Here is a 57,671-nt window from a genome sequence, read left to right as displayed (position 1 = left end):
CGTCCGCCAAGACGCGTGACGCCCGCTTCTGACCGGCGCTCATCAACGCAGTTGCCCTGCTGATAATGCCAGGCACGCAGATTAGTTGAGCCCCAATCAATCGCGATATAGCTGGTCACATAATCTCCTTGAGTCGGGCAGTGGAGCTGGCGATCATCGCTTTCGCCGCCTGCTCCGCCGCATCGCTATCCTGGTGTCGGATAGCATCAAATAGCGCTTTGTGTTCGGCTAAGGTGCGCGGCATGTTGCCGGAATCCGCCATGTAGGTTTTCGCAAACACCGCTTTCTGTAACTGGCTGATCGCCACGTTAAGCTGCTGCAATACCGGATTGTGCACCGAAGCTAGCACTGCTTCGTGGTAGCGGATATCCGCCTCATTGAATGCTTCCCGATCGAGATGATGAGCAACCATGTCGTTATAAGCCTGCTCAATCGCCGCCAAATCGTTGGAGGTCGCGCGTTCCGCCGACCAGCGCGCAATCTGCGGCTCCACCAGCACGCGCACTTCACTCATGGCGGCAATCAGTCTGGGATCTTGATCGTGCGCCAGTGCCCATTGCAGGACATCGCTGTCGAGGTAATTCCACTGATTGCGCGGCGTGACAAAGGCGCCACGGTAACGCTTCATCTCCATCAAACGCTTTGCCATCAGCGAGCGAAATACTTCGCGGATGATGTTGCGCGAGGTGCCAAACCGTTCACACAACTCGGCTTCGGCGGGCAACGCAGCGCCCGGCACATACTTCCCTGCTACAATTTCTTCACCCAGCGTCAGGATGATGCGCTCGGTTTTGCTTAATTGTTCTTGCGTCATGATGTTCCATTCAGTGAAAGACGGTAGCGCATCAGATTACTGCTTTCGTGTGGTGAAACCCAACTGACACCTTAATCAGTGATGCCGATTGTAGTACTAACTTAATCGGTTGTACTACAATCTGGATCACATAATAGACAATCCATGGGCGCATAATTGAGCTCCGACGCAATCGAGCTGCGCATGGGTTGGGGCATTGCCTATAAAGGATCAGTGCGTACTCGGCAGAAACTGAGAAGCTCGCTCGTTGGGTGATCATTCATGGTGTAGCAATGCGCACTGTGCGGAAACTGGACTGACCGTTCGCTGGTTCATCATTTGTGGAGTATGCATACACGGAAACCGGAACGATCATTCGTCGTGTCGGCATTGATGGCGACCGATGGGCATTTGCAGGATGAGTTCAGAGAGGCGGACAGCTGCGCGCTGCCCGCAAAAGAAAGGATTACAGCACCAGCTCTTCAATGGCATGCGCGACGCCATCTTCCATATTGGTTTTGGTCACGAACTGCGCAATGTTTTTGACTGAATCAATGGCATTGCCCATCGCGACGCCCGTTCCCGCATACTCAATCATCGCCAAATCGTTTTCCTGATCGCCAATCGCCATCACTTCCGACTGTTGCAGGCCGAGTTTGTCCGCCAGCATTTTCACGCCGTAGCCTTTGTTGACCAGTGGATTGAGAATTTCGAGGTAGTACGGGGCACTTTTCAGGATGGTGTAGCTGTCACGCGCACGCGCAGGCAGGCCAGCAATCGCTTTATCCAGCAAATGTGGCTTGTCGATCATCATCAGTTTCGGGAAGCGTGTGGCCGGGTCCATCTCTTCCACCGCGCGGTAGCGTACCGGAATGCCGGTCAGGCTGGCTTCATGGATGGTGTATTCGCTGATGTCTTTATTTGGCGTGTAGAGGAAAGATTTGTCGAACGCCTGGAAATGCACACCGAGGTCGCGCGCCAGCTGCTCAAGGTAGAGATAGTCATCAAAACTGAGCGTCTGTTCAGCCACCACGTCGCCGCTGTCCGCGCTGTGCACCAGCGCACCATTGTTACTGATGCAATACTGACCGGGCTGCTGCATATCCAGTTCCATCAGGTAGCGCTCGACACCCACAAATGGACGGCCAGTCGCCAGCACGATAGAGACACCTTTATCGCGTGCACGACCAATGGCCGATTTCACCGCCGCCGTCACTTCGTGCTGCGGGTTAAGCAGCGTGCCGTCCATATCGATCGCAATCAATTTTATCGCCATAACATCCTCGGTTAAGTCAGAGTTTGTTTAATGCTAGCGCGATTCAGCTCACATTGACCAGTTAATCGGCAACGGAGGGGGAGGTTAGTTTGTGTTGCCGCTTCCACGTCAGCACGTTGACCTTTTACAATCGGGAGGCGACTTGACTATATAAGCTATTGCTTATAAATTTGTATAAGCAATCACTTATATGGAGATTGCGTTATGTGGCAGGTCCAATTAACCGAACCGTTTGAGGAGTGGTTGCTCCAGCAAGATAGTGGCTTAAGAAAACGCGTCGCGGCAGCGTTATTAAACCTTCAGCATTATGGCCCATTGCTCCCCCGCCCCTACGCTGACACGGTGAGCGGATCGCGCTTTCACAATATGAAAGAGCTCAGGGTGCAATATGCGGGTCACCCTATTCGCGCGTTTTATGCGTTCGATATTCAGCGTAAAGCTATCGTGTTGTGTGCTGGAGATAAAACGGGTGATAAGCATTTTTATCAGCGCATGATTGAATCTGCCGATGAAATTTTTTCCTGCCACCTGGCTGATCTGGAGGGTAAAGCAAATGACTGACCTTAAAGACTTTTTGAATGACGCCTTTTCTGCCTCTGAACGTGCTGACATTCAGCAAATGGCTGATGAGCTGATCCTGGAAACCGGATTGCAGTTATTGCGCGAGGAGTTGGAGCTGTCACAAAAAACAGTGGCTGAAGCGATGGGGGTGAAGCAACCTCGTATCACACAGATTGAACAAGCGGGAGCCGATCAGCGCCTGATTACTATTAAACGTTATATTGAGGCGATGGGTGGAAAACTCAGCTTGTTGATTGAAATGCCGGACGGATCCGTAGGCAGGACGATTCGGGTTTAAACAGCTAAAAAAAACCCTTCCAGGTATGGAAGGGTTTTTGTTCACATCAGATATCGATGTTAGCAGCTTTCAGCGCGTTCTCTTCTATGAAGGCGCGGCGCGGTTCAACCGCATCGCCCATCAGCGTGGTGAACAGCTGGTCAGCCGCGATGGCGTCTTTGATGGTGACGCGCAGCATGCGGCGGCTATCTGGATCCATGGTGGTTTCCCACAGCTGCTCTGGGTTCATTTCGCCCAGACCTTTATAGCGCTGGACTGACAGACCACGGCGTGACTCTTTCACCAGCCACTCAATTGCCTGCTCGAAGCTGGTCACTGGCTGACGGCGATCGCCACGTTCGATAAACGCATCTTCTTCAATCAGGCCGCGCAGTTGCTCGCCCAAACCACAGATTTTGCGGTATTCCGGTCCATCAATGAACTCGCTATCCATCGGATAGTCGGTATCAACGCCGTGCGTACGCACACGCAATACCGGTTCGAACACGTTCAGTTCGCTGTTGGTGCGCACGTGCGCCATATAGCTGCTGCCGTGCGCTTCGCGCTCGGTCAGGTATGCGACTAAACCTTCAATCCAGCCTTTAACCGCAGCTTCATTGCTGAGATCGCTCAGGGTTGGATGATAGATCAGGCCACGCAGCATTGCCGTTGGGAAGCGGCGTTCCATACGCTTGATCATGCGCTGGGTGCTGTTGAAATCACTCACCAGATTTTCCAGCGGCTGGCCGCCCAACGCCGGAGCACTGGCGTTGGTGTGCAGCGTTGCACCATCAAGCGCGATAGCGATCTGGTACTGATCCATCGCTTCGTCATCTTTAATGTACTGTTCTTGCTTGCCTTTCTTCACTTTGTACAGTGGCGGCTGAGCAATATAAACATGACCACGCTCGACGATTTCCGGCATCTGACGGTAGAAGAAGGTCAACAGCAGCGTCCGGATGTGCGAGCCATCGACGTCGGCATCGGTCATGATGATGATGCTGTGATAACGCAGTTTGTCCGGGTTATATTCGTCGCGTCCGATACCACAACCGAGTGCGGTGATCAGCGTAGCCACTTCCTGAGAAGAGAGCATCTTGTCGAAACGCGCTTTCTCTACGTTGAGGATTTTACCTTTCAACGGCAGGATCGCCTGGTTCTTACGGTTACGTCCCTGCTTGGCAGAGCCGCCCGCTGAGTCCCCTTCCACTAAGTAGATTTCAGACAGTGCAGGGTCACGTTCCTGACAATCCGCCAGCTTGCCCGGCAGACCCGCTAAGTCCAGCGCGCCTTTACGACGGGTCATTTCACGGGCGCGGCGTGCCGCTTCACGTGCACGCGCGGCATCGATGATTTTGCCAACCACGATTTTCGCGTCTGACGGGTTTTCCAGCAGGTATTCGCTCAGCAGTTCGTTCATCTGCTGCTCAACCGCAGATTTCACCTCAGAAGAGACCAGCTTGTCTTTGGTCTGTGAGGAGAACTTCGGATCCGGTACTTTCACCGAGACGACAGCAATCAGGCCTTCACGCGCATCATCACCGGTGGCGCTGACTTTGGCTTTTTTGCTGTAGCCTTCTTTGTCCATGTAAGCGTTCAGCGTACGCGTCATTGCCGCACGGAAGCCCGCAAGGTGCGTACCGCCATCGCGCTGTGGAATGTTGTTGGTGAAGCAGTAGATGTTTTCCTGGAAACCGTCATTCCACTGCAACGCCACTTCCACGCCGATACCGTCTTTCTCATTAGAGAAATAGAACACCGTCGGATGAATCGGGGTTTTGTTCTTGTTGAGATACTCAACGAACGCCTTGATGCCACCTTCGTAGTGGAAGTGGTCGCTCTTGCCGTCACGCTTGTCTTCCAGACGGATAGAGACGCCTGAGTTCAGGAACGACAATTCACGCAGGCGTTTTGCCAGGATGTCGTATTCGAATTCGATCACGTTGGTGAAGGTTTCGTAGCTCGGCCAGAAACGGACGCGCGTACCGGTGGCTTCGGTTTCACCGGATACCGCCAGCGGTGCCTGCGGCACGCCGTGCTGATAAATCTGCTGGTGGACTTTGCCTTCGCGACGAATAGTCAGCTCCAGCTTCTGCGACAGGGCGTTAACTACTGACACGCCCACGCCGTGCAGACCACCGGACACTTTATACGAGTTATCGTCGAATTTACCGCCGGCGTGTAACACGGTCATGATCACTTCTGCCGCAGACACACCCTCTTCCGGGTGAATGCCGGTCGGAATACCACGGCCATCATCCTGAACAGACACAGAATTGTCCGCATGGATGGTGACGACGATGTCACTACAGTGACCCGCGAGCGCTTCGTCGATTGCGTTATCCACGACCTCGAATACCATGTGATGCAGACCGGTGCCGTCATCGGTATCACCGATATACATACCCGGGCGTTTGCGTACCGCATCAAGCCCTTTAAGGACTTTGATACTTGAGGAGTCATAAGAATTCGACATCAACGTTTCTCGCTCATTTAATCTTCAGGTTGAACCGCTATTTTACCCTGTTCCACGCGGAACATCTTGCCCTTTTCGTCACTCATGTCGATTACATGTTCGACACCAATGGCGCTGACAAATACCTGAGCCTGCGTGGCTTTCAGGCGCTCGGCAAGCAACCGACGACGCGAATCGTCCAGCTCCGAGGCAAAGTCATCAATCAGGTACAAACAGCGACGTCCGCTGCTGCGCGTCAGATATTCACCCTGCGCTAAACGCAGTGCACACATCAGCAGCTTTAATTGACCGCGTGAGAGTAAATCTTCCACCGGCGTGCCTTCCGCACGAATGCGAAAATCCGCTTTGTGCGGACCGCTGGCGGTATAGGTGAGCGCGCGATCGCGCTCGAAATTACGTTCCAGCAGTTCGGCAAAGTCGCTCTCTTTATCCCAGCCGCGCTGAAACGAAAACGACAACTCAAACTCTGGTAAAAACTGACTGCAGGTAGCGATGATCTCTTTCGAGATCGCCGCACTGTACTCGGCGCGCCACTGGCTAATCTGTTCGGCCAGCGGCACCAGTTCCTGATCCCACGGGCGAATTTGGCTGTAACGCGAAACTTGTCTCAGCGCGGCGTTACGCTGTTTCATCAGACGCCGTAGATTATTCCAGGCATTGAAGAAACCGGGTGCGGAGTGGAAACAGCCCCAATCAATATAAGCTCTACGATATTTGGGGCCGCCATTGAGCAAAGTAAACCCTTCCGGCGTGATCAACTGCATCGGCAGCAACTGCGCCAACTCCGCCACTTTATGACCATCACTGCCGTCGATGCGCACTTTGCTATCACCGGCGCGATTTTTGGTCAGCCCCACGGCCAATTCGCGCTCGCTGCCTTCAATTCTTCCATGCAGGACAAACGCATCCTGATCGTGACGAATCACGCGTCCAGCCTGCAAACTGCGAAATGCGCGGCCATGTCCGAGGGTGTAGATGGCCTCCAGCACGCTGGTTTTACCGCTGCCGTTAGCACCCACGAGGAAATTAAAGCCTGGTGCCAGCGTGAGATCGGCCTGCTCGATGTTGCGGAAATCTTTAATCAGGAGGCGGGTTAAAGCCATGAACGAATCCAGCTGCGCATTAAGAAGTGGTTTTCACCTAACCCTGCAATTGAGGGCGTTAACGGCGAAGCTAGTTTGCTCACGGCCAGCGCGCAGGCCCTGGGAGCATACTGAAGTATGTGACCAGGGACGAGCACTGCCCGGGGGCAAAATAGCGAGTAAGTTAGCCCGCTATAAGATCACAAGCGCATGGGCATGACGACATATGCCGCCGCTGGGCTGGCAACGTCTTCAATCTGCACACTCGAAACCGAATCAGTCAGCAGCAACCGCACGTTTTCGCACTTCAGCGCATTCAGCACATCCAGCACGTAACTCACGTTAAAGCCAATCTCCAGTTCAGTGCCGCTGTACGACACATCCAGCATCTCTTCCGCCTCTTCCTGTTCAGGGTTATTGGCGGTGATCTTGAGCTGATTCTCGGTGATATAGATGCGAACACCGCGGAATTTCTCATTGGAGAGAATCGCTGCACGGGCAAACGCCTGCTTCAGCAGATCGCATCCCGCTTCCAGCGCTTTGTCCGGGTTTTTCGGCAATACGCGGCGATAATCCGGGAAACGGCCATCAACCAGCTTAGAGGTAAAGATAAAGTCACCAACGTGGGCGCGAATGTTGCTGCTGCCGATCTGTACCTGCAGCGGAGTCTCGCCGCCATCAAGCAAACGGACTAATTCAATCACACCTTTACGTGGCACGATCACCGAATGGTTAGGCAACGCCTGGCCAATCGGCATGGAGCATACCGCCAGACGGTGACCATCAGTGGCAACGGTGCGCAACTCTTCACCTTCGGTCTCAAACAGCATGCCGTTGAGGTAGTAACGCACATCCTGATGCGCCATCGAGAACTGGGTCGCTTCAATCAGACGTTTCAGCGTGGCCTGTGGCAAGGTGAACTCCACCTCGCTCTGCCAGTCATCCAGATTAGGGAAGTCAGTGGCGGGCAGCGTCGATAAGGAAAAACGGCTGCGGCCAGAACGCACCAGCATTCTGTCACCTTCCAGCGTCAGGCTAATTTCCGCGCCCTCTGGCAAACCGCGACAGATATCGAGGAATTTACGCGCGGGCACGGTGGTCGCACCGGGCTCGTGGGGCTGCGTTAATGCAACGCGGGCCACCATCTCCATTTCCAAATCGGTGCCGGTCAGACGCAGTACGCCTTCACTCACCTGCAACAGTAAATTTCCGAGGATCGGTAAGGTCGGACGTCCACCAAGCGGGCCGCTAACCTGTTGCAGTGGTTTCAGCAACTGCTCACGTTCTACAATAAATTTCATATGCGTCAGGAAGATAATGTTCGAATGAGGTTAGAGAAATCTTCTTTGATGTCGTGGCTCTCTTCACGCAACTGCTCAATTTTACGGCAGGCATGGAGCACGGTGGTATGATCGCGGCCACCAAACGCATCGCCAATTTCCGGCAGGCTATGGTTGGTCAACTCTTTCGCCATTGCCATTGCCATCTGACGCGGGCGTGCCACCGAGCGCGAACGGCGCTTCGACAGTAAATCCGCGACTTTGATCTTGTAGTATTCGGCCACCGTTTTCTGGATGTTATCGATGGTGACCAGCTTTTCCTGCAGCGCCAGTAAATCGCGCAGCGCTTCGCGCACGAAATCGATGGTGATCGCGCGGCCGGTAAAGTTGGCATTGGCGATGACGCGGTTCAGCGCCCCTTCCAGCTCACGCACATTGGAGCGCAGACGCTTGGCAATAAAGAAGGCGACTTCGCCCGGCAGACGAATATCGTTTTCATCCGCTTTCTTCATCAGGATCGCCACACGCGTTTCCAGCTCAGGCGGCTCGATCGCGACGGTTAATCCCCAGCCAAAGCGCGACTTCAGGCGATCTTCAACACCATTGATCTCTTTTGGATAGCGATCCGAGGTCAAAATGATCTGCTGATTGCCTTCCAGCAGCGCGTTAAAGGTATGGAAAAACTCTTCCTGCGAGCGCTCTTTATTGGCAAAGAACTGAATGTCATCGATCAACAGTGCATCGACGGAGCGGTAATAACGCTTAAATTCTTCAATGGCGTTGTTCTGCAGCGCTTTTACCATGTCCTGCACAAAACGTTCGGAGTGCATGTAAACCACTTTGGCATTCGGCTTGCGCGCAATAATGCCATTTCCCACCGCATGTAATAGGTGAGTTTTACCTAAACCGGTTCCGCCATAAAGGAAGAGCGGGTTGTAAGCACCACCAGGATTATCCGCCACCTGACGTGCCGCCGCGCGCGCCAGCTGGTTAGATTTACCTTCAACGAAGTTATCGAAGTTATGGCGGTTATTCACATTTGAGCGGTAGGTGACATCCGCCGGGGCGGGCACTGAGTCCCAGCTTGGACGCAAGATTTGCGCCGGAGCAGGACGGTTTTCAACAGGAGCAGGGGTGCTGTAAGCCGCCATAGCAGGCTGGCTGGCTGCAACCTGCGCAGCCGGGCGCGTGCCAACTTCAAAACGCAGCAAAGGCACATTCGGACCGCAGAATTCATTCAGCAGCCCATTAATACTATTGAGATATTTATCCCGAACCCAGTCGAGTACAAACCGATTTGGTGCATACAAGGTCAGCGTATTGTCGTTTAATTCAGCCTGCAGCGGACGAATCCACATGCTGAATTCGGTGGCAGGAAGCTCATCCTGCAAACGGGCAAGACACTGTTGCCAAAGCGTAAGTGACACGGCGGACTCCACTCGTACAAAATCGATAAGAATTTCAGGCGCTAATAATAGAAACTGTCTTTTTTGACACAGGCGATCAGAAAGCGCCTGCGACCGCTATCCGCGGTAGTCATCCCTGGCGATCGCAGTGAGGATCGTCAGCGGAAGGGCGGATCATAGCGCAAAGCGGCACAGAGATCTTCCCTTTCTACACAGTTTTGATCCAATTTATCCACAGGCTAGTGAAGCGCTAATGAGTTTACGCTTTCTGTGGAAAAAGCGAGCGGGGATCTTGCTGAAAGAGGCAATTTTTCTGGTCGCCTCTCGTTTCCGCGCAATAAATCTGCAAATTGATCGCAAGAAGATCCTGCGCGATCCTTGCGCTTTACCCTATAGCCCGTATAATTCCCCACCCGGCATTATCGCGTGAAGCCTTGATGCCCGGAATCAGCGGGCTGTATCTGGTTTCCAGGTGCCGCGAACTGCGAAGTAAATTGACTCTGGACTGTACAATTATTACAATCCCGCCTCTTTATTAAAGACACATTGAGGCGTAGGTCGATTTACTGGCCCGAAAACGCGTCACCCAGTGAAAATTTTCAAGTTTAGGTAGAAATCGCCATGAAACGCACTTTTCAACCGTCCGTACTGAAGCGCAACCGTTCACACGGTTTCCGTGCTCGTATGGCAACAAAAAATGGTCGTCAGGTTCTGGCACGTCGTCGTGCTAAAGGCCGTGCTCGTTTGACCGTTTCTAAGTAATAAAGCTAACCCTCGTGGTTAAGCTCGCATTTCCCAGGGAGTTACGTTTGTTAACTCCCACTCATTTCACTTTCGTCTTCCAGCAGCCACAAAGAGCCGGTACGCCGCAAATCACCATCCTCGGCCGCCTTAACTCGCTGGGGCATCCCCGCATCGGTCTTACCGTCGCCAAAAAGCATGTGAAACGCGCCCATGAACGCAACCGGATCAAGCGATTGACCCGTGAAAGCTTTCGTCTGCGCCAACACGAGCTGCCTGCGATGGATTTTGTCATCGTGGCGAAAAAGGGGATTGCTGACCTCGATAACCGTGCGTTAACGGAAGCGTTGGAGAAATTATGGCGTCGTCACTGTCGCCTGGCTCGCGGCTCCTGATCGCCCTGATACGCGTTTATCAACGCGCCATCAGCCCACTACTTGGACCTCATTGTCGGTTCCATCCCACCTGCTCGCAGTATGGGATTGAGGCATTACGCCGTTTCGGCGTCGTAAAAGGTAGTTGGTTGACGATAAAACGCGTATTAAAATGCCACCCTTTGAACCCGGGTGGTGACGATCCTGTGCCGCCAAAAACCTTTGATACCAGAGAACATTAACGATGGATTCGCAACGCAATCTCTTTCTCATCGCTTTTCTGTTCGTGTCTTTTATGATCTGGCAAGCCTGGCAGACGGACCACGCTCCGCAGCCACAGCAGACTCAGACCACGCAGAACACAAGCAGCGCAGCGGGTGATGCCGCCTCTTCCGGCGTGCCGGCTAGCGGTCAGGGCCAAACGATCACCGTTAAGACTGATGTCCTGTCACTCAGCATCAATACTCGCGGTGGCGATATTGAGCAGGCACAGCTGCTGACTTACCCAGACAAACTGGGTTCAGACGCACCGTTCCAGTTGCTGGAAACCACCCCTGCCTTCGTTTATCAGGCGCAGAGTGGCTTAACCGGTCGTAATGGCCCGGATAACCCGAACAATGGCGCTCGTCCGCTGTTCACCACCACTCAGGATCACTTCGAGATGGCCGATGGCCAGACCGAGCTGCGTGTACCACTGACCTGGACCGATGAAAAAGGTGTGGTTTATACCAAAACCTTCGTGTTCAAGCGTGGCGACTTCGCGGTTAACGTTGACTACAACATCAATAACGCCTCGCAGCAGCCGCTGGAAGTGTCGATGTTCGGTCAGCTGAAGCAGACCATTGATCTGCCGAAGCACCGCGATACCGGCAGCAATAACTTTGCCCTGCACACCTTCCGTGGCGCAGCGTACTCGACCAGCGAAGCGAAATACGAAAAATACAAATTCGATACCATCGCGGATAACGAGAACCTGAACGCGACCACCAGCAATGGTTGGGTGGCGATGCTGCAGCAGTACTTCGCCACAGCATGGGTGCCGCGCACTCAGGGTAACAATACGCTGTACACCAGCAACCTCGGCAATGGCATTGCGGCTATCGGTTATAAATCTGCACCGGTTACCGTAGCAGCTGGCGCACAGCAAGACCTCGGCGCGACCCTGTGGTTAGGCCCGGAAATCCAGGACAAAATGGCGGCTATCGCGCCTCACCTGGATCTGACCGTAGATTACGGCTGGTTGTGGTTCATCTCTCAGCCACTGTTTAAGCTGCTGAAGTTCCTGCACAGCTTTATCGGTAACTGGGGCTTCTCGATTATCGTTATCACCTTCATCGTTCGTGGCATCATGTACCCGCTGACCAAAGCGCAGTACACCTCCATGGCGAAGATGCGCATGCTGCAGCCGAAGATTCAGGCCATGCGTGAGCGTCTGGGCGATGACAAGCAGAAGCAGAGCCAGGAAATGATGGCGCTGTACAAGGCAGAGAAAGTGAACCCGCTGGGCGGCTGCTTACCTCTGGTTATCCAGATGCCAATCTTCCTGGCCTTGTACTACATGCTGTCAGGTTCGATTGAACTTCGTCATGCACCGTTCATTCTGTGGATTCATGACCTGTCCGCGCAGGATCCGTACTACATTCTGCCGGTTATCATGGGTATCACCATGTTCTTCATTCAGAAGATGTCACCGACCACCGTGACCGATCCGATGCAGCAGAAGATCATGACCTATATGCCGGTTATCTTTACCGTGTTCTTCCTGTGGTTCCCTGCGGGTCTGGTGCTGTACTACATCGTCAGTAACCTGGTGACCATCCTCCAGCAGCAGCTGATTTATCGCGGGCTGGAAAAACGTGGTCTGCACAGCCGCGACAAGAAGAAAGCGTAACGTCTGACTGCAACAACAGCAGCGTATACTCAAGGGGCGGCATTTATGTCGCCCTGTTTTTTTATGTGAAAAGAGAGAAAGACATGAGCCACAGCGACACTATCGTTGCCCAGGCGACACCTCCCGGCCGTGGCGGCGTCGGCATTCTGCGTATTTCCGGCGCCAAAGCCGCTGACGTCGCGCAAGCCGTGCTCGGCAAATTGCCGAAACCGCGCTATGCCGACTACTTGCCGTTCAACGATGCGGATGGCAGCGTGCTGGATCAGGGGATTGCGCTGTGGTTTCCTGGCCCCAACTCTTTCACCGGCGAAGATGTGCTGGAGCTGCAGGGTCACGGCGGCCCGGTGATTCTGGATCTGCTGCTGAAACGCATCGTCGCGCTGTCGGGTGTACGCATCGCTCAGCCGGGTGAATTCTCCGAACGTGCGTTCCTCAACGACAAACTCGATCTGGCGCAGGCGGAAGCGATCGCCGACCTGATCGACGCCAGTTCAGAGCAGGCCGCACGCTCCGCCGTAAACTCACTGCAAGGCGCATTTTCCCTGCGCATCAATACACTCGTGGAAGCACTCACTCACCTGCGCATCTACGTGGAGGCCGCTATCGACTTCCCGGATGAGGAGATCGATTTTCTGTCTGATGGCAAAATCGAAGGTCAGCTAAATGCGGTGATCGGCGATCTTGATAACGTGCGTGCCGAAGCGCGTCAGGGCAGTTTGCTGCGTGAAGGAATGAAAGTGGTGATTGCTGGTCGTCCTAATGCCGGTAAATCCAGCTTGCTGAATGCCCTCGCCGGTCGTGAAGCCGCGATTGTCACCGATATCGCTGGCACCACGCGTGACGTGCTGCGTGAGCATATTCATATCGACGGCATGCCGCTGCACATCATCGATACTGCGGGGCTGCGTGAAGCCAGTGATGAAGTTGAGCGCATTGGAATTGAACGCGCCTGGCAGGAAATCGAGCAAGCCGATCGCGTGCTGTTTATGGTGGATGGCACCACCACCGACGCCACAGAAGCGGCCGCAATCTGGCCTGATTTTGTCGCACGTTTACCGGCACAACTGCCGATTACCGTGGTGCGTAACAAAGCCGATATGACCGGCGAAGTGCTGGGTCTGACAGAAGTGAATGACCACTCACTGATTCGTCTCTCTGCACGGACAGGGGAAGGCGTGGATGCACTGCGCGACCATCTGAAACAGAGCATGGGCTTCTCTGGCAATATGGAAGGTGGCTTCCTGGCACGCCGACGCCATCTGCAGGCATTGGAGTTAGCAGCCACTCACTTACAGCAGGGTAAAGACCAGCTGCTGGGTGCATGGGCGGGTGAACTGCTGGCGGAAGAGCTGCGTCTGGCGCAGCAGGCACTGAGCGAGATCACCGGTGAGTTTACCTCCGACGATCTGCTCGGCAGGATTTTCTCCAGCTTCTGTATTGGGAAGTAATCCTCCCCCTGTTTCCCCCATCACTGTTTGGTTGGGGGAAACATGCGTCTTTGTTATTTGGCACCCCCTCTCCTTTGCAGTATAACGATCGCTGACCCGTGCTAAAGCGTACCGGGCTCACCCACGATTGATGCTAAATATTAGGCGCAAGTTGCTGCCTGAACAGGAGAGAAACATGAGTACACCGCTTGACAGCGTGGCGCTGAACGCGCTGTTCAATGACGCTCGCACCCACAGCTACTGGCAGGACAAACCGATTTCTCATGATGTGCTGCAGCAACTCTATAGCCTGACCGCGCTCGGCCCGACTTCAGCCAACTGTTCACCAGGACGGTTCGTGTTTGTCACTTCGCAGGAAGGCAAAGAGAAGCTGAAACCTGCACTCTCCTCTGGCAACGTGGACAAAACCATGGCAGCACCGGCAACGGTGATCGTGGCGTGGGATCCTGAGTTCTATGAAGCGCTGCCCAAACTCTTCCCGCACGGTGATGCACGCAGCTGGTTCACCAGCAGCCCGGATCTGGCGAAAGAGACGGCCTTCCGCAATAGCAGCCTGCAGGCAGGATATTTAATTCTGGCGGCACGTTCGCTGGGGCTGGATGCCGGCCCGATGTCCGGTTTTGACCCGTCAAAAGTCAATGAAGCCTTCTTTAGCGAAAGCAAATGGCAGGTGAATTTACTGATTAACCTTGGCTACGGTGAAGCCAGCAAACTGCATGCGCGTTTACCGCGCCTTGGCTTTGATGAAGCCAGCAAATTTGCCTGATTGATTCCAGGCGTCGGGCATTGCGCGACGCCTGTCACTCACATTAGCCCAGCGAGTGAAAACCGCTATTGAAGTACACCATCGGCTCCGCCGCTTCACCTGACAGTGAAATGCCAACGATGCGCGCCAGCAGCACGCTGTGGGTATTCCACTCCACCACTTTCTCCAGCTGGCAGTCAAAGCTCACCAATGCATCAGCCAGCACCGGTGCACCGGTGTTCAGCGTTTGCCACTCACCGCTCTGGAAGCGTTCTGCGCGACGTGCAGACTGACTGAACTGCGCGCATAAATCGTCATGCTGTTCACGCAAGACGTTCACAGCGAAATGGCCAGCATTCACAAATGCGTCGTGGCTGGATGCACTACGGTTAACACACACCAGCAGGCTTGGCGGCTCGGCAGCCAGTGAGCTAACGGAGGTCGCAATCAGACCCAGCTTTTCGCCCTGAAACTCGGTGGTCACTAAAGAAACGCCTGCGGTCAGGCGGCGCATACCATGACGAAATTCATCAAGTGAGATTGATTCCTGGCGAGTAAGTGAAGTTACTGACATAAAAAAACTCCGACGTGCATGCTGCTGCGATGGGCACGATTATCTTGAGGTGGATTGTTCACGCACTTCGATGTGCTTTTGGTTGCCCAAATCCTACACTACCTCAGACTTTACGGCACCCTATCCGCGCAAAATCAGCAAAAGCGTTATATGCAAATTCATCGGATGGGATTAGCCGCCGCTTCGGTCTTATCTGATTTTTGGTCATTCCATGTTATGCCGGATGCAAACCTCTGAGAAAATTCCTACAATAGCCCTGATGATTATCTGACCATTTTCACGGAGCGACAGATGGCTAGTCATTTTGTACGTTGCATGGGTAACTCGCCGCTCTCTTCAGAGCAGTTGCGGGTTCCACAGGATGTGATTAACAGCGCCGAGCGCTTCCCTGACAAGCGCCGTAGCCGTTTTCTTGCCGCACGCGAATTGCTGGCTCAGCTCATGCTGCGTGTTTATGGCATTCGTGAACTCCCGCCGCTTGTGACCACCAGCAGCGGACGTCCTTGCTTTGCCGATCCAAACCTCCCTGACTTTAGTATTGCGTACGCCGGTAATATGGTCGGTGTGCTGCTGGCGGAAGAAGGCGGGCGGGCGGGATTGGATATGGAGATTGTCCGCGCCCACAGCCGTCAGACGCAGGACACGCTCACGCAGGATCTCTCATCCGGTGAAAAGGCGTGGATCAACGCGCAGCAGGATTTCATGGAAGCGGTGACGCAAATCTGGACGCTGCGCCAGAGCATCCTCAAATTAACGGGTGAAAGTGAAAACGGTGCCGGTTCGCTGCAGTTGCACCCTGCTGCCGGCCGTCTGCGCTCCAGCGTGTTTCCGGATATTCAGGCGGTATGTGATGCCGAGCCGATGCTGGTGTGGTCGTGCGCGCTCTCTCCGGGCACTGAGCGCTTATGCCTGTGGGAGATTGATGCACAGCAGCAATGGCAGCCATTGCGCAACGTTGAAATGAGCAAACCGAATATTGGCCCGCGCTCGCTGCGTCTGACCAGCCTCACTCCCACACCGCAAGAAATCGGACATCTCTAACAAAACAGGCCGCAATCGCGGCCTGTTATTTTTAGTGCGCGTCGATAAACGCGATTTTTAGCACAAACAACAGGGCAACAATCACCACGCACGGGCTGATTTCACGCCAGCGTCCTGTGCCAAGCTTCATCACACAGTACGAGATGAAGCCCAGCGCGATACCTTCGGTGATCGAGAAGCTGAAAGGCATCATCGCCGCCGTGACAAACGCCGGGACCGCTTCGGTAAGATCGTCCCAGCGCACGCGTGACAGCGATGCCGTCATCAATACGCCAACGTAAATCAGCGCTCCAGCGGCCGCATAGGCCGGCACCATCGCAGCCAGCGGCGACAGGAACATCACCAGCAGGAACAGAATGCCGGTGATCACCGCCATCAAACCGGTGCGGCCACCAATCGCCACACCTGAAGAGCTTTCGATATACGCCGTCACCGAAGAAGTGCCGATCAGCGAACCGGTCACCGAGCTGATGCTATCGACATACAGCGCCTGCTTCATGCGCGGGAAAGTGCCCTTTTCATCGGTCAGTCCGGCCTTATCGGTGACACCGATCAGCGTGCCGGAAGAGTCGAACAGGTTGACCAGCATAAAGGAGAAGATCACTCCCGCCATACCGATGTTGAACGCCCCTTTAATATCGACCTGACCCACCACCGATGTCACTGCCGGCGGCGCGGCAAACACACCGCTGAATTTCACATCGCCAATGGCCAAGCCAATCGCCGTAGTGACCACAATTGATACCAGCACCGCCGCGTGGATATTGCGTGAGGCCAGAATCGCGATAATGAAGAAGCCCAGCGCCCCCAGCAGTACGCTATGCGAGGTCAGGTTCCCGACCGTCACAATGGTGTCGGCATTCGGCACGATGATACCGGCGTTTTTCAGCCCCATCATAGCGATAAACAGGCCGATACCGGCGGTGATGCCGACGCGCAGGCTCATTGGGATGTTGGCAATCATCCAGTAACGTACGCGCAGCAGCGTGAGGATCAGCAGACCGAGCGCCCCCCAGAAGATCGCCCCCATGCCAACCTGCCATGAGTAACCCATGGCGCCAACCACCACAAACGCGAAGAAAGCGTTCAGCCCCATCGCCGGTGCCAGTGCCACCGGCAAATTCGCCACCAGCCCCATCAGGATGCTGCCAAAGGCCGCTATCAAACAGGTGGTGACAAACACCGCCTGGGTATCCATGCCTGCCGCGCCCAAAATTTGCGGGTTTACAAAGACGATGTACACCATCGTCAGGAAAGTCGTGAAACCGGCGATCACTTCGGTGCGCGCGGTTGTGCCGTGTTCCTGCAGCTTAAAGATGCGCTGCAACAAGCCCTGATTGTTCATTCAACTGTCCCGGAAAAAAATTTATCGCCGCGTATCCTATAGATTTTAGTCGGGCAAAACACTGATTATTCGCAAACGGTTGCCGGGGTCGCTTTCTGCGCTGAGTGCGCTAGAGTGTCAGCTGGTTGTTTAATAAAAGGATGATGTGCGATGTCAGTTGAATGTGTGTTTTTCGATTGCGACGGTACGCTGGTCGACAGTGAAGTGATCTGTACGCAATCTTACGTCAACACCTTTGCCCAATACGGTATTGAGCTCTCTTTGCAGCAGATGTTTGAGCAGTACAAAGGGGTTAAGCTCTATGACATCGTGCGGGATGTACTGGCGCAGCATCAAATCGACGTTCCCATTGAAGAATTCGAAACCGCCTATCGCGCTGATGTCGCCCGCCTGTTTGACCTCGACCTGAAGCCGATTGCCGGTGCCAAAGCGCTGGTGGAAAGCGTGAAAGTGCCGATGTGCGTGGTCTCGAACGGGACAGTGAAGAAGATGCAGCACTCGCTGGGTTTAACCGGCATGCTGCCATACCTCGAAGGTCGGCTATACAGCGGTTATGACATTAACCACTGGAAGCCCGACCCCGAGTTGATGTATCACGCGGCGGAGCAAATGCAGGTGCCGATTGAGAAGTGCATTCTGGTGGATGATTCAGAGGCCGGTGCGCGTGCGGGGATCGCGGCGGGCATTCCGGTATTTTACTATTGCGCTGATGCGCACAATCCGGAGTTGGATCATCCGCTGGTGACGCGCTTTGACGATATGGCGCAATTGCCAGCGCTGTGGCGCGCAAGGGGTTGGGATTTGGTGTAAACCCAGGGCGGCATGAATGTCGCCCCTGCAGAAACCGGCGCAGGATGTCCGGGCAATGCATGATTCAAATCGACTGACCACAAAAGTGTAACCTCTGTGGTCGGTCTGATCTGTTCCCTGTGTGCCCGGTGGAACCTGGTGCTACCCCTACAGAGGCCGGTGTGCGATTTTGAACAGTTCGCAGGTAAGATCTAATCGGGTGCGCATTTATGCGCACCAGGTAACCTAAACGCCTTAGCCAATCGCGCCCAGCGAATCCTCGTTACTCTGCTTCTTCGGCAGCAGGAACAACGTCGCCACGATATCCAGCAGGTAAATCAGCGCCAGCAGCGTGATCGCCGCGGTAAACGAGATTTGCGCCGCCAGCAGACCAATCACCAGTGGACCAAAGCCGCCGACACCGCGTCCAAGGTTGAACAACACGTTCTGCGCGGTTGCGCGCGCCTGAGGTGGGAAGGTGTCCGAGATCAGCGCGCCGTAACCGCCAATCATGCCGTTCACAAACATCCCCATGATCGCGCCGGTAAACAGCATGACGGTAGGATCGCGCAACTGCGCATACACCACCACCATGGCGACCGCGCCAAACTGGTACAGCAGAAAGATTTTCCAGCGCGCGAAGCGATCGGCCAATACGCCAAACAGCCAGATACCAAAGGTCATGCCCACCACGGTCACCGCCGTCCACAAGCCGGATTTGGTCAGGCTAAAACCAAAGCTGGATGAGAGGTAACTTGGCATCCAGATCATCAGACCGTAGTAGCCGAAATTCTGCACCGAGCAGAGAATAAAGATGCCCAGACTGGCTTTGCTGGTGGCACGATCGGCAAACAGCAGTTTGATACGTGCGGCGAACGACAGCTGCGGTGTTTTTTCCACGTGACGCGTGAAGCCTTCCGGCTCGCCCATACTGCGGCGAATCACAAACGACACCAGCGCAGGCAGTAAGCCCACCAGGAACATGCCGCGCCAGCCAATCACGCTCAGCAATGGCGGCGTGATAAAGGCGGCCAGCAGCACACCGAGCTGCCAGCCAATGCCGACCCATGCCGAGGCGCGATTACGCTTCTCCTTCGGCCAGGCTTCCGCAATCAGCGCCATGCCAATACCAAACTCACCGCCTAAGCCCACGCCCGCCAGCGTGCGGTAGGCCAATAGATCCCAGTAGCCCTGCGCCACCGCGCACAGCCCGGTGAAGATTGAGAACATCAGGATCGTCACGGTAAGAATACGGATACGACCATAGCGATCGCTGAGATGACCAAACACAATGCCACCGATCACCGCGCCGATCAGCGTCCAGGTGACCAGCGAACCGGCCTGAGAGGGATCGAGCGCCAGCGAGACGCTGATTGCCGGTAACATAAAGCCCAGAATTAACAGATCGAAGCCGTCCATCGCATAGCCACTAATGGCAGCAACCATCGCTTTTGCCGGCGTCACGGCGTTTTTTTTCGTTATTGGGGAAGACATTTAACAGCACCTGGCAGAAAAAAGTGCGCCAAGTATAAAGAGAGGGAATCGCGGAGACCAATCAGAAATGAAGATGGCTGCCTGTTTGCTACAGTGGCAACAGGCAGCCGAAACGGCAATTAAGAGGGTTTATTGCTGCCGTCATCACCTGACAGCAGTTCATCCAGCTTGTCGCCGCCAACGTGACGGAAATCCTGACCTTTAACGAAATAGAAGATAATTTCGCAGATGTTCTGGCAACGGTCACCGATACGCTCGATAGCGCGGGCACAGAACAGCGCCGTCAGTACACTTGGGATGGTGCGTGGATCTTCCATCATGTAGGTCATCAGCTGACGCACAATGCCTTCGTACTCTTTGTCGACCTTCTTATCTTCACGATAGATCTTAATGGCTTCATTCAGATCCATACGCGCGAAGGCATCCAGCACGTCGTGCAGCATCTGCACGGTGTGGCGACCCAGAGACTCCAGGCTCACCAGCAGCGGCAGGTGCTGCTGGCTGAACTTCTCCAGCGCCGTGCGGCTGATTTTCTCAGCGACGTCACCGATACGTTCCAGCTCAGAGATGGTCTTGATGATTGCCATCACCAGGCGCAAGTCGCTGGCGGTAGGCTGACGTTTGGCGATGATGCGCACGCAGGCTTCATCAATCTCCACTTCCATCATATTGACCTTCTGGTCACCGTCGATCACGCGACGTGCCAGCTCGCCATCCTGGTTGTGCATCGCGGTAATGGCATCGGTAAGCTGCTGCTCCACCATGCCACCCATGATCATCACCTGGGTGCGAATGTGTTCCAGCTCCGCGTTGAACTGACCGGAGATGTGTTTGTTCAGATTCAAATTGTCCATGTGCGTCTCCTGAATCAGCCGTAACGACCGGTGATGTAATCTTCGGTCTGCTTCTGCGCGGGCTTAGTAAACAGTGTATCGGTGTCGCTGAATTCGATCAGCTCGCCCAGATACATGAAAGCGGTATGGTCAGAACAACGCGCGGCCTGCTGCATGTTGTGCGTCACGATCACCACGGTGTAATCCTGCTTCAGCTCGGTGATCAGCTCTTCAATACGACCGGTAGAGATCGGGTCGAGGGCTGAGCATGGCTCATCCAGCAACAGCACTTCCGGGCGAATCGCGATGCCGCGTGCGATGCACAGACGCTGCTGCTGACCGCCGGAGAGACTGTAACCGCTCTGATGCAGCTTGTCTTTGGTTTCATTCCACAGCGCTGCTTTGGTCAGCGCCCACTGCACACGCTCGTCCATATCGGCACGTGACAGCTTTTCAAACAGACGTACGCCAAACGCGATGTTGTCATAAATCGACATCGGGAACGGCGTTGGCTTCTGGAACACCATGCCCACGCGTGCGCGCAGCAGGGCGATATCCTGATGGGAAGCCAGAATATTGTCGCCATCCAACAGAATGTCACCTTCAGCACGCTGCTCTGGATAGAGCGAGTACATTTTGTTGAAGGTGCGCAGCAGGGTGGATTTACCACAGCCTGATGGTCCGATGAAGGCGGTGACCTGGTTCTTCGCGATATCCAGGTTAATGTTCTTCAGAGCGTGAAACTTTCCGTAATAGAAGTTCAGATTGCGAACCTGAATTTTACCGGCAGAAGTCGTTGCCATACTCATTGCTCATCTCTCATGTGCAGCGCCGCCGAAGCCGCGCCGGGAAATTAATGTTTGCCCTTGGCGAAAACCACTCGCGCGACAATGTTCAGCAGCAGCACGCACAGGGTAATGATCAACACACCCGCCCATGCCAGGCTTTGCCACTCGGCAAACGGGCTCATGGCGAATTTGAAAATCGTCACCGGCAGGTTGGCGATCGGCTGCATCATGTCGGTGCTCCAGAACTGGTTCGACAGCGCAGTAAACAGCAGCGGTGCGGTTTCGCCCGCGATGCGTGCCACGGCCAGCAGCACACCGGTGATAATCCCGGATACCGAGGCTTTCAACGTGATGGCAGAAATCATCTTCCACTTCGGCGTACCCAGTGCATAAGCCGCTTCACGCATGCTGTCTGGTACCAGACGCAGCATGTTTTCCGAGGTACGAATCACGATAGGAATCTGTAACAGCGCCAGCGCCACCACACCCGCCCAGCCAGAGAAGTGCTGCATCTGTGCCACCACGATGGTGTAGACGAACAGACCGACCACAATGGAGGGGGCAGAAAGCAGGATGTCGTTGATGAAACGAATCACTTCTGCCAGCCAGTGCTTGCGACCATACTCGGCAAGATAGATACCGGCCATGATACCCAGCGGTGTACCAATCACCGTTGACCACAGAATCAGTAACCCACTGCCTGCCAGGGCGTTGGCTAAACCACCACCCGCAGTGTTCGGCGGCGGGGTAGATTCGGTGAACAGTGACCAGCTCAGACCATCAATGCCCTTGGTGACGGTAGTGAACAGAATCCAAATCAGCCAGAACAGGCCAAAGGCCATGGTCAGCATCGACAAGGTCAGAGCGATTTTGTTTTTGGTACTGCGCCACGCCTGCATTTTGCGGCGAGACGCTTCCAGCTCAGCGCGAGCCTGCATTTCAATAGCTGTCATGAACGGGCTCCTTCACTCTTCGCCAGACGCAGGATCATCAGTTTAGAGATCGCCAGCACGATAAAGGTAATCACGAACAGGATCAGACCCAGTTCCATCAGCGCGGCCACGTGCACACCCGACTCGGCTTCAGCGAATTCGTTCGCCAGCGCAGAGGTGATGCTGTTGCCCGGCATAAACAGCGAGGCGCTGTCGAGCTGGTAGGTGTTACCGATGATAAAGGTCACCGCCATGGTTTCACCCAAAGCACGACCCAGACCGAGCATCACGCCACCGATTACGCCGTTTTTGGTGAATGGCAGCACGATGCGCCAGATCACTTCCCACGTGGTGCAACCAATGCCGTAAGCGGACTCTTTCATCATTACTGGCGTCTGCTCAAACACATCACGCATCACCGAAGCAATGTACGGGATGATCATGATGGCGAGAATGACACCTGCCGCCAGAATACCGATACCGAATGCCGGGCCTGAGAACAGGGTGCCCACAATCGGAATGTTCGACATCACGTTGCCGACCGGCGTCTGGAAGTACTCAGCGAACAGCGGGGCGAAGATGAATAGGCCCCACATGCCGTAAACGATACTCGGGATCGCGGCCAGCAGCTCAATCGCGGTACCCAGCGGGCGACGCAACCAGTTTGGCGCCAGTTCCGTCAGGAACAGCGCAATGCCAAAGCTCACCGGCACAGCGATGATCAAGGCAATGATGGAGGTGACGAGGGTGCCGTAAATCGGTACCAGCGCACCAAATTGTTCGTTTGGCGCATCCCAGGTTTTGGTCCATAAGAAGGAAAAACCAAATTTTTGGATGCTTGGCCAGGAGGAGAAAATCAGGGAGACGATAATGCCACCCATCAACAACAACACGATAAGCGCGGAAAGTTTCACCAGCGCGCCGAAAATCATGTCACCTTGTTTACCTGGGGCTTTGAACGTCGGCTTAGTGGCAGCCATAAGTTTCTCGGTTCTCAGAGGAAGTTCAGGGCGGCATACCATGCCGCCCATCGGGTTGGTCAGTCAGGGGAGACTGACCGGGTCATTCACTTACTTGTAAATCGCTTTGCCTGAGCTGTCTTTGATGTTCGCTTTCCAGGCAGTACGAATCTGGTTAGCAACGCTTTCTGGCAGCGCGGCGTAATCCAGTGAGGTTGCAGTTTTGCTGCCGCCTTTGTAAGCCCAGTCGAAGAACTTCAGCACTTCAGCACCTTTCTCAGCATTCGCCTGGTCTTTGTAGATCAGGATGAAAGTGGTTGAGGTGATCGGCCATGCATCGTTGCCTTTCTGGAAGGTCAGGTCTTGAGCGAAAGACTCGCTCCAGTTTGCGCCTTTGGCTGCGTTAGCAAAGCTGGCTTCGCTTGGTGCAACAGATTTACCGTCAGCATCAACCAGTTTGGTGTAGGTCAGGTTGTTCTGCTTAGCGTACGCATATTCAACGTAGCCAATTGAACCCGGCAGACGCTGTACGAATGCAGCTACGCCGTCGTTACCTTTACCACCCAGACCGGTTGGCCAGTTAACGGTGTTACCTTTACCAATTTTGCTGTTCCAGTCTGCGTTGACTTTAGACAGGTAGCTGGTGAACACGAAAGAAGTACCTGAACCATCAGCACGGCGAACCACGTTGATGTTGGTGTCTGGCAGTTTCACGCCGGGGTTCAGTTTAGTGATCGCCGGGTCATTCCACTTTTTGATGTTGCCCAGGTAGATGTCGCCAACGGTTTTGCCGTCGAGAGTCAATTCACCTGATTTCACGCCTGGGATGTTAACGGCCAGCACCACGCCACCGATAACGGTAGGGAACTGGAACAGACCATTTTTTTCCAAATCGGCATCAGCCATCGGCGCATCTGACGCACCGAAATCAACGGTTTTAGCGATGATCTGCTTAACGCCGCCTGAAGAACCAATACCCTGATAGTTGATTTTGCTACCGGTGGCTTGCTTGTATTCTGCTGCCCACTTGGCATAAACCGGTGCCGGGAATGTACCGCCAGCGCCAGTCAGGTCGGTGGCTGCAAAAGCAGATACCGCGCTTACTGCGAAGGTGGCGGCGAGGATTCGGGCTACGGATGTACGCATCAGTGTCATGTTCCCTCCAGGGGATTTAAAAAAATCAGGCTCAATGCCTTTTTAGTAGGAGTCAGTGATTGCTGCTGGAGGGAAAATAGGACAGTTTGATGACAGTGAAATGTACGAAATATGACAGTTATATGACACCGTTTAAAAAGCAAGCGGACCCGTTGCAGGCCCGCCCTTTTTATAGATTATTCAACGGTAACCGATTTTGCCAGGTTACGTGGCTGGTCAACGTCGGTGCCTTTAATCAGCGCAACATGATACGAAAGCAGCTGCAACGGCACGGTGTAGAAGATCGGTGCAATCACCTCTTCGACGTGTGGCAGTGAGATGATTTTCATGCCCTCGCTGTCGCTGAAACCCGCATCCTGATCGGCAAACACATACAGCAGACCGCCGCGCGCGCGCACCTCTTCAATGTTCGATTTCAGCTTCTCCAGCAGCTCGTTATTCGGCGCAACGACAATCACTGGCATATCGGCATCAATCAGCGCCAGCGGGCCGTGTTTCAGCTCTCCGGCGGCGTAGGCTTCTGCGTGGATGTAGGAGATCTCTTTCAGCTTCAGCGCGCCTTCCATCGCGATCGGATACTGATCGCCACGGCCCAGGAACAACGCATGATGCTTATCCGAGAAACCTTCCGCCAGGCTTTCAATCACTTTGTCTTGTGCCAGCATCTGCTCAATACGGCTCGGTAAGGCCTGCAGCGCATGCACGATCTCGTGCTCGGTTTCCGGCTTCATACCGTGCAGACGACCCAGTTTCGCCACCAGCATCAGCAACACTGCCAATTGGGTGGTGAAGGCTTTGGTCGAGGCCACACCAATTTCGGTGCCGGCTTTGGTCATCAGCGCCAGATCGGATTCACGCACCAGCGAAGAGCCGGCAACGTTACAAATGGCCAGCGATCCAAGATAACCCAGTTCTTTTGACAGACGCAGTGCGGCCAGCGTATCGGCGGTTTCACCCGATTGCGACAAGGTGATTAGCAGGCTGTTTTTACGCACAGCGGATTTGCGATAGCGGAATTCGGAGGCGATTTCCACATCGCAAGGAATGTTGGCCAGCGACTCAAACCAGTAGCGTGACACCATCCCGGAGTTATACGAGGTACCGCAGGCGATAATCTGGATATGCTCAACCTTGCTCAGCAAGGCTTCGGCATTGGCACCCAGTTCACTGAGATCGATTTGCCCATGATTAAAACGACCGGTAATGGTGTTTTTAATCGCGTTCGGCTGCTCGTAGATCTCTTTCTGCATGTAGTGACGATAGGCACCTTTATCACCGGCATCGTACTGCGCGGTGGATTCGATTTCCGCACGTTTGGCTGGTTTGCCATCACGATCGATGATGGTGACTTCGCGGCGAGTAATCTCCGCAATATCGCCCTCTTCCAGGTACATAAAGCGGCGGGTCACCGGCAGCAGCGCCAGTTGGTCAGAAGCGATAAAGTTTTCACCCACGCCACGGCCAATCACCAAGGGGCTACCAGAACGCGCAGCCACCAGCACGGAGGGATCGCGGCTGTCCATGATCACCATGCCATAAGCACCGCGCAGTTGCGGGATCACGCGCAGTACCACTTCGCGCAATGTGCCGCCCTGCTTCTGCTCCCAGTGCACCAGATGCGCCACCACTTCGGTGTCGGTTTCGGAGGCAAATTGGTAACCGCGTTCGATCATCTGCGCACGCAATGGCTCATGGTTCTCAATGATACCGTTATGCACAATGATAATGTGCTCAGAGACATGCGGATGCGCATTGGCTTCTGATGGCTCACCGTGGGTTGCCCAACGCGTATGAGCAATACCAGTGCCACCAATCAGTGGCTGCTGCTCTGCGGCTTCGGCCAGATTAGCCACTTTGCCAAGACGACGCAGACGCGTCATATGTCCCTGGCGATCGACAACGGCCAGACCCGCAGAGTCATAACCGCGATACTCAAGACGACGCAGACCTTCCAGCAGAATTTCTGCGATATCACGCTGCGCTACTGCACCAACAATTCCACACATAATAGTTTCCTGACTTCATGGCTTTCGGCCATTGCGTTGTCTTCTGACCTGATTTCCCCGAGCCTTGTAGAGAGTGGGGGATCTACCCTTCATACTTCAAATTTCAGGTGCGTTGGCCAGGCGCATTCACCTCAGTCACTGACTGAAGTCAGTGACTGAGGATTCGCGCTTACCACCTTTCTGAAACTCGAATGATTTCGGGTAGTTTTTTTCACGGGCCGATCTTTGCCGACCCTTAAAATTTATTTTTCTTAACCGGACGCTGCCAGCCAGACTTCTGATTCTGTTCTTTACGGTTGTAGACCAAATCGGCTGCGGTGACATCTTTCATTACCGTAGTACCTGCTGCGATGGTCGCGCCAGCCGCGACGGTGACCGGAGCCACCAGCTGGGTATCGGAGCCGACAAACACATCGTCGCCGATAATGGTCTTCGATTTATTCGCGCCATCGTAGTTACAGGTAATGGTGCCTGCACCGATATTCACACCCGCGCCAATTTCGGCGTCACCGAGATAAGAGAGATGGCCAGCTTTAGAGCCTTTGCCCAGGGTGGCCTTTTTCATCTCAACGAAATTGCCAACGTGTGCCTCTTCCGCCAACTCGCTGCCAGGGCGCAGACGCGCGAACGGACCTACGGTGCAGGCAGCGGCTAAAGAGGCATCTTCGATGACTGAATAAGGGCTGATTTCGCAATCATCGCCAATCACGCTGTTTTTGATGATGCACCCAGCGCCTATCCTGACGCGGTTGCCCAATGTCACCGTGCCTTCGATGATAACGTTGGTATCGATTTCGACGTCACGTCCATGTTGCAGCGTTCCGCGCAGGTCAAAACGAGCAGGATCGCGCAGCATGACGCCCGCCAGCAGCAGTTGTTCTGCCCGCTCGCTCTGATATGCGCGCTCAAGCGTGGCCAGCTGCAGACGATTGTTCACGCCATCGGTTTCGCTGATACGGGCCGGGTGCACCGCATTGATCACGCGGCCTTCATGATGCGCCATGGCAATGATGTCAGTGATATAGAATTCACCCTGCGCATTGTTGTTATTCAGCTGTGCTAGCCAGCGTTTTAGGTCCCCGCCGTTAGCAATCAGAATGCCGGTGTTAATCTCAGGGATTTTCAGCTGTTCGGCTGAGGCATCTTTCTGCTCAACAATGCCTGTCACCGTGTTATTTTCACGCACAATGCGGCCATAACCGGTCGGATTATCCAACACCACCGTCAGCAAACCGATGCCGCCTTCAGGTTTGGCATCACGCAGGCGTTGCAATGTCGGTTGGGAGATCAGCGGTACGTCGCCGTACAGCATCAAAATATCTTCGTCATCAGCAAAGAAAGGTGCCGCCTGCTGCATCGCATGGCCGGTACCCAGCTGTTCAGCCTGCAATACCCAGTTCAAGGTATTGTGGGCCAGTTTCTCTTGCAATAAATCGCCGCCGTGACCGTACACCAGATGCAGCTGCTGGGCACCGAGGCCGGTCGCGGCATCGATCACATGCTGAACCATCGGTTTGCCTGCCAGGGTATGCAGAACTTTCGGCAGATCGGAATACATTCGGGTGCCTTTGCCAGCGGCCAGGATCACCACACTCATCGCGCTTGTAGACATAACTATCCAGACTCAATTTAACTTTCGAAAGTGTAAGGTTTACCCCTGAGATTACTACATTTTTCTCGGGGCGAAATTAGCGGATAAAGATGAAAGGATGATCGGGGATAAAACCAGTTCCGGCCTGGACATCACACGATGCATTTTGCCGATGCAATCGGTCGGCTGAGCACGACAACATCGCACTCACCCAAAGCGGGGCGATTTATCGCGCGCAAAAAAAATGCCAACCCAATGGGCTGGCATTTCGTGACGCATAAAGCCTGATTACATCGCTTTCTTGGTCAGCTCGATTACACGCAGTTTCGCGATAGCTTTCGCCAGTTCCGCAGAGGCCTGAGCATAGTCCACGTCACCATGGCTGCTGTTCATGTGCTCTTCTGCTTTACGTTTCGCTTCCAGCGCGCGCGCTTCGTCGAGGTCTTCACCGCGAATCGCGGTGTCGGCCAGAACGGTCGTGCTGCCCGGCTGTACTTCCAGCACGCCGCCAGAGAGGTAGATATACTCCTCTTCGCCGTGCTGTTTCACGATGCGAATCATACCAGGCTTGATGGCTGTCAGCAGCGGGGCGTGGCCAGGGTAAATACCCAGCTCACCTTCGCTACCTGACACCTGGATGCGCTCAACCAGACCGGAGAACATTTGTTGCTCCGCGCTGACAACGTCCAGATGATAAGTCATAGCCATACTATTCCTCCTGGGAAACCGTTATTACAGTTTCTTCGCTTTTTCTACAGCTTCTTCGATAGCGCCGACCATGTAGAACGCCTGCTCTGGCAGGTGGTCGAATTCGCCTTCCATGATGCCTTTGAAGCCACGAATAGTGTCTTTCAGGGTCACGTACTTACCTGGAGAACCGGTGAAGACTTCAGCAACGAAGAACGGCTGAGACAGGAAGCGCTGAATCTTACGCGCACGTGCCACCAACAGTTTGTCTTCTTCAGACAGCTCGTCCATACCGAGGATGGCGATGATGTCTTTCAGTTCCTGGTAACGCTGCAGCAGAGACTGTACGCCACGCGCAACGTCGTAGTGCTCCTGACCCACGATCAGTGGATCCAGCTGACGGCTGGTTGAATCCAGCGGGTCAACGGCGGGGTAGATACCCAGAGAGGCGATCTGACGGCTCAGCGTAACGGTTGAGTCTAAGTGAGCAAAGGTGGTTGCTGGTGACGGGTCAGTCAAGTCATCCGCAGGAACGTAAACGGCCTGTACAGAGGTGATTGAACCGGTCTTAGTGGAGGTAATACGCTCCTGCAACACACCCATCTCTTCTGCCAGCGTTGGCTGGTAGCCTACCGCAGATGGCATACGACCTAGCAGTGCTGATACTTCAGTACCGGCCAGGGTGTAACGGTAGATGTTGTCGATGAACAGCAGAACGTCACGGCCTTCATCACGGAATTTCTCCGCCATGGTCAGACCGGTCAGTGCTACGCGCAGACGGTTACCCGGCGGCTCGTTCATCTGGCCATACACCAGCGCTACTTTATCGATAACGTTGGAGTCAGTCATTTCGTGGTAGAAATCGTTACCCTCACGAGTACGCTCACCCACACCAGCAAATACCGAGTAACCTGAGTGCTCAGCCGCGATGTTACGGATCAGCTCCATCATGTTTACGGTTTTACCTACACCCGCACCACCGAACAGACCGACTTTACCGCCCTTAGCGAACGGACACATCAGGTCGATAACCTTGATGCCGGTTTCCAGCAGCTCTTGCGAGTTAGACTGATCTTCATAAGAAGGCGCAGCACGGTGAATAGAGGAAACCTCTACGGTGGTGCCGTCATCATTCTGCAGGTCGCCTTTCATGTCGATTGGTTCGCCCAATACGTTCATGATACGGCCGAGGGTTGCTTTACCAACCGGTACCTGGATCGGTTTTTTCAGGTCGGTAACTTGCAGACCGCGCTTCAGGCCGTCAGAAGTACCCATGGCGATGGTACGAACCACGCCACCACCCAGCTGCTGCTGAACTTCCAGCACCAGACGAGCGTCACCATTTTGAACCTCAAGCGCGCTATATACCTGCGGTACCGCGTCCTGAGGGAATTCGACGTCAACTACGGCGCCGATAATCTGGACAATCTTTCCAGCTGCCATCTTGAATCCTCTACCTAATACGAGAATATCCGGCCGCGCTCGCGCGACAGGATATATGCCTGGTTAAACCGCGGAGGCTCCCGAGACGATCTCGGTAAGTTCCTGGGTGATGCTGGCCTGACGAGCTTTGTTGTAAACCAACTGCAGCTCTTTGATCAGGTTTCCGCCGTTATCGGTTGCAGCTTTCATTGCCACCATACGTGCAGCCTGCTCACTGGCCAGGTTTTCCACCACACCCTGATAAACCTGCGATTCGACATAACGGCGCAGCAGGGTATCCAGCAGCGCTTTCGGATCGGGTTCGTACAGGTAATCCCAGGTCTTCGCCTTCATCTCTTCTTCACCTTCCGCTGGCGGTAACGGCAGCAGTTGGGTAATGGTCGGAGTCTGAGACATGGTGTTATTAAACTTGTTGCCGACGATATACAGCTTGTCGATGCGACCTTCATCATAGGCCTGCAACATCACTTTTACCGGGCCGATAAGATCAGACAGTGCAGGCTTGTCGCCCATACCAGTGACCTGTGCCACGATGTTGCCACCGACAGAGCCGAAGAATGAATTGCCTTTAGAACCGATAATGGCCAGATCGCTCTGCACACCTTTATCAGCCCAGCCCTTCATATCTGCCAGCAATTTTTTGAACAGGTTAATGTTCAAACCACCACAAAGCCCGCGGTCAGTCGAAACGACCAGGTAGCCGACGCGCTTAACGTCACGCTCATCCAGGTAAGGGTGCTTGTATTCCAGATTACCGAGAGCAAGGTGACCAATCACTTTGCGCATGGTATCTGCATACGGACGGCTGGCCGCCATGCGTTCCTGCGTTTTACGCATTTTGGAGGCGGCGACCATTTCCATCGCTTTGGTGATCTTCTGCGTATTTTTTACGCTTCCAATCTTGGTACGTATTTCTTTTGCACCGGCCATTAGCTTCTCCTCAAAGCCTTGCGGCCTGCCTTTTCAGACAAGCCGCCAGACATTACCAGGACTGGGTTGCTTTAAACGTTTCGAGGAGGCCTTTCAGCTTCGCTTCGATGTCGTTGTTAAAGTTGCCCGCTTGGTTGATTTCAGCCATCAGCTCAGCGTGGTCGCGATCCGCGAACGCCAGCAGGGCGGCTTCGAAGCTACCGATTTTCGCCAGTTCAACGTCGTTCAGGAAGCCGCGCTCAGCAGCAAACAGCACCAGACCCTGTTGCGCGACAGACATCGGCGCATACTGTTTCTGTTTCAGCAGCTCGGTCACTTTCTGACCGTGGCTCAGCTGTTTACGGGTTGCATCATCCAGATCAGATGCGAACTGAGAGAACGCAGCCAGTTCACGATACTGTGCCAGCGCGGTACGGATACCACCGGACAGTTTCTTGATGATCTTGGTCTGTGCAGCACCACCAACACGGGATACAGAGATACCCGGGTTAACGGCTGGACGAATACCGGAGTTGAACAGGTTTGATTCCAGGAAGATCTGACCATCAGTAATCGAGATTACGTTGGTCGGAACGAACGCAGAAACGTCACCCGCCTGAGTTTCGATGATTGGCAGCGCGGTCAGAGAACCGGTCTGGCCTTTCACTTCACCGTTGGTGAAGCGCTCAACGTAGTCAGCGCTAACGCGTGATGCACGCTCCAGCAGACGAGAGTGGAGATAGAACACGTCGCCTGGGAATGCTTCACGACCTGGTGGACGGCGCAGCAGCAGAGAAATCTGACGGTAAGCAACAGCCTGCTTAGACAGGTCATCGTATACGATCAGGGCATCTTCACCGCGGTCACGGAAGTACTCACCCATTGCGCAACCGGCGTATGGCGCCAGGTATTGCAGTGCAGCGGATTCAGAAGCAGAAGCCACAACGACGATGGTGTTAGCCAACGCGCCGTGTTCTTCCAGCTTACGTACCACGTTAGAAATGGTTGACGCTTTCTGGCCAATCGCAACGTAGACACACTTGATGCCTGAATCGCGCTGGTTGATGATGGCGTCGATTGCCATTGCGGTTTTACCGGTCTGACGGTCACCGATGATCAGCTCACGCTGGCCACGGCCGATTGGAATCATCGCATCGACAGATTTGTAACCGGTCTGAACAGGCTGGTCTACTGACTGACGGTCGATAACGCCCGGTGCAATCACTTCAACCGGCGAGAAGCCGTCGTTGTCGATTGCGCCTTTACCGTCGATCGGTGCACCCAGGGTGTTCACCACACGGCCCAGCAGGCCACGGCCAACTGGAACTTCAAGAATACGGCCAGTACATTTAACCTTCATGCCTTCGGCGAGGTCAGCGTACGGGCCCATCACTACTGCACCAACCGAGTCACGCTCGAGGTTCAGTGCGATAGCGTAACGGTTGCCCGGCAGGGCAATCATCTCACCCTGCATCACATCGGCCAGGCCGTGTACGCGGATGATACCGTCACTTACAGAAACAATAGTACCTTCGTTGTGAGCTTCGCTCACCACATTGAACTGAGCAATGCGCTGCTTGATCAGTTCGCTGATTTCGGTGGAATTCAGTTGCATATGCTCCAGTCCCCTTAAGACTGCAAGACGTCTGCCAGACGATCAAGACGGCCGCGTACGCTACCATCAATGACCAGGTCACCCGCACGGATAACCACACCTGCCATTACAGACTTGTCAATTTTGCAATTCAGCTTAACTTTGCGTGACAGACGTTTTTCCATCGCGGCGCTGATTTTACTCAGCTGGCTGTCACTCAGGGTACTGGCAGAAATCACATCCACTTCGGCGGTCGCTTCATAAGCGTCACGCAGTTGGATGTACTGTTCCAGTACCGCTGGAAGTGCTGTCAAACGTCCGTTTTCCGCCATTACCTTAATCAGGTTCTGAGCGGGTTCATCAAGTTGATCGCCACATACCGCGTTGAAAGAAGCAGACAAAGCTTCCGGCGCGAGCGCACCGGAAAGGAGATCTGCCATCTGTTCGTTGCGAGCCACTTCAGCGGCAAACGCCAGCATGGTCTGCCAACGATCGATACTTTGATGCTCAACAGCAAAGTCAAAAGCTGCTTTGGCGTAGGGGCGAGCTACAGTAATCAGATCAGACATCAGCCCCTCCCTCCTTACAGTTCAGCGACCAGTTTATCAACGATGTCGCTGTTAGCAGCTTCATCCACGGAACGTTCGATGATTTTCTCGGCGCCAGCTAATGCCAGCAACGCGACTTGCTTACGCAGCTCTTCACGGGCACGTGAACGCTCGGCTTCGATTTCTGCCTGCGCTTGTGCCACGATGCGGTTACGTTCAGTCTCAGCTTCGGTTTTCGCTTCGTCCAGAATCTGTGCACGGCGTTTGTTCGCCTGCTCGATAATGACCTGAGCGTCTTCTTTCGCTTTTTTCAGCTGGTCGGTCGCATTGGCCTGCGCGAGATCTAAATCTTTCTTCGCGCGCTCAGCAGAAGCAAGGCCATCAGCAATTTCTTTCTGGCGCTTTTCGATGGCAGCCATGATCGGCGGCCATACGTACTTCATGCAGAACGCGACAAACAGAATGAACGCGATGGCCTGGCCGAGGATTGTTGCATTAATGTTCACAGCACAATGCCTCTTATTAAGTTAACTTGCTCTGCCGCTATCAGCGATAAACGGCAGAATCCGTTCCTCATCACACCGGGTGCCATGAGTGAACAAGGCTACCAGGTTTAGGCGACCGCAAACATCACGTAGAGACCCAGACCTACAGCGATCATTGGGATTGCATCCACCAGACCCATTACAACAAAGAACTGCGTACGCAGCAGAGGAATCAGATCCGGTTGACGCGCAGCGCCTTCCAGGAATTTGCCTCCGAGGATGCCGATACCGATCGCAGCACCGATTGCCGCCAGGCCCATCATCACAGCGGCAGCCATGTACAGCAGATCCATATTCAGGTTTTCCATGACAGTCTCCAGTTTGTTTCAGTTAAAAGCTTAGTGTTGAGATAAAAAAATCAATGTTCTTCAGATGCCATCGACAGATAGACAATCGTGAGGACCATGAAAATGAAAGCCTGCAGCGAAATGATCAGGATGTGGAAAATGGCCCATGGCACATTCAACAACCACTGCGACCACCACGGCAGCAAGCCGGCAATCAGGATAAAGATCAGTTCACCCGCATACATGTTGCCGAACAGTCGCAGACCGAGTGAAACCGGTTTAGACAGCAGGCTAACACCTTCAAGAATCAGGTTGATTGGGATGAAGATCGGGTGATTAAAAGGCTGCAGCGTCAGTTCTTTGGTGAAGCCGCCAATGCCTTTCATTTTGATGCTGTAGAACAGAATCAAAATAAAGACGCCCAACGCCATAGACAGCGTGATGTTCACATCTGCAGACGGCACAACGCGCAGCGCTGGCAGGCCAAGATAGTGCTCACCGATAATCGGCAGCAAATCGATAGGCAGCAGATCCATGAAGTTCATCAGGAAGACCCAGACAAAAATTGTCAGAGCCAGCGGGGCGATAAGTTTGCTTTTACCGTGGTACATGTCGCGAACGTTGTTATCAACGAAACCGACAACCAGTTCGATAGCCGCTTGAAGTTTCCCTGGCACACCGCTGGTGGCGCTTTTTGCCACTTTACGGAACAACACCAGGAAAAGCAGTCCCAGTACCACAGAGAAAAACATGGAATCGATATTTAATACCCAGAACGTCGCAGGAGCGTCGTGCGGATTCACCAACTCGAAAGTACGCAGGTCCAGCTGAAGGTTATTCAGGTGGTGACCTATGTATTCTTGCGGAGTAGAGATTTCTCCAGCAGCCATGATGCCTCTTACCCTTTGTTGTTAATTACAGCCGGCGCGACGATCTGCACCACCAGCACCGATAACCAAGTGATTGCGAGTGGCCAGAAGACCGCTCCAAACACACCTAACGCCACCATGAGAAGAATGACTGTCGTGAAGACCTTCAACACTTCACCGAGGGCGAAGCTCCAGGCCACACGACCTTTGGCAGGCGTTTGATCCTGCAGGCGCCAGGCTAAAAACATAAACAACACATTCGGCAGCCAGGCTGCCGCTCCACCCGCGATGGCGGAGGCGCCCCAGATAACATCTTTCAGAGTAAAGAGTGCACCGATGATGACAAACGTCACCAGCTGGATCACCAGCACGGTCCGGGCTAATTTCACACTGTAAAGAGACACTGACATGGCGTTGAACTCTCCTGCCCCGAACGGGGTATGTCGCGTGTCGTATAAGACTGCCTTTACTCATTTGAGTCAAGCAGCAAAAGCCGTGCAAATTATACGGGCGCCACCTGCGATTTCAATCGGTAAGTAGCGAAAAGGTGAACAATTATTTAAATTTCTTTCTGGAGGGCTATTTTTCAAAACATCACCTTCCACTATGACTCAGCTAAATCGCTGAAATTGCCTTGTTGGCTTGCTTTTAAAGCGTGCTTCAGATCACATTATAGGCAATAGGCTAGCGAATGAATTTGTTTTAAGCATGAATTTTAAGATTTCAAAAGTGATGAAAGCTGTTTTTTATCATAAGGATAGAATTATCCAACCGGCATCAACTCATGATTTTCGATAAAAACACTCTATTGACATCGTACATCGCAATAAAAACGTAAAACTGATATTACGCACGCCGATTTATTGCAGAGTTATATTTTCTGACGTGACTATTTGCGCAGGTAAATACAGCCAATAAAGTGATCTAAGTGATAATGAAATGTGAAATGTTCGTTAAATGTAACAGAGCTTTTCGGATAATTTCCGTGGCGCTTGTTAACCGTCTCACCCTGCCCTGCCGAATAAAAGCTTTTGACTAAAAGTGTTCAACTGCTGTTTTTTTATTCAGGACGTTTTCACTGACTAAAGGTGCGGCGGGTGTTAAATCCGCACCTTTTTTATGGCTATTGGCGAGACAGCACCACTAAATGACGTTCACCATCCAGTTCTGGCACATGCAGAGATTCAATCTTCTCCACCACAAAGCCCGCAGGCAAGGCTGAAATTTCATCATCCGGACGCACCCCCTTCAGTGCGTAGAAGCGGCCTGAGGTGCCCGGCAAATGATGGCACCAGTTCAGCATGTCTTCCAGCGAAGCAAAGGCACGGCTGATAACGCCATCAAACGGTGGCTCTGCAGGGAACTCTTCCACACGACTTTGTACCGGGGTGATGTTAGTGAGCCCTAACTCATGTTGCACCTGACGCAGGAAACGGATGCGTTTTCCCAGGCTATCCAGTAGCGTGAAATGCGCCTGTGGACGGACAATGGCTAACGGAATCCCTGGCAGACCCGGCCCGGTGCCGACATCAATAAAGCGCTCGCCTTGTAAATGTGGTTCGACGACCACGCTGTCGAGAATATGGCGCACCAGCATCTGCTGCGGATCGCGCACCGATGTCAGGTTGTACGCCTTGTTCCACTTATGCAGCAATTCTACATAGCCGACGAGCTGCTGTTTTTGTTGATCGGTAAGAGAAATATTTGCCGCATCGAGCAGCTGGGAGAGTTTGTTAATCACAAGGAACGTTCCATAAACGGGGGCGAGTGACCTCGCCCCAGGGTCGATCAGGCACTTTTACGCAGCAGGCCCTGTTTTTTCAGGTAAATCAGCAAAATGGAGATCGCTGCTGGTGTAATACCTGAAATACGCGAGGCCTGCCCAATGGAGGTAGGTTTGTGATCGTTGAGTTTGGCGATCACTTCATTCGACAAGCCATTAACCTGACGATAGTCGAGATCGCCAGGCAGCAAGGTGTTTTCGTTGCGTTGCTGGCGGTCAATTTCTTCCTGCTGGCGTGCAATGTACCCTTCATACTTCACCTGAATCTCAACCTGCTCTGCAGATTGCTCGTCAGATAATGCCGGGCCATAACTCGGTAACGTCATCAGCAGCTCGTAGGTCATTTCCGGGCGACGTAACAGATCTTCACCGCTGGCTTCTTTCGTCAGTGGCGCACTGATTACGCTATTCACTTCGCCCACATTGTCTGATTTCGGATGTACCCACAGATCGCGCAGACGCTGGCGCTCTTGCTCAATCAATTCCAGCTTCTGGTTATAACGCGCCCAACGAGCATCATCGACCAGACCCAACTCGCGGCCTTTTTCTGTCAGACGCAGATCGGCGTTGTCTTCACGCAGCATCAAACGATATTCCGCGCGCGAGGTAAACATGCGGTACGGCTCTTTGGTGCCGAGCGTGCAGAGATCGTCAACCAGCACACCGAGATAAGCCTGATCGCGACGTGGCGCCCAGCCCTCTTTGTCTGCTGAGGCACGTGCAGCGTTCAAACCGGCCAGCAAGCCCTGCGCCGCAGCTTCTTCATAACCGGTGGTGCCGTTAATCTGACCGGCAAAGAACAGGCCGTGGATAAATTTGCTTTCCAGCGTCGGTTTCAGATCACGCGGATCGAAGAAATCGTACTCGATGGCATAGCCTGGGCGCACAATCTTCGCGTTCTCCAGACCTTTCATTGAGCGGACAATCTGCATCTGCACGTCAAACGGCAAGCTGGTGGAGATACCGTTCGGGTAGATCTCGTTGCTGGTCAGCCCTTCCGGTTCAAGGAAGATCTGATGCGCATTACGATCGGCAAAGCGCATCACTTTGTCTTCGATCGATGGGCAGTAACGTGGTCCGATCCCTTCAATGATCCCGGCATACATCGGGCTGCGATCGAGGTTATTGCGGATCACATCGTGCGTTTGTTCGTTGGTATGGGTGATCCAGCACGGCACTTGTTGCGGATGCTGAGAAACATTACCCATAAACGAGAACACCGGCATTGGCGTATCGCCATGCTGCGGTGTCAGCACCGAAAAATCGATGGTGCGTGCGTCAATACGCGGCGGCGTACCAGTTTTCAGACGATTTACGCGCAGCGGCAAAGCACGCAGGCGTTTCGCCAGTGGAATGGATGGCGGATCGCCAGCACGGCCACCGCTGTAGTTATCCAGACCAATATGAATTTTGCCGTCAAGGAATGTCCCGACTGTCAGCACCACACTTTTGGCACGGAATTTCAGGCCCATCTGCGTGACAGCACCGACGACGCGATCGTTCTCCACAATCAGATCGTCAACGGCCTGCTGGAAGATCATCAGGTTCGGCTGGTTCTCCAACGCCGTACGTACCGCCTGGCGATAGAGCACGCGGTCTGCCTGAGCGCGGGTTGCCCGCACGGCAGGACCTTTGCTCGCGTTTAGTATCCTAAACTGAATGCCGGCCTGGTCAATTGCCGTCGCCATCAAACCGCCTAAGGCATCCACTTCCTTCACCAGGTGTCCTTTCCCAATGCCACCAATCGCCGGGTTGCAGGACATTTGTCCAAGCGTATCAATGTTATGGGTGAGTAACAGCGTTTGCTGACCCATTCGGGCAGCGGCCATCGCGGCTTCTGTGCCCGCATGACCACCACCGATTACGATGACGTCAAAAGGATCTGGATAAAACATGAAGTGGGTCCTCGTTAATGTTCGGACAGGGATCGTTGCCCTGGGCGGTGGATTCTACTGAAATTCTGTCGACTGCGAAAGCCGCGGGATCCTGCGGTTTAAAAGAAAGGATCTTTATTCTTTTATATGATCTCTCTGTTAGATCTCTTATTAGGATCGCCATGGTCTGTTGATAACCCGGAAAAGCAAAGTATTAACAGAGGATTAGAGAGGATCGTTTGCTGTGAATGATCGGTGATCCTGATCCGTATAAGCTGGGATCTAAATGGCCGCTTATGCACAGCTGAAAAAAGCAGCATGGGTTGTTATTGGGATAACTACCGGTTATACGCAAGATTAAGGCTATGTTATCCACAGAGAGCGGCGTAAAAAAAACAATAAAACAGCGAAATAAACTGGGGATCGTTCACTTTTCCCGATCCCTCACCATGCTGGATCGTCTTAAATCTGCGTTTTCCAGGTCTCAACCCACACTTCAGCCGGATCTTCAGGAATCTCATGTTCGAGAACATCGATCTCCAGGCGATCGCCAATACGTTTGGCGCCTAATTGGTTGAGTTGCTCTTCCAGCAGCTTAATGGCCCCGCAGAAAAGGTCGTATTCATGGTTACCGATACCCACTGCGCCATAACGTACGGCAGAAAGGTCCGGCTGCGTCTCCTGCAAGGCTTCATATAAAGGAAGCAGATTGTCTGGCAGTTCGCCCGCACCGTGCGTGGACGTCACAATCAGCCAGATCCCATTCTGAGGCAGTTCATCCAGCTCTGGCCCGTGCAGCACCTCGGTTGAAAAGCCCGCTTCCTGCAGTTTTGCTTCCAGATGTTCAGCGACATATTCGGCGCTGCCAAGGGTACTGCCACTGATTAAGGTAATATCGGCCATGATGTTCTCCCGCACTAAAGGCGAGCATTGTACGCTGTGATCAAGCCGTGATCCACCTGTGGAAAACAGGGTTAATAACAGAAAGCATCAGGCGACAAGGCGCATCACGCAAGTGATCCGCCTGGGAAAAGGTTGTGCACAGGAAAGAGAGGGAATTACGGCTTGATGGTACGCATGATCGGGTTTTGCAATGAGATCAGGGTTTCGGTGGACTGGATTTCGTCTATGGTCTGGATCTTATTGATCAACACCTGCTGCAGTGCATCGATGGATCGGCACATCACCTTAATAAAGATGCTGTAGTGGCCGGTGGTGTACCAGGCTTCTACCACTTCATCCAACGCCTCCAGCTTGCTGAGTGCTGCGGGATAATCGCGGGCGCTTTTCAGAATGATGCCGATAAAACAGCAGACATCAAAACCCAACTGACGAGGATCGATTTCTACGCGAGTGCCCAGAATAATGCCTGCCTGGCGCATTTTTTCTACGCGTACGTGAATGGTGCCGGGGCTGACATTGAACTGTTTGGCCAGCTCGGCATATGCGGTGCGCGCGTTTTCCAGCAGCGCATTGAGAATGCCGCGATCAAGGTTATCCAGTTGCAGTTGTTCTGCCATCATCCATCCTCTTTAAGTTCTTCTTCTATGAACAGTGGAGAATGTGCAGCAAATTAGCAGTACAGGCAAGGTGCAGACCGCGTGGTAGCCGCAGTCTGCACGCTTTTTTTATCGCTTACGCCAGATTGTGAGCTGCGCTTCGGTATGTTGATACTTGCGCGCCGTCTCGCGGATCACAAACGGTACATCCTGCGGCGGCACCACTTCTTCAAAGGCATCACGCAGCAAACGCTGCAATGCCTGATAGGTCGTCAAAGCTTCACCGTTCTCACGCACGCCGCCCAGCCAGTTCTCCTTCGGCGTGAATTCCTCCAGCCAGGTATAAGGCGATGAAAGCACCAAAAGCCCGCCAGAGCGGATCATTGGGATGACGTCCTGCAGGAAACGTTTTGGCTGACGCAGACGATCGATCAGGTTTGAAGCCAACACCAGATCGTAACGATCCGGCTGCGGTTTAAGATTACAGGCGTCGCCCTGCACAAACTGAATGCGCGCCGCTTGCTCGTCACTAATATTGACGTCCTTCAGGCGCACCTGCCGATATTCCACCAGCTCGCCCTCTTCCGGCACCACATAGCGGAAGTCCTCTCCGGAGGTCAGCTGCAGCGCTACATCAATAAAGCGCGCGGAATAATCCATGCCAGTGACCGTCGCGAAATGGCGTGCCAGTTCAAAACTGGCACGGCCTGTAGCGCAGCCGAGATCCAGTGCCACACCACGTTGTTTGCAGTGCGGCAGCAGTTTTTCCACCAGCGCCACGGCGTAATTCGGCACGTTGTAGTAGCCCGGTCCGTACTGGAAATCGAGATATTGCGACACCATGCTGTCCGTTTCATACGGATTGAGTGCCATGGTCTCTTCATGTGAGGAGACCACATAGCGGAAACCGGCGTGCTGGAAGAAATGACGGCGGAAGGCATAACGAGCCGATTTCAACGCCTCGTTGCCAGTGGAAATCCAGCTGCCGCCTTTGATCAGCGCGTGTTTGCCATCAAAGGTCGGCGTAGAGAAATCGTCATACAGCGGATGGACTTTGAACCCCTCGAAGCCGTTGGTCGGCGTTGTGGTCCACTGCCAGACGTTGCCAACAATGTCGAAAAACTCGCCCTGCGCAAAGCGATCCACCGGACTGGATGAAGCCCAATAGGCCAGATTGATATTGCCGGGCGCGTCGATCCAGTCGGGCTGATCGCCGCTCACCTGCTCACGTAACTGCATCCATTCGGCTTCACAAGGGAGTTGAATAGATTTGCCCGTCTCTTCCGCCAGCCAGCGACAAAACGCGGCGGCTTCAAGCTGATTCACTTCCGCTGGCCAGTCCCACGGCAGAGCGACTTCTTCGGTCATTAAGCGCAGTTTCAGCTGATCGGGTTGCGTAATCTCGCCGACCCAGAAGGTGGGCATTTGCGCGCCAGAAAATTCACGCCAGCCCCAGCCTTCCTCATCCCACCAGCGTTGATCCTGATAGCCGTTAGCAGCGATAAAGCGATAGAACTCGGCATTGCTGACCAGCATTTTACTGGCCTTAAACGGCTCAAGCTCGGTTAGCTGACTGCCGTATTCGTTATCCCAGCCGTAGGTGTCATCTGTTTTGCCTTGCTGCACGCGACCGCCAGGCATCGCAATCAGCGAGTTCTCCGGAACCGATGCGCGATCGTGGCGCGCCTGTGGACAAACCGGCCAATGCGCTTGCGGTTTTACCCATTCGATCGGTAGCTGGCGGATCAGCACGCTGGAGGTTTCCAGATGGATACGCTCATGTTCAATGCCCATCAATACCACCCACGCCGGGCTTTCCCAGTTGATCGGCAGTTCCAGTGGCATAGTACGGATAAACTCACTGACCAGATTTTTGACTTTGCCGCGGTAGTCGCGCACCTCTTCGACCGTCGGCCAGGCGTAATGGCTGTCGTTGAGATCGTCCCAGCTCATCTCATCCACGCCGATTGCCATCATCGCTTCGATACGATCGTCCACGCGATCATCCAGATAGCGGCCTGCCATTAATTTATTCATGTAGAACGTAGCGGTGTGGCCAAAGTAGAAGATCAGCGGATGGCGCAACGAGATCGCTTTGTTGAAATACGCGCGTTCGTCGGCAAGGCAATCAAACAGGCTTTCGTACAGCTCCCAGGTTTGGGTGAAATACGCCAGCAGCTCGCTCCGTTTATGTTCGGCGTTCTGGCCGGAGAGCTGCAAAGTGCGGGTCGGTGCAGGAAGTTGGGCGGTGTTCACAAGATGCTCCAGATGCTCAGTGTGCGAACTATTCACTATAGCAAATAAGCATTTCTGTCAGATGAATTAGCGTTTCCAGCGGCGCAGCAGGCGGCTTTTCAGGCCGGTGTCGAAGCGCCAGATATGATCGAAGATACGCAAAATGCCAGGTTTGCCGTGGAGCGACATCGCCACCGCGTGGAAACGTTGTTGATGCTGGCGTTGACGTTGCTTGATGGCATTGATGGTGTCATCCGGCAACCGCTGGGCGATGAAGTCCGAGACGATCACCGCATCGGCCTCATCCCAGATACTCCCTTCCATACGTTTAACCACCGCAGCAAGACAAGCAGCCAGATCGGTGCCGCCGCGAAAACGCTGGCTAAGGAAACGGATAGCCTGTTCGATACCGCTATCGGCAGTCAGTTCGTAACCAATCACTTCGTGGGCGAACAACATGATGTAGCAACGACGTTTATCGGCTAATGCCACCTTTAACAGCGCAAGGCAGAAGGCTTTGGCGCAGCGTTCGTTGAATCCTCCCATTGAACCCGAGGTATCGACGCAGACGATAAATGGCCCGCGCGGTTGCTCTTCATGCTGCTGATGGCTCACCGGGCGCAGTGTGACTTTCTCGTGCCACGCATCGCCTTGTAACTGGTAAGTCAGCAGGTGCTTTTCCACCAGACGGCGATAAAACTCCAGCTCCAGCTCACTGATGCTCAACGCCGCCAGCTCCGGCGGCAACAGACGCAGTACGTCATCGCTCTGATGAATGCCGCTGACCTCTTCCGGCACATGATCGGGCTCGCGCACCAGTTGGTGGAATGCTTCCAGCGGTGCATCCTGCGACGGCACCGATTTGGCTTCGCGGCTGCGGCCCAACTGCTGCGCCAGTTTCATTAATTCCGGCTGCTGCGCGAGGAAATCGCCATATTGCACAATCAGCTCATAATCACCGTGCTGAAGTGACGCTTTGCTCATATCCCACAAACGTCCGGCTGCGGCTTCATCATCGTCGGTAAGGATTGGCGCCAGCTGGCCACTGATTGCCATCCGTTGCTGCAGCTCGGCCATCAGACGTTCGCGCTGCTCATCAAGAAGGGTTTCGTTGAGCGTGAGCGTTTGCAGCGTCAGGCTGAGTCGCCAGCGTTGCAAAAACAGTGTGTGCTGGGCATTGCTCAGTTGTTCTGTTTCGTTGTGCAGCAGCAGTTTGCTGGCTTCTTCGAGAAATGGCGACGGCAGGCCTTTTAGCTGCGACATGATGTGGGGAAGCTGGTGGCTGAAATCCTGCGTGCTGATCAATTGCATTTGCTGAAACAGCTGAAACTCCTGCGCCAGCGCTTCCGGCACCGGGGTGGTTTTCATCTGTTCCGCGATTTCAGTGCGCCAGCGGGGTAAATCGCGCATTAACGCTTGTTTCATGCGCGGAAATTTTTCAAAGAACAGCGCCAGCTGTGGCGACGCGAGCAGGGCCAGAATCAACTCTTCGATTAACTCCGTTTCGCCAATCGATAACAGCGTGCTCAGCGTCTCCAGTGAGATCATTTGCGCGCCTGTTTCAGCTGTTCTGCCACGTCCTGCAGGCTGGTTTCAATACGTGCCAGCCAGTCATCGCTGATAAACAGACAGCGCTGGAGCTGGCTGAACAGCGTGCGCTGGGCGCGCAGCTGGGTATCCAGCGCATCATACTCATCCAGAATTTCCTGCGGCATGTCGCTGCTGCTACTGGCTCCGGGAAGGGTTAAGCGCGTGGATTGCAGGCTGACATCGCGCAGCGTCAGGCAATGATGCGCGTCCACCAGCAGATCGAGCGTCTGGCCAAAACCGATACCGTTCAACTTTCCGCGGATTTCACCGCCTTTCAGCAACCACTGATTAAGCGCCTCATGGCCAATCAGCACATGCGTCACCTGCATATCGTGCAACGTCAGCGGCTGTTGCAGCATCAAAGTTAGTTGTTCGTCGGTGATGGCAGCAGGCAGTTCATAATGCGGTTTGCGGCTAAACATGCCGCTGTGTTTTTCCAAAGTCAGCGCTTGCGCCACGCTCTGCTGCTGTTGCAGCGCCAGACGACGGGCTTTGATTTGCTGCAGCTTATGCAGCAGTGGCTGCTGCTGCCAGGCGTGTTGCGTCATCAGCACATCGATTTCACGATCTAACAGCTTCATCGAGGCGACGTCGTGCCACAGGCAATCTTTCAACAAGATGATATCGATGGGCGCAATGGTCACGCGACCGCTGTAAAAGGCGCTGGCTTGCAGCAGGTGTATGGCTTTTTTCCAGCGACGATCGGAGATGTAAGGCGCGTCAGGCAGCGTTTCCAGCTGCTGGCGCAGCTGATAAATCAGCTCAAACACATGATCGGGCAAACTCACCTGGCTGATGCCTTTCTGCCACTGGTGATACTCTTCATCACTGATGCGCAGTGCTTCCGTCACCGGATTATCGTTTTCATCTTGCTGGTGGGTGAGCATGCTGCGGAAGTTCTGCTTCTCATGCACGTTATCCAGCCATAGGCGAATCAACATGCGATCATACAAGGCTTCCAGCCCGCTATCGGCTTCTGGCAATTCGTTGGAAGCGGTCACCAGCAGGCGCATCGGAATCTTTTCTTCGCTGTCACCATTGCGAAAGCGGCGTTCGTTGATGGCGGTGAGTAAGGTGTTCAAAATCGCCGGACCGGCTTTCCAGATTTCATCAAGGAAGACGATTTCGGCATCCGGCAGATAGCCTTTGGTTAATCGCTGATAACGACCTTCATCTTTTAACGCCTGAATCGACAGCGGGCCAAACACTTCTTCAGGGGTGGAAAAACGGGTCATCAGGTATTCAAAGGCGCGGGCGTGTTGAAAGGCGTATTTCAGGCGGCGGGCAATTAAGCTCTTGGCAATGCCGGGCGGCCCCAGCAAAAATACGCTCTCGCCACTCAGTGCAGCTAATAAGCACAGGCGGATCGCATGATGCCGTTCATACAGCCCTTTCTCCAGGGCGTTACTCAGGCGAGAAATTCTTTCTGCCAAAAGATGGGGTTGAGCCATAATCACATCATTGTCCTTCTGATCCTGGAGCCGTCATATTCTGGCGAGCGCAATACTCTACTGGTTATCATGCTTGATTGCGTTGATAGCCGTCAGCTTTTTTGTTTCAGAAGGTTGAGGCGAGAGAACTCGCTGCTTCAGGCGGTTTTTGGCGCCTAATTTCGGCGAAAAACCGCCTCGCTGACGTCATGATGACATGTTGTAAGAGTAGGTTTTTTTGGGAATATGTGCATACTGTGCGCTTTTTGATGGCCTGAGCGGTAGGCAAGTGCCTCATCGGCTCCAACAAAAGACAACTTATGAGCTCGGATAAGAAGCAGTCCCTTGGCGCAGTCACACTCGCCGCGATTGGCGTAGTGTATGGCGATATCGGTACCAGCCCGCTCTATACTTTACGTGAATGTCTCTCCGGTCAGTTCGGCTTTGGCGTAGAACGCGAAGCGGTATTTGGCTTTCTCTCGCTGATCTTCTGGCTGCTGATTTTAGTGGTGTCACTGAAGTACATCAGTTACGTGATGCGTGCCGATAACGCCGGTGAAGGCGGGATCCTGACCTTGATGTCACTGGCCGGGCGCAATACCGGTGCACGCGCGACGGCGATTCTTGTCATCATGGGGCTGATTGGTGGCAGCTTCTTCTATGGTGAAGTGGTGATCACGCCCGCTGTCTCGGTATTGTCGGCGATTGAAGGGCTGGAGATTGCGGCACCGAGCCTGGATGCGTATATCGTTCCGCTTGCGATTGCAGTGCTGACGCTGCTGTTTGTGATCCAGAAGCATGGTACCGGCATCGTGGGTAAGCTGTTCGCGCCGGTGATGCTGGTGTGGTTTATCATTCTGGCTGTGCTGGGCGCGCGTAGCATCATCAGTAACCCTGATGTGCTGCATGCCATGAATCCTTACTGGGCGCTGCACTTCTTTATCCAGTACAAAACGGTGTCGTTCTTCGCGCTCGGCGCGGTGGTATTGGCTATTACCGGTGTGGAAGCGCTGTATGCGGATATGGGCCACTTCGGCAAATTCCCGATTCGCCTCGCCTGGTTTATCGTGGTGCTGCCCTCGCTGGTACTGAACTACTTTGGTCAAGGCGCGCTGCTGCTTAAACATCCCGAAGCGATCAAAAACCCCTTCTTCCTGCTGGCGCCAGACTGGATGCTTATTCCCATGCTGATTCTGGCGACGCTGGCCACGGTTATCGCCTCGCAGGCGGTGATCTCTGGTGTGTTCTCCTTAACGCGTCAGGCGGTGCGTTTAGGCTATCTCCCGCCGATGCGCATTGTGCACACTTCGGAAGAAGAATCGGGGCAGATTTACATTCCGGTGATCAACTGGCTGCTCTACTTCTCCGTGGTGATCGTGATTGTCGGCTTTGAGCACTCCAGTAACCTGGCGGCGGCTTACGGCATCGCGGTAACCGGCACCATGGTGCTGACCGCGATTCTCTGCTCCACGGTGGCCATTCAGAACTGGCACTGGAACCGGTATCTGGTGGTGCTGATTCTGATTGGCATGCTGTGTATTGATGTGTCCTTATTCTCGGCTAACCTGGTCAAAGTGTTCTCCGGCGGTTGGCTGCCGCTGACTCTGGCGCTGATGATGTTTATCGTCATGACCACCTGGAAAAGCGAGCGCTTCCGCCTGTTGCGGCGTATGCATGAGCACGGCAATTCGCTTGAAGCGATGATCGCCTCGCTGGAGAAATCTCCGCCGGTGCGCGTGCCGGGCACCGCAGTCTATATGTCGCGTGCCCTGAACGTGATCCCCTTTGCCATGCTGCATAATCTCAAGCACAACAAAGTGCTGCATGAGCGTGTGGTATTGCTAACGTTGCGTACCGAAGATGCGCCTTACGTGCATAACGTGCGTCGCGTTACCATCGAACAGCTATCGCCCACCTTCTGGCGCGTGGTGGCGAGTTACGGCTGGCGTGAAACCCCTAACGTGGAAGAAATTTTCCACCGCTGCGGGCTGGAAGGTCTCAACTGCCGCATGATGGAAACCTCATTCTTCATGTCCCATGAATCGCTGATTATTGGCGATCGCCCGTGGTATCTGCGTCTGCGCGGCAAACTGTTCCTTGCGCTGCAACGCAATGCGCTGCGTGCGCCGGATCAGTTTGAAATCCCGCCTAATCGCGTGATCGAGCTGGGCACGCAAGTCGAGATTTAAGGATTAAGCGCGTCACCAGCTTAAGGTGACGCGCAAGCCTTGAGGCTGCACATGGCTGAATGCGATGCGAATGCCGTGTAGCTGCGCAATATTCTTCACAATCGATAATCCCAATCCGCTGCCCGTTTGCGTCTGCCCCGGTGGTCGCCAGAAACGCTCACCAAGGCGCGCAAGCTGCTCATCACTAACGCCTGACCCGTTATCTTCAATAATTATCGCCCGCGCGTTTAACGTGAACTGAATCTGGCTGCCCGGCGGCGCATAGCGCAGCGCGTTATCCAGCAGGTTACGCATCAGCAAATTCAACAGCAGAGGATGACCGTTCATCACCGGTTCGGCCTGTGCATGCAGTTGTAGATCCATTTTCTGCGCTTCCGCCTGCGGGAAATGTTCCATCAGCAAATTTTGCAGCAGCGGTGCCAGTGGCACTGGCTGGAATTCGCTGCGCAGATCGTCCGCTTCCACTCTTGATAGCGTTAAGAGTTGATCCACCAGCCGGGTGGCGCGCTGGATGCCGCTATCAAGCTGCTGCAATGCCCGTTTGCGCATTGCTTCGTCATCATCCGCCAGCTGAATCACTTCACTCTGCACGCGCAGTGCCGCTAACGGGCTGCGTAGTTCGTGCGCCGCATCGGAGGTAAAACGACGCTCGCGCTGCACGAGTTGCGCCATACGGTGAAACAGCCCGTTTAATGCCGCCACCAACGGCTGCACCTCTTTGGGCAAGCGTGCTTCATCAAGCGGTGTGGCATCATCGGGTGCTCGCAACCGGAGTGATGCGGTCAGGCGCTTCAGCGGGCGCAATTCGAACCACACCAATGCCAGCAGCATCAGCAGCATAAAGGGCATGGCGTAAAGCCACGGCATCAAACTCGCCAGTGCCAGATCGCGCGTCATATCGTCGCGGTATTCCCACTCCTGTCCCACTACCACGCGATATTGTTTATCAGCAGAAGTCAGCCAAAGCAGCCGCCAACTGTCATCGTCGCCGCGCAGACGACCCTCGCGAAAACCGTCACGCTTCTCATCAAACTGCATATCGCGCCCGTTCTCGCCATCGTTAAGCAACGGCTGGCCGTCCGCACGGAAAATGGCAAACGCCAGTGCATCATCATCCTGATCGCCGCGGTGATGGCGCAAAATGGATTTGGTTCTTGGCAGTGAGGCGGCGTGCAAGCTGGTGGGATCGAGTGACAGCAGGCGTTTGGCAAACAGCATTTGCTGGGTATCGAATAGCTCATTAACGGTGTCGCGGGTCTGATGCCAGGCACTGTAACTGGCCACCCCGCCGCACAGCACAATCAGCAGCACAAAGCCGATGGCGAGTCGTAGAAACAGACTCATTCTGCCGCACCGAGGGTATAACCCACGCCGTGCACGGTACGAATAAACGCGGTGCCGAGCTTTTTGCGCAGATGATGAATATGCACTTCTACGGCGTTGCTGGAGACATCGTCATCCCAGCTGTAGAGTTTTTCCTCCAGCTGGCTGCGGGTTAGCACGCGACCCGGATTGCGCATAAACAGCTCCAGCAGCGCCAGCTCCCGGCTCTTCAGGCTGATGGCTTCACCATCAATCCAGACGCTGTGGCTGCCAGGCGACATCACCACCTTGCCGTGTTTCAACTCGGGCTGTAGTTGTCCATGACGGCGGCGAATCAGCGCCTGTAAACGCGCGGCGACTTCAGCGAGCGCGAAGGGCTTACACAAATAGTCGTCAGCGCCTGACTGTAATCCTTGTACGCGCTGATCGAGCGCATCGCGTGCGGTGAGGATCAGCACGGGTACATCTGCGCCCTGCTCACGCCATTGAAGCAGGATCTCCAGCCCATCGCGCCCGGGCAGCGAAAGATCCAGTACCACGGCATCCCACGGTGCGGCCGATAGAGCCTGAAATCCCGCTTCGCCTGACACGAACCAGTCAACGCTGAAGCCGAGTTTCGTTAGCCCGACTTTCAGGCCATCGCCAATCAGCGTGTCGTCCTCGATCAATAATATGCGCATGCGTTTCTCCTTAAGTGCAAGAGTCGTTATACGAAGCAAAAATCGGCTTGTACAGCGTCAATCGCCGCAGATTGGCTATTTTTCGTGTTTTTTTACCCCTTAAGATCCTGTTAAGAACCCTATGCTGTAATAGCCTCCGTATCCCACACATTCATGGAACAGAGGTGAAAAATGAAAAAGAGTGCAGCGCTAATCGCAATTGTGATGTTGGCCTCCACGCCGGTTCTGGCCGCACAACAGGGTGGCTTTGTTGACCCGAATGCGGCAAAGGCTCAGGTTCACGCAGGTGGCTTCCAGGCGGATAACACCAGTGTTGTGACTGTGAAGCAGGCAGAAGAGATGAAGGATGATAGCTGGATTACTGTGCGCGGTTATCTGGATAAGCAAATCGGTGATGAGGATTATCTGTTCCGCGACAGCAGTGGCAACATGAAAGTGGAAATCAACCATAAGCGCTGGCATGGACAGACCATCACGCCGAAGGATCAGGTTGAACTGACCGGAGAGCTGGATAAAGACTTTAATTCCATCGAGCTGGACGTTAAGCAGGTCCGCAAGCTGCCATAACACTCTTCAGAGCCGCTCAGGCGGCTCGCATCCCCCAAACTCAAATTATCCCCGGCACAAGCGAAACGTTTCGATGGCGATCACATTTCCGTGATGACGTCATTGAGTTGACGCGCACATTTAATACACTCCCGCTCAGCGAAACGTTTCGCTGTGGAGTGGAAGAAATGAAAAAAGGTCGCTTGATAAACGCTGAACTCTCTCATGTGATTGCCCGCCTGGGGCACACCGATACGCTGGCGATTGCGGATGCGGGCTTGCCGATTCCGGCCGGACCACAGCGAATCGATCTGGCGTTGACGCCGGGAACGCCCGAATTTTTACAGGTGGTTGATGTTGTCACTCAGGAGATGCAAGTCGAAAGCGCCCTGATGGCGGAGGAGATCAAGCAACACAATCCGCAACTCCACAGCGCACTGCTCGCCGTGCTCGATGCCTTGCAACGGCACCAGGGGAATGTCATCACCATCCGTTACACCAGCCATGAACAGTTCAAACAAGAAACGCAGCGTAGTCAGGCGGTCATTCGCAGCGGAGAGTGTTCTCCGTATGCGAATGTCATCCTGAGCGCTGGCGTAACCTTCTGAGGTCGTTATGCAACCGTTATTGCAACTCAAAGGGATTGAAAAGTCGTTTCCCGGCGTAAAAGCGCTGAATGGCGCTTCACTGGCTGTTTATCCGGGGCGCGTGATGGCGCTGGTGGGTGAAAACGGCGCGGGAAAATCCACCATGATGAAAGTGCTAACCGGCATTTACAGCATGGATGCGGGCTCACTGCAGTGGCTGGGCAAGGATGTGGCTTTTTCTGGACCGAAAGCGTCGCAGGAAGCGGGCATTGGCATTATTCATCAGGAACTTAACCTGATTCCGCAATTGACCGTTGCGGAGAATATTTTCCTCGGTCGCGAATTTGTTAACCGCTTTGGCCGCATCGAATGGAACCGGATGTACGCCGAGGCGGATGCCTTATTACATCGTCTGAACCTGCGCTTCAACAGCCATAAGCTGGTGGGCGATTTATCGATTGGCGATCAGCAGATGGTTGAGATCGCCAAAGTACTTAGCTTTGAGTCGAAGGTCATCATTATGGATGAACCGACCGATGCGCTGACCGATACCGAAACCCTGTCGCTGTTCCGCGTGATCAATGAACTGAAAGCGCAGGGCTGCGGCATTGTTTATATCTCTCACCGCATGAAAGAGATCTTCGAGATTTGCGATGACGTCACCGTGTTTCGTGACGGGCAATTTATTGCCGAGCGCGCGGTGAGCGATCTCAGCGAAGAGAGTCTGATCGAGATGATGGTGGGTCGTAAGCTGGAAGATCAATATCCGCATATCGATCAGGCGCCAGGCGATATTCGTTTAACTGTTGAAAATCTCAGCGGGCCGGGCGTGGATAACGTCAGCTTTACCCTGCGCAAAGGGGAAATCCTTGGTATTTCCGGTTTGATGGGCGCGGGACGCACCGAATTGATGAAAGTGCTGTACGGCGCACTGCCGCGCAGCAAAGGCACGGTGACACTTAATGGCCGCGAAATCATCACCCGATCACCTCAGGATGGCCTCGCCAACGGCATTGTTTACATCTCCGAAGACCGTAAGCGCGATGGCCTGGTGCTCGGCATGTCAGTGAAAGAGAACATGTCGCTGACCGCATTGCGTTACTTCAGCCATGCCACCGGTAATCTCAAACACAGCGAAGAGCAGTTAGCCGTCGGTGACTTCATTCGTTTGTTCAACGTTAAAACCCCTTCAATGGAGCAGCCGATTGGCCTGCTGTCGGGCGGTAATCAGCAGAAAGTGGCGATTGCGCGCGGATTAATGACGCGCCCGAACGTACTGATTCTGGATGAGCCAACGCGTGGCGTGGACGTGGGTGCGAAAAAAGAGATTTATCAGTTAATTAACCAGTTTAAAGCCGAAGGGCTGAGCATCATTTTGGTGTCATCGGAAATGCCGGAAGTGCTGGGCATGAGCGATCGCATCCTGGTGATGCATGAGGGCCATCTGAGTGGCGAATTTTCCCGTGAGCAGGCTACCCAGGAATCCCTGATGGCGGCGGCAGTCGGTAAGCAACACAGCGAGGAGTTAGTTGTATGAGCACCCAAACCTTACCCGCCAGCCGTCGCTGGTTTAGCAAAGCCTGGCTGCTGGAGCAGAAATCGCTGATTGCGCTGATCGTGCTGATTGCCGTGGTGGCGAGCCAAAGCCCGAACTTCTTCACCGTTGCCAACATGTTCAACATTCTGCAGCAGACCTCGGTTAACGCCATCATGGCCGTCGGCATGACGCTGGTGATTCTGACTTCGGGTATTGATCTGTCGGTGGGCTCACTGCTGGCACTCACTGGTGCGGTCGCAGCTTCGATTGTCGGTTTGGAAGTGAATGCGCTGGTGGCAGTAGCGGCTTCGCTGGCACTGGGTGCGGCAATTGGCGGTATTACTGGCGTGATTGTGGCGCGCGGCAAGGTACAGGCGTTTATCGCCACGCTGGTCATGATGCTGCTGCTGCGCGGCGTCACCATGGTGTACACCAACGGCAGTCCGATCAATACCGGTTTTAGTGATAACGCCGATCTGTTTGGCTGGTTTGGTATTGGTCGTCCGCTGGGCATCCCAACGCCGGTGTGGCTGATGGCAGTGGTGTTCGCGCTGGCGTGGTACATGCTGCATCACACGCGCCTCGGTCGTTACATCTATGCGTTAGGCGGCAATGAAGCGGCGACACGTCTGTCAGGTATCAACGTTAACCGCGTCAAAATCATCGTCTATTCGCTGTGTGGTCTGTTGGCGGCGCTGGCGGGCACCATCGAAGTCGCGCGTCTTTCCTCTGCGCAACCGACGGCAGGCACCGGTTATGAACTGGATGCGATTGCGGCGGTGGTATTAGGCGGAACCAGCCTGGCGGGCGGCAAAGGTCGCATTATGGGCACGCTGATTGGCGCGCTGATCCTGGGTTTCCTGAACAACGGCCTGAATCTGATGGGCGTATCTTCTTACTACCAAATGATTGTTAAAGCCGTTGTCATTCTGCTGGCGGTGCTGGTGGATAACAAAAGCAGCAAATAACTCTGACCTTCACACAGGACTCTATAAATGAAAAAGTTAACTGCATTGGCCGTCATCCTTGGCGCCACCCTCAGTGCTGGCGCGATGGCTAAGGACACCATTGCGCTGGTTGTATCAACGCTGAATAATCCGTTCTTTGTGTCTCTGAAAGATGGCGCACAGAAAGAAGCCGACAAACTGGGTTATAACCTGGTGGTGCTGGATTCGCAGAATAACCCGGCGAAAGAGCTGGCGAACGTACAGGATCTGACTGTGCGTGGCACCAAGCTGATGCTGATTAACCCAACGGATTCTGATGCCGTGGGTAACGCCGTGAAGATGGCCAACCAGGCCAACATTCCGGTGATCACCCTGGACCGCGTGGCGGCACAGGGCACCGTGGTGAGCCACGTGGCTTCTGACAACCGCTTCGGCGGCAAAATGGCCGGTGACTTCATTGCGAAGAAACTGGGCGATGGCGCAAAAATCATTGAGCTGCAGGGTATTGCCGGGACTTCCGCAGCGCGCGAGCGTGGCGAAGGCTTCAAGCAGGCTGCTGATGCGCACAAATTTAATATCCTGGCGAGCCAGCCAGCAGATTTCGACCGTACTAAAGGTCTGAACGTGATGCAGAACCTGCTGCAGGCGCATCCGGATGTACAGGCGGTATTTGCTCAGAACGACGAAATGGCGCTGGGCGCACTGCGTGCGCTGCAGACTGCCGGTAAAACCGATGTGCTGGTGGTGGGCTTTGACGGTACCGCTGACGGTGTGAAAGCAGTAGAAGCCGGTAAACTGACTGCCACAGTGGCGCAGATGCCTGATAAAATTGGCGTGATTGGTGTGGACACTGCCGATAAAGTGCTGAAAGGCGAAAAAGTACAGTCGGTTAATCCAGTTGACCTGAAGCTGGTCACCAAATAAAAAAACAAAGAAAAGCATGGCAACGCGCCACCGTCCTGGTGGCGCAACTTTCTGGATCACTCCCTATGAACACAAGCGCAAAACTGGCGGTACTTGGCAGCATCAATGCCGACCACATTCTGAACCTCACCCATTTTCCGCGTCCGGGCGAAACGGTGATCGGCAAACAGTATCAGATTGCCTTTGGTGGCAAAGGGGCTAACCAGGCCGTGGCGGCCGGTCGTGCTGGCGCGGATATCGCTTTTATTGCCTGTGTAGGTGCAGATGACATTGGCGAACGTATCCGCCAGCAGCTGCAGCAGGACCGTATTGATACTGCTCCGGTAGAAATCGTGGCAGACGAAGCCACCGGCGTGGCGATGATCTTCGTGAATGGCGAAGGTGAAAATAATATCGGCATTTATTCCGGTGCTAACGCGGCGCTGACGCCAGACTGTGTCGATCGCCATCAGCAAGTGATTGCTGATGCTGAGGCCTTGCTGATGCAGTTGGAATCGCCGCTGGAAAGCGTGTTGGCGGCAGCGAAGATTGCGCGTGCCAATGCCACGCAAGTGATTCTGAATCCAGCGCCTGCCACTCATTTGTCTGATGAGCTGCTGGCCTTAATCGATATCATCACACCGAACGAAACCGAAGCCGAAATTCTGACCGGCATCGCGGTGAAAAGTGATGAAGATGCGGCACGTGCGGCGCAGGCGTTGCATGATAAAGGCATCTCTACCGTTTTGATTACCTTAGGTCGTCGTGGTGTGTGGTTGAGCGAGCAGGGCGCAGGCGTGCGTATTCCGGGCTTCACCGTGCAGGCTATCGACACCATCGCAGCAGGCGATACTTTTAACGGTGCTTTTATTACCGCGCGTCTGGAAGGTGTCGCAATGCATGATGCCGTGCGTTTTGCCCATGCCGCCGCCGCGATTGCGGTGACGCGTCCGGGGGCGCAGCCCTCAGTGCCGTGGCGCACTGAGATCGATAACTTCCTGCAGCAACAGGGTTAAGCCTTTGGCGACCATGAAAGATGTCGCCCGCCTGGCGGGCGTCTCCACCTCCACTGTTTCCCACGTCATCAATAACAATCGTTTTGTGAGCGAACAGGTGCGGGAAAAAGTGGATCAGGCAATCCGTGAGCTGAACTACGCGCCTTCCGCTTTGGCGCGCAGTTTGAAGATCAATCAGACGCGTACCATCGGTATGCTGCTGACGGCCAGCAGTAACCCGTTCTATTCCGAAGTGGTGCGTGGCGTGGAGAATAGCTGCTACGAACGCGGCTACAGCCTCATTCTGTGTAACACCGAAGGCGATGAAGAACGCATGAATCGCAGCCTCGAAACGCTGATGCAAAAGCGTGTCGATGGCTTATTAATGATGTGCACCGAGACGCACCTTCCCTCTGCGGAGATCCTCAATCGTTATCCGTCCGTACCCATGGTGATGATGGACTGGGCGCCGTTTGAAGGTCGTGGCGACATCATTCAGGATAATGCGCTGCTAGGCGGCGAACTGGCAACGCAGCATCTGATCGATCGCGGATACACGCGTATTGCCTGTATTGCCGGTCCGCAGGATAAAACTCCGGCGCGTTTGCGTCTGGAAGGTTTCCATAAAGCGATGAGCAACAGTGGATTACCGGTGTTGCCCGGCTATGTGGTCGACGGTGATTTCGAATTTCAGGGTGGGTTTAATGCGATGAACCAGCTACTGACCCTTGAGTTGCTACCTGAAGCGGTTTTCACCAGTAATGATGCGATGGCGGTGGGCGTTTATCACGCGCTATTCCAGGCTGGTTTACGCGTGCCGCAAGATATTGCGGTGATGGGCTATGACAATATCGAACTGGCGCGTTATCTCACGCCGCCGCTCAGCACTGTCCATCAGCCTAAAGATGAATTGGGTGAACTGGCGATTGATACGCTGATTCACCGTATGAGCGATCCCGACGCCAGTCAGCAAACGCTGGTACTGACGCCGGAGCTGGTGGAACGGGGTTCGGTTTAAGCGGTTTTCTTCTTTTTCTCACGATTGGCGATCAGATTGCGGCCATCGCCGGGACGCAACATCAGGAAAGCAAACGCGGACAGCACGGTAATCACGCCCATCGTCAGGAAGGTGGCGTGGAATTGCTGCACGGTTGTGCTCTCGAAATCCTGATAAAAACGCAGTACCGCCGCACTGACGGCCACGCCAAAGCTGATCGATACCTGCTGCGTTACCGCCAGCACGCTGTTACCACCGCTGGCATTCTCATCATTCAAATCGGCCAGGGTGATGGTATTCATCGCGGTGAATTGTGTCGACATCGCCATACCTAATACAAACAGTGCGGCTAACAGCATCAATACACTTTCACCCGGTGTCTGCAGTGAGAAGCTGGCGACAAGAATGCCGATGATGATAGTGATACCGACCAGCGTTTTACGATAACCGAAGCGACGTAGCACTTGTGTCACGGTGGATTTGGCCAGCAGCGAGCCAATCGCCGTTGGCCCCATCATGCAACCCGCTATCAGCGCGGGATAACCAAAGCCCACCTGTAACATCAATGGCATCAGGAACGGAATACAACCCGTGCCCAGACGTGCCGCGATATTACCAATGATGCCGACAGAGAAGGTTCGGGTCTTAAACATCGGTAAGTTGATCAGCGGTGCAGGATGGCGGCGTGCATGCACTATATATAAAAGCAATAACGCGACACCGGCTAACAGCACCAGCACCGCCTGCCACGGCGACACGATACGCTCTCCGAATAGTTCGATACCGACGGATATCAGCACCAGACCTAAGCCAAACAGAATGAAGCCGCCAAAATCAAAGCGGCGCTTAGGCGTGGTGAAGTCCGGCATATATTTACGTGCATAGAAGATGCCCGCGATGCCGATGGGAATGTTGATCAGGAATATCCAGTGCCAGCTGGCGTAGGTGACCAGCAGGCCACCGAGCATCGGCCCCAGAATCGGTCCGACTAATCCCGGCATGGTCACAAAGTTAAGTACCGGCAGCAACTCACTGCGTGGATAAGCGCGCAACAATGCCAGGCGCGCGACCGGCATCATCATCGCGCCACCAACACCCTGAATAATGCGCGAGATAACCAGCATGGTCAGCGAGCCCGAAAGTGCACAAGCTAAAGACCCCAACGTAAACAGTGAAACGGCCACGATAAAGACTTTGCGCGTGCCGAAGCGATCGGCCAGCCAGCCGCTGACCGGGATCAGCATGGCGACAGTGAGCGTATAACTGATCACAGCAGATTGCATGGCAAGAGGGGAACGGTCGAGACTGGTGGCGATAGCAGGAAGCGCAGTATTGAGGATGGTGGCATCGAGGGCTTGCATGAAAAACGCCATTGCGGCGATCCAGGGCAAGCCGGCCATACTGCGCGCGGAGCGAATCATTGAAAGTCCTTCTTTAATAATTGTTCAGTCTGCAACAAAGAAAACGGCGTTGGACTAACAGAATAGCATTGGTGCTTATACGCGTGACGCTGATTTGTGCCGCTTAACGGGGGCTTTTGACTGATTATTGATCGAGAAATGTCTGTTTTTAGCCTGTTCGGTTAAAAAAGTAGCGCTCAGTCAATTTTTTGCAATAAACCCTTGTCAGCTCCGAATAACTCCCTATAATGCGCCACCACTGAGACGGCAAAGCGGCAACGCAGACGGCTCAGCAGGGAGTGAAGAAATTCATCCCGCCGGAGAAAAACGCTGAAAAAAGTGTTTGACTTTGAAGGAGGAAAGCGTAATATACGCCACCTCGCAACAGCAGCTTAAGGCGCTGATTGCACCGCTCTT

At 54.1% G+C, this 57,671-nt stretch carries 55 protein-coding genes (1 of these 55 running past the window's edge); 19 read left to right on the top strand and 36 right to left on the bottom strand.

Going from position 1 to position 57,671, the window contains the following annotated elements; translation table 11 throughout:
* The 3 genes from VH86_RS15600 to yidA all read right to left on the bottom strand — a co-directional run.
* Positions 1 to 119, bottom strand: partial view of a 2-dehydro-3-deoxygalactonokinase gene (locus VH86_RS15600; protein WP_045833468.1) — the start only. It extends 757 nt beyond the left edge of the window; only the first 119 of its 876 coding nucleotides appear in the window; the start codon lies at positions 117 to 119; the stop codon falls past the left edge of the window.
* A complete protein-coding gene (locus VH86_RS15595) occupies positions 116 to 814 on the bottom strand; it encodes a FadR/GntR family transcriptional regulator (protein WP_045833467.1) in 699 nt (232 codons plus the stop codon). The genes VH86_RS15600 and VH86_RS15595 overlap by 4 nt, the downstream gene beginning before the upstream one ends.
* 445 nt (positions 815 to 1,259) lie before the next feature.
* Complete coding sequence (gene yidA / locus VH86_RS15590) at positions 1,260 to 2,069, bottom strand: sugar-phosphatase (RefSeq protein ID WP_045815077.1); 810 nt, start codon at positions 2,067 to 2,069, stop codon at positions 1,260 to 1,262.
* Positions 2,070 to 2,273: 204 nt separating this feature from the next.
* On the opposite strand from yidA, the gene VH86_RS15585 reads away from it, so the two are divergent.
* Both VH86_RS15585 and VH86_RS15580 read left to right on the top strand, forming a co-directional pair.
* Positions 2,274 to 2,630 (top strand): type II toxin-antitoxin system RelE/ParE family toxin, encoded by a 357-nt coding sequence (locus VH86_RS15585; RefSeq protein WP_038643949.1) that lies wholly within the window; start codon positions 2,274 to 2,276, stop codon positions 2,628 to 2,630.
* On the top strand, positions 2,623 to 2,928 hold the full coding sequence (locus VH86_RS15580) for a helix-turn-helix domain-containing protein (RefSeq protein WP_038643950.1): 306 nt from the start codon (positions 2,623 to 2,625) through the stop codon (positions 2,926 to 2,928). The genes VH86_RS15585 and VH86_RS15580 overlap by 8 nt, the downstream gene beginning before the upstream one ends.
* A 46-nt stretch (positions 2,929 to 2,974) precedes the next feature.
* Here VH86_RS15580 and gyrB read toward each other — a convergent pair whose 3' ends face one another.
* The 4 genes from gyrB to dnaA all read right to left on the bottom strand — a co-directional run bounded on the left by gyrB (position 2,975) and on the right by dnaA (position 9,172).
* Positions 2,975 to 5,383, bottom strand: coding sequence for a DNA topoisomerase (ATP-hydrolyzing) subunit B (gene gyrB / locus VH86_RS15575; RefSeq protein WP_045833466.1), 2,409 nt, complete (start codon positions 5,381 to 5,383; stop codon positions 2,975 to 2,977).
* Positions 5,384 to 5,400: 17 nt separating this feature from the next.
* Positions 5,401 to 6,486: a DNA replication/repair protein RecF gene (gene recF, locus VH86_RS15570; RefSeq protein WP_034830004.1), complete on the bottom strand. Its 1,086-nt coding sequence runs from the start codon at positions 6,484 to 6,486 to the stop codon at positions 5,401 to 5,403.
* A gap of 179 nt (positions 6,487 to 6,665) precedes the next feature.
* The gene (gene dnaN / locus VH86_RS15565; protein ID WP_034830010.1) at positions 6,666 to 7,766 is read right to left on the bottom strand and encodes a DNA polymerase III subunit beta; all 1,101 of its coding nucleotides are present in this window, start codon (positions 7,764 to 7,766) and stop codon (positions 6,666 to 6,668) included.
* A 5-nt stretch (positions 7,767 to 7,771) separates the two neighbouring features.
* A complete protein-coding gene (gene dnaA / locus VH86_RS15560; RefSeq protein WP_034830012.1) occupies positions 7,772 to 9,172 on the bottom strand; it encodes a chromosomal replication initiator protein DnaA in 1,401 nt (466 codons plus the stop codon).
* Positions 9,173 to 9,404: 232 nt separating this feature from the next.
* Here dnaA and VH86_RS25915 point away from each other — a divergent pair, with 232 nt between their 5' ends.
* The 7 genes from VH86_RS25915 to VH86_RS15540 all read left to right on the top strand — a co-directional run bounded on the left by VH86_RS25915 (position 9,405) and on the right by VH86_RS15540 (position 14,371).
* Positions 9,405 to 9,581 carry a hypothetical protein gene (locus VH86_RS25915; protein ID WP_197079583.1) on the top strand — a complete coding sequence of 59 codons (177 nt, stop codon included), beginning with the start codon at positions 9,405 to 9,407 and terminating at the stop codon, positions 9,579 to 9,581.
* Positions 9,582 to 9,772: 191 nt separating this feature from the next.
* Positions 9,773 to 9,913: a 50S ribosomal protein L34 gene (rpmH, locus tag VH86_RS25165; protein ID WP_000831330.1), complete on the top strand. Its 141-nt coding sequence runs from the start codon at positions 9,773 to 9,775 to the stop codon at positions 9,911 to 9,913.
* 14 nt (positions 9,914 to 9,927) lie between these two features.
* Positions 9,928 to 10,287, top strand: coding sequence for a ribonuclease P protein component (rnpA, locus tag VH86_RS15555; RefSeq protein WP_034830013.1), 360 nt, complete (start codon positions 9,928 to 9,930; stop codon positions 10,285 to 10,287).
* Entirely contained in the window at positions 10,251 to 10,508 is a 258-nt protein-coding gene (gene yidD / locus VH86_RS25160; protein ID WP_007893564.1) for a membrane protein insertion efficiency factor YidD, read from the top strand. Before rnpA ends, yidD begins: the two co-directional genes overlap by 37 nt.
* A gap of 2 nt (positions 10,509 to 10,510) precedes the next feature.
* On the top strand, positions 10,511 to 12,157 hold the full coding sequence (yidC, locus tag VH86_RS15550) for a membrane protein insertase YidC (protein WP_045833465.1): 1,647 nt from the start codon (positions 10,511 to 10,513) through the stop codon (positions 12,155 to 12,157).
* A gap of 83 nt (positions 12,158 to 12,240) precedes the next feature.
* On the top strand, positions 12,241 to 13,605 hold the full coding sequence (gene mnmE / locus VH86_RS15545) for a tRNA uridine-5-carboxymethylaminomethyl(34) synthesis GTPase MnmE (protein ID WP_038643954.1): 1,365 nt from the start codon (positions 12,241 to 12,243) through the stop codon (positions 13,603 to 13,605).
* Positions 13,606 to 13,780: 175 nt separating this feature from the next.
* Positions 13,781 to 14,371, top strand: coding sequence for a malonic semialdehyde reductase (locus VH86_RS15540; RefSeq protein WP_038643955.1), 591 nt, complete (start codon positions 13,781 to 13,783; stop codon positions 14,369 to 14,371).
* A gap of 43 nt (positions 14,372 to 14,414) precedes the next feature.
* Here VH86_RS15540 and VH86_RS15535 read toward each other — a convergent pair whose 3' ends face one another.
* Positions 14,415 to 14,924 carry a flavin reductase family protein gene (locus VH86_RS15535; protein ID WP_045833464.1) on the bottom strand — a complete coding sequence of 170 codons (510 nt, stop codon included), beginning with the start codon at positions 14,922 to 14,924 and terminating at the stop codon, positions 14,415 to 14,417.
* A gap of 291 nt (positions 14,925 to 15,215) precedes the next feature.
* Here VH86_RS15535 and VH86_RS15530 point away from each other — a divergent pair, with 291 nt between their 5' ends.
* A complete protein-coding gene (locus VH86_RS15530) occupies positions 15,216 to 15,965 on the top strand; it encodes a 4'-phosphopantetheinyl transferase superfamily protein (protein WP_045833463.1) in 750 nt (249 codons plus the stop codon).
* A gap of 31 nt (positions 15,966 to 15,996) precedes the next feature.
* Here the strand turns inward: VH86_RS15530 and VH86_RS15525 are convergent, their stop codons facing one another.
* Entirely contained in the window at positions 15,997 to 17,310 is a 1,314-nt protein-coding gene (locus VH86_RS15525; protein WP_038643959.1) for an NCS2 family permease, read from the bottom strand.
* 150 nt (positions 17,311 to 17,460) lie between these two features.
* Here VH86_RS15525 and yieH point away from each other — a divergent pair, with 150 nt between their 5' ends.
* Complete coding sequence (yieH, locus tag VH86_RS15520; RefSeq protein ID WP_045815083.1) at positions 17,461 to 18,120, top strand: 6-phosphogluconate phosphatase; 660 nt, start codon at positions 17,461 to 17,463, stop codon at positions 18,118 to 18,120.
* 234 nt (positions 18,121 to 18,354) lie between these two features.
* Here yieH and VH86_RS15515 read toward each other — a convergent pair whose 3' ends face one another.
* The 24 genes from VH86_RS15515 to ravA all read right to left on the bottom strand — a co-directional run bounded on the left by VH86_RS15515 (position 18,355) and on the right by ravA (position 45,171).
* Positions 18,355 to 19,593 (bottom strand): MFS transporter, encoded by a 1,239-nt coding sequence (locus VH86_RS15515; RefSeq protein WP_045815084.1) that lies wholly within the window; start codon positions 19,591 to 19,593, stop codon positions 18,355 to 18,357.
* A gap of 119 nt (positions 19,594 to 19,712) precedes the next feature.
* Positions 19,713 to 20,447, bottom strand: a complete 735-nt coding sequence (gene phoU, locus VH86_RS15510; RefSeq protein ID WP_038643963.1) for a phosphate signaling complex protein PhoU — start codon at positions 20,445 to 20,447, stop codon at positions 19,713 to 19,715.
* Positions 20,448 to 20,461: 14 nt separating this feature from the next.
* Positions 20,462 to 21,235, bottom strand: a complete 774-nt coding sequence (pstB, locus tag VH86_RS15505; RefSeq protein ID WP_034830029.1) for a phosphate ABC transporter ATP-binding protein PstB — start codon at positions 21,233 to 21,235, stop codon at positions 20,462 to 20,464.
* Between the two features lie 44 nt (positions 21,236 to 21,279).
* Positions 21,280 to 22,167 (bottom strand): phosphate ABC transporter permease PstA, encoded by an 888-nt coding sequence (gene pstA, locus VH86_RS15500; protein ID WP_045833462.1) that lies wholly within the window; start codon positions 22,165 to 22,167, stop codon positions 21,280 to 21,282.
* A complete protein-coding gene (gene pstC / locus VH86_RS15495) occupies positions 22,164 to 23,126 on the bottom strand; it encodes a phosphate ABC transporter permease PstC (protein ID WP_038643966.1) in 963 nt (320 codons plus the stop codon). The genes pstA and pstC overlap by 4 nt, the downstream gene beginning before the upstream one ends.
* A 90-nt stretch (positions 23,127 to 23,216) precedes the next feature.
* Positions 23,217 to 24,260: a phosphate ABC transporter substrate-binding protein PstS gene (gene pstS / locus VH86_RS15490; protein WP_045833461.1), complete on the bottom strand. Its 1,044-nt coding sequence runs from the start codon at positions 24,258 to 24,260 to the stop codon at positions 23,217 to 23,219.
* A 176-nt stretch (positions 24,261 to 24,436) separates the two neighbouring features.
* Positions 24,437 to 26,266, bottom strand: a complete 1,830-nt coding sequence (gene glmS, locus VH86_RS15485; RefSeq protein ID WP_045815087.1) for a glutamine--fructose-6-phosphate transaminase (isomerizing) — start codon at positions 26,264 to 26,266, stop codon at positions 24,437 to 24,439.
* 235 nt (positions 26,267 to 26,501) lie between these two features.
* Positions 26,502 to 27,878: a bifunctional UDP-N-acetylglucosamine diphosphorylase/glucosamine-1-phosphate N-acetyltransferase GlmU gene (gene glmU, locus VH86_RS15480; RefSeq protein ID WP_045833460.1), complete on the bottom strand. Its 1,377-nt coding sequence runs from the start codon at positions 27,876 to 27,878 to the stop codon at positions 26,502 to 26,504.
* A gap of 267 nt (positions 27,879 to 28,145) precedes the next feature.
* Positions 28,146 to 28,565 carry a F0F1 ATP synthase subunit epsilon gene (locus VH86_RS15475; RefSeq protein WP_034830038.1) on the bottom strand — a complete coding sequence of 140 codons (420 nt, stop codon included), beginning with the start codon at positions 28,563 to 28,565 and terminating at the stop codon, positions 28,146 to 28,148.
* 24 nt (positions 28,566 to 28,589) lie between these two features.
* Positions 28,590 to 29,987, bottom strand: a complete 1,398-nt coding sequence (gene atpD, locus VH86_RS15470; protein ID WP_034830039.1) for a F0F1 ATP synthase subunit beta — start codon at positions 29,985 to 29,987, stop codon at positions 28,590 to 28,592.
* A gap of 63 nt (positions 29,988 to 30,050) precedes the next feature.
* Positions 30,051 to 30,917: a F0F1 ATP synthase subunit gamma gene (gene atpG / locus VH86_RS15465; protein ID WP_045815089.1), complete on the bottom strand. Its 867-nt coding sequence runs from the start codon at positions 30,915 to 30,917 to the stop codon at positions 30,051 to 30,053.
* Between the two features lie 52 nt (positions 30,918 to 30,969).
* On the bottom strand, positions 30,970 to 32,511 hold the full coding sequence (gene atpA, locus VH86_RS15460; protein WP_045833459.1) for a F0F1 ATP synthase subunit alpha: 1,542 nt from the start codon (positions 32,509 to 32,511) through the stop codon (positions 30,970 to 30,972).
* Positions 32,512 to 32,525: 14 nt separating this feature from the next.
* Positions 32,526 to 33,059: a F0F1 ATP synthase subunit delta gene (gene atpH, locus VH86_RS15455; protein WP_034830043.1), complete on the bottom strand. Its 534-nt coding sequence runs from the start codon at positions 33,057 to 33,059 to the stop codon at positions 32,526 to 32,528.
* Positions 33,060 to 33,073: 14 nt separating this feature from the next.
* Positions 33,074 to 33,544 (bottom strand): F0F1 ATP synthase subunit B, encoded by a 471-nt coding sequence (gene atpF, locus VH86_RS15450; protein WP_034830044.1) that lies wholly within the window; start codon positions 33,542 to 33,544, stop codon positions 33,074 to 33,076.
* Between the two features lie 107 nt (positions 33,545 to 33,651).
* Positions 33,652 to 33,891, bottom strand: a complete 240-nt coding sequence (gene atpE / locus VH86_RS15445; RefSeq protein ID WP_003849523.1) for a F0F1 ATP synthase subunit C — start codon at positions 33,889 to 33,891, stop codon at positions 33,652 to 33,654.
* Between the two features lie 50 nt (positions 33,892 to 33,941).
* Positions 33,942 to 34,760, bottom strand: coding sequence for a F0F1 ATP synthase subunit A (gene atpB / locus VH86_RS15440; RefSeq protein ID WP_045833458.1), 819 nt, complete (start codon positions 34,758 to 34,760; stop codon positions 33,942 to 33,944).
* Positions 34,761 to 34,768: 8 nt separating this feature from the next.
* A complete protein-coding gene (gene atpI, locus VH86_RS15435; protein ID WP_034830047.1) occupies positions 34,769 to 35,149 on the bottom strand; it encodes a F0F1 ATP synthase subunit I in 381 nt (126 codons plus the stop codon).
* 713 nt (positions 35,150 to 35,862) lie between these two features.
* On the bottom strand, positions 35,863 to 36,480 hold the full coding sequence (rsmG, locus tag VH86_RS15430; RefSeq protein ID WP_038643976.1) for a 16S rRNA (guanine(527)-N(7))-methyltransferase RsmG: 618 nt from the start codon (positions 36,478 to 36,480) through the stop codon (positions 35,863 to 35,865).
* A 47-nt stretch (positions 36,481 to 36,527) separates the two neighbouring features.
* Positions 36,528 to 38,417 carry a tRNA uridine-5-carboxymethylaminomethyl(34) synthesis enzyme MnmG gene (gene mnmG, locus VH86_RS15425; RefSeq protein WP_038643977.1) on the bottom strand — a complete coding sequence of 630 codons (1,890 nt, stop codon included), beginning with the start codon at positions 38,415 to 38,417 and terminating at the stop codon, positions 36,528 to 36,530.
* A gap of 441 nt (positions 38,418 to 38,858) precedes the next feature.
* Positions 38,859 to 39,299 carry an FMN-binding protein MioC gene (gene mioC, locus VH86_RS15420; RefSeq protein WP_045833457.1) on the bottom strand — a complete coding sequence of 147 codons (441 nt, stop codon included), beginning with the start codon at positions 39,297 to 39,299 and terminating at the stop codon, positions 38,859 to 38,861.
* A 155-nt stretch (positions 39,300 to 39,454) separates the two neighbouring features.
* Entirely contained in the window at positions 39,455 to 39,916 is a 462-nt protein-coding gene (gene asnC / locus VH86_RS15415; RefSeq protein WP_034830053.1) for a transcriptional regulator AsnC, read from the bottom strand.
* Positions 39,917 to 40,024: 108 nt separating this feature from the next.
* Positions 40,025 to 42,151, bottom strand: a complete 2,127-nt coding sequence (ovoA, locus tag VH86_RS15410) for a 5-histidylcysteine sulfoxide synthase (RefSeq protein WP_045833456.1) — start codon at positions 42,149 to 42,151, stop codon at positions 40,025 to 40,027.
* Between the two features lie 66 nt (positions 42,152 to 42,217).
* Positions 42,218 to 43,678, bottom strand: a complete 1,461-nt coding sequence (viaA, locus tag VH86_RS15405) for an ATPase RavA stimulator ViaA (RefSeq protein ID WP_045815093.1) — start codon at positions 43,676 to 43,678, stop codon at positions 42,218 to 42,220.
* A complete protein-coding gene (gene ravA / locus VH86_RS15400) occupies positions 43,675 to 45,171 on the bottom strand; it encodes an ATPase RavA (RefSeq protein ID WP_045833455.1) in 1,497 nt (498 codons plus the stop codon). The genes viaA and ravA overlap by 4 nt, the downstream gene beginning before the upstream one ends.
* A gap of 299 nt (positions 45,172 to 45,470) precedes the next feature.
* On the opposite strand from ravA, the gene kup reads away from it, so the two are divergent.
* Positions 45,471 to 47,339: a low affinity potassium transporter Kup gene (gene kup, locus VH86_RS15395; RefSeq protein ID WP_038643983.1), complete on the top strand. Its 1,869-nt coding sequence runs from the start codon at positions 45,471 to 45,473 to the stop codon at positions 47,337 to 47,339.
* Positions 47,340 to 47,351: 12 nt separating this feature from the next.
* On the opposite strand, the gene qseC is transcribed toward kup, so the two are convergent.
* Positions 47,352 to 48,683 (bottom strand): quorum sensing histidine kinase QseC, encoded by a 1,332-nt coding sequence (gene qseC, locus VH86_RS15390; RefSeq protein WP_045833454.1) that lies wholly within the window; start codon positions 48,681 to 48,683, stop codon positions 47,352 to 47,354.
* Positions 48,680 to 49,342, bottom strand: a complete 663-nt coding sequence (gene qseB, locus VH86_RS15385) for a quorum sensing response regulator transcription factor QseB (RefSeq protein ID WP_045833453.1) — start codon at positions 49,340 to 49,342, stop codon at positions 48,680 to 48,682. Before qseB ends, qseC begins: the two co-directional genes overlap by 4 nt.
* Before the next feature lie 171 nt (positions 49,343 to 49,513).
* Here qseB and VH86_RS15380 point away from each other — a divergent pair, with 171 nt between their 5' ends.
* The 7 genes from VH86_RS15380 (at position 49,514) to rbsR (ending at position 55,875) form a co-directional block, all read left to right on the top strand.
* Complete coding sequence (locus tag VH86_RS15380) at positions 49,514 to 49,909, top strand: YgiW/YdeI family stress tolerance OB fold protein (protein ID WP_045833452.1); 396 nt, start codon at positions 49,514 to 49,516, stop codon at positions 49,907 to 49,909.
* A gap of 167 nt (positions 49,910 to 50,076) precedes the next feature.
* Entirely contained in the window at positions 50,077 to 50,496 is a 420-nt protein-coding gene (gene rbsD, locus VH86_RS15375; RefSeq protein WP_045833451.1) for a D-ribose pyranase, read from the top strand.
* A gap of 7 nt (positions 50,497 to 50,503) precedes the next feature.
* Entirely contained in the window at positions 50,504 to 52,012 is a 1,509-nt protein-coding gene (gene rbsA, locus VH86_RS15370) for a ribose ABC transporter ATP-binding protein RbsA (protein ID WP_045833450.1), read from the top strand.
* The gene (rbsC, locus tag VH86_RS15365) at positions 52,009 to 52,980 is read left to right on the top strand and encodes a ribose ABC transporter permease (protein WP_034830072.1); all 972 of its coding nucleotides are present in this window, start codon (positions 52,009 to 52,011) and stop codon (positions 52,978 to 52,980) included. Before rbsA ends, rbsC begins: the two co-directional genes overlap by 4 nt.
* 27 nt (positions 52,981 to 53,007) lie before the next feature.
* A complete protein-coding gene (gene rbsB, locus VH86_RS15360; protein WP_034830075.1) occupies positions 53,008 to 53,883 on the top strand; it encodes a ribose ABC transporter substrate-binding protein RbsB in 876 nt (291 codons plus the stop codon).
* A gap of 65 nt (positions 53,884 to 53,948) precedes the next feature.
* On the top strand, positions 53,949 to 54,878 hold the full coding sequence (gene rbsK / locus VH86_RS15355; RefSeq protein WP_045833449.1) for a ribokinase: 930 nt from the start codon (positions 53,949 to 53,951) through the stop codon (positions 54,876 to 54,878).
* 13 nt (positions 54,879 to 54,891) lie between these two features.
* Positions 54,892 to 55,875, top strand: coding sequence for a ribose operon transcriptional repressor RbsR (rbsR, locus tag VH86_RS15350; RefSeq protein ID WP_045815107.1), 984 nt, complete (start codon positions 54,892 to 54,894; stop codon positions 55,873 to 55,875).
* Here the strand turns inward: rbsR and mdtD are convergent.
* Positions 55,872 to 57,275 carry a multidrug transporter subunit MdtD gene (gene mdtD / locus VH86_RS15345; protein ID WP_045833448.1) on the bottom strand — a complete coding sequence of 468 codons (1,404 nt, stop codon included), beginning with the start codon at positions 57,273 to 57,275 and terminating at the stop codon, positions 55,872 to 55,874. The two genes, rbsR and mdtD, sit on opposite strands and share 4 nt — an antisense overlap.
* Positions 57,276 to 57,671 lie beyond the last annotated feature (396 nt).

The organism is Pantoea sp. BL1 (assembly GCF_000963985.1).
Lineage (GTDB): Bacteria > Pseudomonadota > Gammaproteobacteria > Enterobacterales > Enterobacteriaceae > Pantoea > Pantoea rwandensis_B.
This window is presented reverse-complemented; position numbering and strand designations above follow the sequence as displayed.

Coding starts and splice junctions, on each gene's coding strand:
- VH86_RS15595 (WP_045833467.1), bottom strand. CDS start 814: ATGACGCAAGAACAATTAAGCAAAACCGAGCGCATCATCCTGACGCTG.
- yidA (WP_045815077.1), bottom strand. CDS start 2,069: ATGGCGATAAAATTGATTGCGATCGATATGGACGGCACGCTGCTTAAC.
- VH86_RS15585 (WP_038643949.1), top strand. CDS start 2,274: ATGTGGCAGGTCCAATTAACCGAACCGTTTGAGGAGTGGTTGCTCCAG.
- VH86_RS15580 (WP_038643950.1), top strand. CDS start 2,623: ATGACTGACCTTAAAGACTTTTTGAATGACGCCTTTTCTGCCTCTGAA.
- gyrB (WP_045833466.1), bottom strand. CDS start 5,383: ATGTCGAATTCTTATGACTCCTCAAGTATCAAAGTCCTTAAAGGGCTT.
- recF (WP_034830004.1), bottom strand. CDS start 6,486: ATGGCTTTAACCCGCCTCCTGATTAAAGATTTCCGCAACATCGAGCAG.
- dnaN (WP_034830010.1), bottom strand. CDS start 7,766: ATGAAATTTATTGTAGAACGTGAGCAGTTGCTGAAACCACTGCAACAG.
- VH86_RS25915 (WP_197079583.1), top strand. CDS start 9,405: ATGAGTTTACGCTTTCTGTGGAAAAAGCGAGCGGGGATCTTGCTGAAA.
- rpmH (WP_000831330.1), top strand. CDS start 9,773: ATGAAACGCACTTTTCAACCGTCCGTACTGAAGCGCAACCGTTCACAC.
- yidD (WP_007893564.1), top strand. CDS start 10,251: ATGGCGTCGTCACTGTCGCCTGGCTCGCGGCTCCTGATCGCCCTGATA.
- yidC (WP_045833465.1), top strand. CDS start 10,511: ATGGATTCGCAACGCAATCTCTTTCTCATCGCTTTTCTGTTCGTGTCT.
- mnmE (WP_038643954.1), top strand. CDS start 12,241: ATGAGCCACAGCGACACTATCGTTGCCCAGGCGACACCTCCCGGCCGT.
- VH86_RS15540 (WP_038643955.1), top strand. CDS start 13,781: ATGAGTACACCGCTTGACAGCGTGGCGCTGAACGCGCTGTTCAATGAC.
- VH86_RS15535 (WP_045833464.1), bottom strand. CDS start 14,924: ATGTCAGTAACTTCACTTACTCGCCAGGAATCAATCTCACTTGATGAA.
- VH86_RS15530 (WP_045833463.1), top strand. CDS start 15,216: ATGGCTAGTCATTTTGTACGTTGCATGGGTAACTCGCCGCTCTCTTCA.
- VH86_RS15525 (WP_038643959.1), bottom strand. CDS start 17,310: ATGAACAATCAGGGCTTGTTGCAGCGCATCTTTAAGCTGCAGGAACAC.
- yieH (WP_045815083.1), top strand. CDS start 17,461: ATGTCAGTTGAATGTGTGTTTTTCGATTGCGACGGTACGCTGGTCGAC.
- VH86_RS15515 (WP_045815084.1), bottom strand. CDS start 19,593: ATGTCTTCCCCAATAACGAAAAAAAACGCCGTGACGCCGGCAAAAGCG.
- phoU (WP_038643963.1), bottom strand. CDS start 20,447: ATGGACAATTTGAATCTGAACAAACACATCTCCGGTCAGTTCAACGCG.
- pstB (WP_034830029.1), bottom strand. CDS start 21,235: ATGAGTATGGCAACGACTTCTGCCGGTAAAATTCAGGTTCGCAATCTG.
- pstA (WP_045833462.1), bottom strand. CDS start 22,167: ATGACAGCTATTGAAATGCAGGCTCGCGCTGAGCTGGAAGCGTCTCGC.
- pstC (WP_038643966.1), bottom strand. CDS start 23,126: ATGGCTGCCACTAAGCCGACGTTCAAAGCCCCAGGTAAACAAGGTGAC.
- pstS (WP_045833461.1), bottom strand. CDS start 24,260: ATGACACTGATGCGTACATCCGTAGCCCGAATCCTCGCCGCCACCTTC.
- glmS (WP_045815087.1), bottom strand. CDS start 26,266: ATGTGTGGAATTGTTGGTGCAGTAGCGCAGCGTGATATCGCAGAAATT.
- glmU (WP_045833460.1), bottom strand. CDS start 27,878: ATGTCTACAAGCGCGATGAGTGTGGTGATCCTGGCCGCTGGCAAAGGC.
- VH86_RS15475 (WP_034830038.1), bottom strand. CDS start 28,565: ATGGCTATGACTTATCATCTGGACGTTGTCAGCGCGGAGCAACAAATG.
- atpD (WP_034830039.1), bottom strand. CDS start 29,987: ATGGCAGCTGGAAAGATTGTCCAGATTATCGGCGCCGTAGTTGACGTC.
- atpG (WP_045815089.1), bottom strand. CDS start 30,917: ATGGCCGGTGCAAAAGAAATACGTACCAAGATTGGAAGCGTAAAAAAT.
- atpA (WP_045833459.1), bottom strand. CDS start 32,511: ATGCAACTGAATTCCACCGAAATCAGCGAACTGATCAAGCAGCGCATT.
- atpH (WP_034830043.1), bottom strand. CDS start 33,059: ATGTCTGATCTGATTACTGTAGCTCGCCCCTACGCCAAAGCAGCTTTT.
- atpE (WP_003849523.1), bottom strand. CDS start 33,891: ATGGAAAACCTGAATATGGATCTGCTGTACATGGCTGCCGCTGTGATG.
- atpB (WP_045833458.1), bottom strand. CDS start 34,760: ATGGCTGCTGGAGAAATCTCTACTCCGCAAGAATACATAGGTCACCAC.
- atpI (WP_034830047.1), bottom strand. CDS start 35,149: ATGTCAGTGTCTCTTTACAGTGTGAAATTAGCCCGGACCGTGCTGGTG.
- mnmG (WP_038643977.1), bottom strand. CDS start 38,417: ATGTTTTATCCAGATCCTTTTGACGTCATCGTAATCGGTGGTGGTCAT.
- mioC (WP_045833457.1), bottom strand. CDS start 39,299: ATGGCCGATATTACCTTAATCAGTGGCAGTACCCTTGGCAGCGCCGAA.
- asnC (WP_034830053.1), bottom strand. CDS start 39,916: ATGGCAGAACAACTGCAACTGGATAACCTTGATCGCGGCATTCTCAAT.
- viaA (WP_045815093.1), bottom strand. CDS start 43,678: ATGATCTCACTGGAGACGCTGAGCACGCTGTTATCGATTGGCGAAACG.
- ravA (WP_045833455.1), bottom strand. CDS start 45,171: ATGGCTCAACCCCATCTTTTGGCAGAAAGAATTTCTCGCCTGAGTAAC.
- kup (WP_038643983.1), top strand. CDS start 45,471: ATGAGCTCGGATAAGAAGCAGTCCCTTGGCGCAGTCACACTCGCCGCG.
- qseC (WP_045833454.1), bottom strand. CDS start 48,683: ATGAGTCTGTTTCTACGACTCGCCATCGGCTTTGTGCTGCTGATTGTG.
- qseB (WP_045833453.1), bottom strand. CDS start 49,342: ATGCGCATATTATTGATCGAGGACGACACGCTGATTGGCGATGGCCTG.
- VH86_RS15380 (WP_045833452.1), top strand. CDS start 49,514: ATGAAAAAGAGTGCAGCGCTAATCGCAATTGTGATGTTGGCCTCCACG.
- rbsD (WP_045833451.1), top strand. CDS start 50,077: ATGAAAAAAGGTCGCTTGATAAACGCTGAACTCTCTCATGTGATTGCC.
- rbsA (WP_045833450.1), top strand. CDS start 50,504: ATGCAACCGTTATTGCAACTCAAAGGGATTGAAAAGTCGTTTCCCGGC.
- rbsC (WP_034830072.1), top strand. CDS start 52,009: ATGAGCACCCAAACCTTACCCGCCAGCCGTCGCTGGTTTAGCAAAGCC.
- rbsB (WP_034830075.1), top strand. CDS start 53,008: ATGAAAAAGTTAACTGCATTGGCCGTCATCCTTGGCGCCACCCTCAGT.
- rbsK (WP_045833449.1), top strand. CDS start 53,949: ATGAACACAAGCGCAAAACTGGCGGTACTTGGCAGCATCAATGCCGAC.
- rbsR (WP_045815107.1), top strand. CDS start 54,892: ATGAAAGATGTCGCCCGCCTGGCGGGCGTCTCCACCTCCACTGTTTCC.
- mdtD (WP_045833448.1), bottom strand. CDS start 57,275: ATGATTCGCTCCGCGCGCAGTATGGCCGGCTTGCCCTGGATCGCCGCA.